The sequence below is a fragment of the Xanthobacter aminoxidans genome (genome assembly GCF_023571765.1).
GTDB lineage: Bacteria > Pseudomonadota > Alphaproteobacteria > Rhizobiales > Xanthobacteraceae > Xanthobacter > Xanthobacter aminoxidans.
Genome location: NZ_JAMJXC010000015.1, coordinates 1 through 55262 on the forward strand (window position 1 = coordinate 1; position 55262 = coordinate 55262).

At 69.0% G+C, this 55262-nt stretch carries 53 protein-coding genes; 24 read left to right on the forward strand and 29 right to left on the reverse strand.

Annotation, left to right across the window (positions count from 1 at the left end; genetic code table 11):
• Nucleotides 1-331: 331 nt before the first annotated feature.
• The 4 genes from EJ105_RS19825 to EJ105_RS19840 form a co-directional block, all read right to left on the reverse strand.
• On the reverse strand, nt 332-1201 hold the full coding sequence (locus EJ105_RS19825) for a type 1 glutamine amidotransferase (RefSeq protein WP_250167706.1): 870 nt from the start codon (nt 1199-1201) through the stop codon (nt 332-334).
• A gap of 82 nt (nt 1202-1283) precedes the next feature.
• Nucleotides 1284-2180, reverse strand: coding sequence for a DMT family transporter (locus EJ105_RS19830; RefSeq protein ID WP_250167707.1), 897 nt, complete (start codon nt 2178-2180; stop codon nt 1284-1286).
• Nucleotides 2181-2188: 8 nt separating this feature from the next.
• Nucleotides 2189-2941, reverse strand: coding sequence for an SDR family NAD(P)-dependent oxidoreductase (locus tag EJ105_RS19835; protein ID WP_250167708.1), 753 nt, complete (start codon nt 2939-2941; stop codon nt 2189-2191).
• Between the two features lie 236 nt (nt 2942-3177).
• A complete protein-coding gene (locus EJ105_RS19840; protein WP_024281356.1) occupies nt 3178-3669 on the reverse strand; it encodes a MarR family winged helix-turn-helix transcriptional regulator in 492 nt (163 codons plus the stop codon).
• 189 nt (nt 3670-3858) lie between these two features.
• Here EJ105_RS19840 and EJ105_RS19845 point away from each other — a divergent pair, with 189 nt between their 5' ends.
• Nucleotides 3859-5226, forward strand: a complete 1368-nt coding sequence (locus tag EJ105_RS19845) for a flavin monoamine oxidase family protein (protein ID WP_250167709.1) — start codon at nt 3859-3861, stop codon at nt 5224-5226.
• A gap of 255 nt (nt 5227-5481) precedes the next feature.
• Here the strand turns inward: EJ105_RS19845 and phoB are convergent, their stop codons facing one another.
• The 7 genes from phoB to EJ105_RS19880 form a co-directional block, all read right to left on the reverse strand.
• Nucleotides 5482-6183, reverse strand: a complete 702-nt coding sequence (gene phoB / locus EJ105_RS19850; RefSeq protein ID WP_024281354.1) for a phosphate regulon transcriptional regulator PhoB — start codon at nt 6181-6183, stop codon at nt 5482-5484.
• 54 nt (nt 6184-6237) lie between these two features.
• Nucleotides 6238-6972 carry a phosphate signaling complex protein PhoU gene (phoU, locus tag EJ105_RS19855; protein ID WP_029556394.1) on the reverse strand — a complete coding sequence of 245 codons (735 nt, stop codon included), beginning with the start codon at nt 6970-6972 and terminating at the stop codon, nt 6238-6240.
• A gap of 20 nt (nt 6973-6992) precedes the next feature.
• Nucleotides 6993-7817, reverse strand: a complete 825-nt coding sequence (gene pstB / locus EJ105_RS19860) for a phosphate ABC transporter ATP-binding protein PstB (RefSeq protein WP_024281352.1) — start codon at nt 7815-7817, stop codon at nt 6993-6995.
• A 60-nt stretch (nt 7818-7877) separates the two neighbouring features.
• Nucleotides 7878-8711: a phosphate ABC transporter permease PstA gene (gene pstA / locus EJ105_RS19865; protein ID WP_051460693.1), complete on the reverse strand. Its 834-nt coding sequence runs from the start codon at nt 8709-8711 to the stop codon at nt 7878-7880.
• Between the two features lie 17 nt (nt 8712-8728).
• Nucleotides 8729-9706 carry a phosphate ABC transporter permease subunit PstC gene (gene pstC / locus EJ105_RS19870; RefSeq protein WP_024281351.1) on the reverse strand — a complete coding sequence of 326 codons (978 nt, stop codon included), beginning with the start codon at nt 9704-9706 and terminating at the stop codon, nt 8729-8731.
• Between the two features lie 101 nt (nt 9707-9807).
• On the reverse strand, nt 9808-10848 hold the full coding sequence (gene pstS, locus EJ105_RS19875; RefSeq protein ID WP_024281350.1) for a phosphate ABC transporter substrate-binding protein PstS: 1041 nt from the start codon (nt 10846-10848) through the stop codon (nt 9808-9810).
• Nucleotides 10849-10982: 134 nt separating this feature from the next.
• Nucleotides 10983-12452 (reverse strand): ATP-binding protein, encoded by a 1470-nt coding sequence (locus EJ105_RS19880; RefSeq protein ID WP_250167710.1) that lies wholly within the window; start codon nt 12450-12452, stop codon nt 10983-10985.
• A gap of 605 nt (nt 12453-13057) precedes the next feature.
• Here EJ105_RS19880 and EJ105_RS19885 point away from each other — a divergent pair.
• Nucleotides 13058-13771, forward strand: coding sequence for a hypothetical protein (locus EJ105_RS19885; protein WP_250167711.1), 714 nt, complete (start codon nt 13058-13060; stop codon nt 13769-13771).
• Nucleotides 13772-13778: 7 nt separating this feature from the next.
• Here the strand turns inward: EJ105_RS19885 and EJ105_RS19890 are convergent, their stop codons facing one another.
• Nucleotides 13779-14597, reverse strand: a complete 819-nt coding sequence (locus EJ105_RS19890) for an exodeoxyribonuclease III (RefSeq protein ID WP_250167712.1) — start codon at nt 14595-14597, stop codon at nt 13779-13781.
• Between the two features lie 303 nt (nt 14598-14900).
• On the opposite strand from EJ105_RS19890, the gene EJ105_RS28020 reads away from it, so the two are divergent.
• Nucleotides 14901-15407 (forward strand): type II toxin-antitoxin system HicB family antitoxin, encoded by a 507-nt coding sequence (locus EJ105_RS28020; RefSeq protein WP_347881333.1) that lies wholly within the window; start codon nt 14901-14903, stop codon nt 15405-15407.
• 11 nt (nt 15408-15418) lie between these two features.
• On the opposite strand, the gene EJ105_RS19900 is transcribed toward EJ105_RS28020, so the two are convergent.
• Nucleotides 15419-15748 carry a hypothetical protein gene (locus EJ105_RS19900; RefSeq protein ID WP_250167713.1) on the reverse strand — a complete coding sequence of 110 codons (330 nt, stop codon included), beginning with the start codon at nt 15746-15748 and terminating at the stop codon, nt 15419-15421.
• A gap of 68 nt (nt 15749-15816) precedes the next feature.
• Between EJ105_RS19900 and EJ105_RS19905 the strand changes: the two genes are divergently transcribed.
• The 3 genes from EJ105_RS19905 (at nt 15817) to EJ105_RS19915 (ending at nt 17248) form a co-directional block, all read left to right on the forward strand.
• Complete coding sequence (locus tag EJ105_RS19905; protein ID WP_250167714.1) at nt 15817-16260, forward strand: hypothetical protein; 444 nt, start codon at nt 15817-15819, stop codon at nt 16258-16260.
• Between the two features lie 178 nt (nt 16261-16438).
• The gene (locus EJ105_RS19910) at nt 16439-16909 is read left to right on the forward strand and encodes an SRPBCC family protein (protein ID WP_250167715.1); all 471 of its coding nucleotides are present in this window, start codon (nt 16439-16441) and stop codon (nt 16907-16909) included.
• 120 nt (nt 16910-17029) lie between these two features.
• Nucleotides 17030-17248, forward strand: coding sequence for a hypothetical protein (locus EJ105_RS19915; RefSeq protein ID WP_237354836.1), 219 nt, complete (start codon nt 17030-17032; stop codon nt 17246-17248).
• 12 nt (nt 17249-17260) lie between these two features.
• Here the strand turns inward: EJ105_RS19915 and EJ105_RS19920 are convergent, their stop codons facing one another.
• The gene (locus EJ105_RS19920; RefSeq protein WP_250167716.1) at nt 17261-17698 is read right to left on the reverse strand and encodes a cupin domain-containing protein; all 438 of its coding nucleotides are present in this window, start codon (nt 17696-17698) and stop codon (nt 17261-17263) included.
• Between the two features lie 3 nt (nt 17699-17701).
• The gene (gene gloB, locus EJ105_RS19925; RefSeq protein ID WP_250167717.1) at nt 17702-18475 is read right to left on the reverse strand and encodes a hydroxyacylglutathione hydrolase; all 774 of its coding nucleotides are present in this window, start codon (nt 18473-18475) and stop codon (nt 17702-17704) included.
• A 122-nt stretch (nt 18476-18597) separates the two neighbouring features.
• Here gloB and EJ105_RS19930 point away from each other — a divergent pair, with 122 nt between their 5' ends.
• From EJ105_RS19930 to EJ105_RS19940, 3 genes are read left to right on the forward strand one after another with little or no spacing between them, the layout of a single operon-like run.
• Nucleotides 18598-19329 (forward strand): class I SAM-dependent methyltransferase, encoded by a 732-nt coding sequence (locus tag EJ105_RS19930; protein WP_250167718.1) that lies wholly within the window; start codon nt 18598-18600, stop codon nt 19327-19329.
• 57 nt (nt 19330-19386) lie between these two features.
• Entirely contained in the window at nt 19387-19608 is a 222-nt protein-coding gene (locus tag EJ105_RS19935; RefSeq protein WP_250167719.1) for an antitoxin MazE family protein, read from the forward strand.
• A complete protein-coding gene (locus tag EJ105_RS19940; protein WP_250167720.1) occupies nt 19605-19928 on the forward strand; it encodes a type II toxin-antitoxin system PemK/MazF family toxin in 324 nt (107 codons plus the stop codon). The genes EJ105_RS19935 and EJ105_RS19940 overlap by 4 nt, the downstream gene beginning before the upstream one ends.
• A 5-nt stretch (nt 19929-19933) precedes the next feature.
• Here the strand turns inward: EJ105_RS19940 and metW are convergent, their stop codons facing one another.
• From metW to EJ105_RS19965, 5 genes are all read right to left on the reverse strand, one after another.
• Nucleotides 19934-20587 (reverse strand): methionine biosynthesis protein MetW, encoded by a 654-nt coding sequence (gene metW / locus EJ105_RS19945; protein WP_250167789.1) that lies wholly within the window; start codon nt 20585-20587, stop codon nt 19934-19936.
• Between the two features lie 2 nt (nt 20588-20589).
• A complete protein-coding gene (gene metX / locus EJ105_RS19950; protein WP_029556404.1) occupies nt 20590-21795 on the reverse strand; it encodes a homoserine O-acetyltransferase MetX in 1206 nt (401 codons plus the stop codon).
• A gap of 81 nt (nt 21796-21876) precedes the next feature.
• Entirely contained in the window at nt 21877-22431 is a 555-nt protein-coding gene (locus EJ105_RS19955; RefSeq protein ID WP_029556405.1) for a sigma-70 family RNA polymerase sigma factor, read from the reverse strand.
• A gap of 244 nt (nt 22432-22675) precedes the next feature.
• On the reverse strand, nt 22676-22966 hold the full coding sequence (locus tag EJ105_RS19960) for a con-10 family general stress protein (protein ID WP_038192852.1): 291 nt from the start codon (nt 22964-22966) through the stop codon (nt 22676-22678).
• A 194-nt stretch (nt 22967-23160) separates the two neighbouring features.
• Entirely contained in the window at nt 23161-24987 is a 1827-nt protein-coding gene (locus tag EJ105_RS19965; RefSeq protein ID WP_029556407.1) for a sensor histidine kinase, read from the reverse strand.
• A gap of 469 nt (nt 24988-25456) precedes the next feature.
• Here EJ105_RS19965 and EJ105_RS19970 point away from each other — a divergent pair, with 469 nt between their 5' ends.
• Together EJ105_RS19970 and EJ105_RS19975 are read left to right on the forward strand one after the other, a co-directional pair.
• Nucleotides 25457-26242 (forward strand): response regulator, encoded by a 786-nt coding sequence (locus EJ105_RS19970; protein ID WP_250167721.1) that lies wholly within the window; start codon nt 25457-25459, stop codon nt 26240-26242.
• 199 nt (nt 26243-26441) lie between these two features.
• The gene (locus EJ105_RS19975; RefSeq protein ID WP_250167722.1) at nt 26442-26753 is read left to right on the forward strand and encodes an ElaB/YgaM/YqjD family protein; all 312 of its coding nucleotides are present in this window, start codon (nt 26442-26444) and stop codon (nt 26751-26753) included.
• Between the two features lie 86 nt (nt 26754-26839).
• On the opposite strand, the gene EJ105_RS19980 is transcribed toward EJ105_RS19975, so the two are convergent.
• Together EJ105_RS19980 and EJ105_RS19985 are read right to left on the reverse strand one after the other, a co-directional pair.
• The gene (locus EJ105_RS19980; protein ID WP_250167723.1) at nt 26840-29716 is read right to left on the reverse strand and encodes a response regulator; all 2877 of its coding nucleotides are present in this window, start codon (nt 29714-29716) and stop codon (nt 26840-26842) included.
• A 206-nt stretch (nt 29717-29922) separates the two neighbouring features.
• A complete protein-coding gene (locus EJ105_RS19985) occupies nt 29923-30414 on the reverse strand; it encodes a PRC-barrel domain-containing protein (protein WP_250167724.1) in 492 nt (163 codons plus the stop codon).
• 372 nt (nt 30415-30786) lie between these two features.
• On the opposite strand from EJ105_RS19985, the gene EJ105_RS19990 reads away from it, so the two are divergent.
• Both EJ105_RS19990 and EJ105_RS19995 read left to right on the forward strand, forming a co-directional pair.
• Complete coding sequence (locus EJ105_RS19990) at nt 30787-32004, forward strand: acyl-CoA dehydrogenase family protein (protein WP_250167725.1); 1218 nt, start codon at nt 30787-30789, stop codon at nt 32002-32004.
• Complete coding sequence (locus EJ105_RS19995) at nt 32001-33017, forward strand: phosphotransferase family protein (RefSeq protein WP_250167726.1); 1017 nt, start codon at nt 32001-32003, stop codon at nt 33015-33017. The genes EJ105_RS19990 and EJ105_RS19995 overlap by 4 nt, the downstream gene beginning before the upstream one ends.
• Before the next feature lie 4 nt (nt 33018-33021).
• On the opposite strand, the gene EJ105_RS20000 is transcribed toward EJ105_RS19995, so the two are convergent.
• Nucleotides 33022-33723 (reverse strand): TetR/AcrR family transcriptional regulator, encoded by a 702-nt coding sequence (locus EJ105_RS20000; protein WP_250167727.1) that lies wholly within the window; start codon nt 33721-33723, stop codon nt 33022-33024.
• A gap of 160 nt (nt 33724-33883) precedes the next feature.
• Here EJ105_RS20000 and EJ105_RS20005 point away from each other — a divergent pair, with 160 nt between their 5' ends.
• From EJ105_RS20005 to EJ105_RS20020, 4 genes are all read left to right on the forward strand, one after another.
• Nucleotides 33884-35680 (forward strand): glucan ABC transporter ATP-binding protein/ permease, encoded by a 1797-nt coding sequence (locus EJ105_RS20005; protein WP_029556415.1) that lies wholly within the window; start codon nt 33884-33886, stop codon nt 35678-35680.
• Nucleotides 35681-35902: 222 nt separating this feature from the next.
• Nucleotides 35903-37249: a D-alanyl-D-alanine carboxypeptidase family protein gene (locus tag EJ105_RS20010; RefSeq protein WP_250167728.1), complete on the forward strand. Its 1347-nt coding sequence runs from the start codon at nt 35903-35905 to the stop codon at nt 37247-37249.
• 127 nt (nt 37250-37376) lie between these two features.
• Complete coding sequence (locus EJ105_RS20015; protein ID WP_250167729.1) at nt 37377-38546, forward strand: CobW family GTP-binding protein; 1170 nt, start codon at nt 37377-37379, stop codon at nt 38544-38546.
• A complete protein-coding gene (locus EJ105_RS20020) occupies nt 38543-39100 on the forward strand; it encodes a DUF924 family protein (RefSeq protein ID WP_250167730.1) in 558 nt (185 codons plus the stop codon). Before EJ105_RS20015 ends, EJ105_RS20020 begins: the two co-directional genes overlap by 4 nt.
• On the opposite strand, the gene EJ105_RS20025 is transcribed toward EJ105_RS20020, so the two are convergent.
• Nucleotides 39090-40313 (reverse strand): TIGR03862 family flavoprotein, encoded by a 1224-nt coding sequence (locus EJ105_RS20025; protein ID WP_250167731.1) that lies wholly within the window; start codon nt 40311-40313, stop codon nt 39090-39092. The genes EJ105_RS20020 and EJ105_RS20025 overlap by 11 nt on opposite strands.
• A gap of 180 nt (nt 40314-40493) precedes the next feature.
• Here EJ105_RS20025 and EJ105_RS20030 point away from each other — a divergent pair, with 180 nt between their 5' ends.
• Entirely contained in the window at nt 40494-42359 is a 1866-nt protein-coding gene (locus tag EJ105_RS20030; RefSeq protein ID WP_250167732.1) for a DNA polymerase III subunit gamma/tau, read from the forward strand.
• 17 nt (nt 42360-42376) lie between these two features.
• Nucleotides 42377-42697: a YbaB/EbfC family nucleoid-associated protein gene (locus EJ105_RS20035; RefSeq protein ID WP_024281323.1), complete on the forward strand. Its 321-nt coding sequence runs from the start codon at nt 42377-42379 to the stop codon at nt 42695-42697.
• A 2-nt stretch (nt 42698-42699) separates the two neighbouring features.
• Here EJ105_RS20035 and EJ105_RS20040 read toward each other — a convergent pair whose 3' ends face one another.
• From EJ105_RS20040 to EJ105_RS20060, 5 genes are all read right to left on the reverse strand, one after another.
• Nucleotides 42700-43467: an RES family NAD+ phosphorylase gene (locus EJ105_RS20040; RefSeq protein ID WP_250167733.1), complete on the reverse strand. Its 768-nt coding sequence runs from the start codon at nt 43465-43467 to the stop codon at nt 42700-42702.
• Nucleotides 43427-43807 (reverse strand): antitoxin Xre/MbcA/ParS toxin-binding domain-containing protein, encoded by a 381-nt coding sequence (locus EJ105_RS20045; protein ID WP_250167734.1) that lies wholly within the window; start codon nt 43805-43807, stop codon nt 43427-43429. Before EJ105_RS20045 ends, EJ105_RS20040 begins: the two co-directional genes overlap by 41 nt.
• A 144-nt stretch (nt 43808-43951) precedes the next feature.
• Complete coding sequence (gene pnp, locus EJ105_RS20050) at nt 43952-46132, reverse strand: polyribonucleotide nucleotidyltransferase (protein ID WP_029556424.1); 2181 nt, start codon at nt 46130-46132, stop codon at nt 43952-43954.
• Nucleotides 46133-46364: 232 nt separating this feature from the next.
• A complete protein-coding gene (gene rpsO / locus EJ105_RS20055; RefSeq protein ID WP_024281319.1) occupies nt 46365-46634 on the reverse strand; it encodes a 30S ribosomal protein S15 in 270 nt (89 codons plus the stop codon).
• 357 nt (nt 46635-46991) lie between these two features.
• On the reverse strand, nt 46992-47429 hold the full coding sequence (locus EJ105_RS20060; protein ID WP_250167735.1) for a GlcG/HbpS family heme-binding protein: 438 nt from the start codon (nt 47427-47429) through the stop codon (nt 46992-46994).
• A gap of 183 nt (nt 47430-47612) precedes the next feature.
• Between EJ105_RS20060 and EJ105_RS20065 the strand changes: the two genes are divergently transcribed.
• The 5 genes from EJ105_RS20065 (at nt 47613) to infB (ending at nt 55181) form a co-directional block, all read left to right on the forward strand.
• On the forward strand, nt 47613-48125 hold the full coding sequence (locus EJ105_RS20065; protein WP_029556426.1) for a universal stress protein: 513 nt from the start codon (nt 47613-47615) through the stop codon (nt 48123-48125).
• 627 nt (nt 48126-48752) lie between these two features.
• A complete protein-coding gene (gene rimP, locus EJ105_RS20070) occupies nt 48753-49613 on the forward strand; it encodes a ribosome maturation factor RimP (protein ID WP_250167736.1) in 861 nt (286 codons plus the stop codon).
• Nucleotides 49613-51205: a transcription termination factor NusA gene (gene nusA / locus EJ105_RS20075; RefSeq protein ID WP_029556427.1), complete on the forward strand. Its 1593-nt coding sequence runs from the start codon at nt 49613-49615 to the stop codon at nt 51203-51205. Before rimP ends, nusA begins: the two co-directional genes overlap by 1 nt.
• A gap of 20 nt (nt 51206-51225) precedes the next feature.
• Complete coding sequence (locus EJ105_RS20080; protein ID WP_245279305.1) at nt 51226-51990, forward strand: RNA-binding protein; 765 nt, start codon at nt 51226-51228, stop codon at nt 51988-51990.
• Nucleotides 51987-55181: a translation initiation factor IF-2 gene (infB, locus tag EJ105_RS20085; RefSeq protein WP_250167738.1), complete on the forward strand. Its 3195-nt coding sequence runs from the start codon at nt 51987-51989 to the stop codon at nt 55179-55181. Before EJ105_RS20080 ends, infB begins: the two co-directional genes overlap by 4 nt.
• Nucleotides 55182-55262: the final 81 nt, after the last annotated feature.

Below are 55262 nucleotides of genomic sequence, written 5' to 3' on the forward strand. Positions count from 1 at the left end.
GTGCAATATGCCCTATCACTATCTCAAAAACCCCCGTCAGCTCCCCTGACGGGGGTTTTTGTGTTTGCACGCAAGATCAAGATCCGAAATCAGCGCCCGACGATAGTCTTTGTCTCGCAAGTCGATGGCATGTGGACTCGACGTCTCCTGACTCACGGCCAAGGCCGAAGCCATCCCATACAGCAGCTCTCGGCGCCCGTGCCCCTTCACGGGTGGCGCGTGGGAGCGCTATTCGACGATCCTGATTCGATTGCGGTTTGATACTTGGGCTTGTCGGGATGATCGATGGCCGCGATCAGGCGCCGGCGCCGCAGCGCAGACGCCCCTCGCCTCAGCCCCGGCTGCGGCGCGCCCGGCCGGGGAGCACCTGGCGGGTGATCCAGTTGGCGATTTCGAGGGTGCGGATATCCTTGCGGACCACGGCGCCGTCGATCCCGTAGCGCCAGGCGAGCGCGGAGTTGGCGGGCTCGCGCTCGAAATGCTCGAGGTCGGCAATGAACGCGGCCTCTTCCTCTTCGTCCGGGAAGAAGCCCTCCGCCACCAGCGAGGGCTGGAGCCGGCGGAAGATGGCGGCCATTTCGCGGAAGGGGTATTCGGGGTGGTACTGAACCCCCCAGCACACCGTGCGCCCGACGGGAATCTCCGCCGCCTGCACCACCGAATGGTCGTTGCTCGCGAGGAGCCGGGCGCCCTCGGGCAGCGTCTCCACCTCGTCGAGATGCACGGTCATCGCCTCGAACACGGCGGGCTTGCCGTCGAACATGGGGTGCTCGGCGCCCTCGGCCGTCATGCGGATGCGCCGACCGAAACCCACCTCCCGCCCGCGCGGATTGCGCCGTACGGACCCGCCCGCCGCGACCGTGAGCAATTGCAGTCCCCAGCAGCTGCCGAAGACCGGCACATCCGTCGTGAAGGCGGTGCGCATGAGGTCGATCTGCTGGGTGATCTCCGGCCCGCCCGTGTAGATGTTGAGCGAGGAGCCGGTGATGGCGATGCCATCATAGCCCTCGAGGCCGCCGGCATCGGGCAGGTTCGCTCCGGCATCGGCGGGATAGCAGATGTCCACGGTCACCGTGCCGGGGAACAGCTCGCGCAGGAGCTGGGCATAGCCCTCGCTCGCCACCTGTCCACCGAAAGCCACCTGCCGGGCGCGGGCCTCTGCGGTGTTTCCTTCGACGACGAGAAGACGGGCGGCGCTCATGATGATCCTGCGGGCTGAGGAAGAACAATGCCCAGCATAGGCTGCAATCTGGCGAAACCGAGAAGGCTTTCGCCCTTTGCGCTCAGTGCGGGCGCATCTGCGCGTCGCGCACGAGAAGATAAGCACCCGAGGCGATGACGATGGCGGCACCCGCCAGCGTCCACAGGCTCGGCACCTGGCCGAACACCAGCCAGCCCAGCGCGATCATGCTCAGGATCTGCGTGTAGATGTAGGGCGCGAGCGTCGCCGCAGGCGCGCGGGCATGGGCGAGGATGAGCACGAAATGCCCCGCGCCGGCCACCGCGCCGAGGCCAATCATGGCGCCGATCACCACAGGGTCGCGGGGCGTTTCCCACACGAAGGGCAGGGGAATGCTGGCGACCACCGAGCCGACCAGCGCGGTGTAGAACAGCGTCGTCTTGCTGGCATCCGTGCGCGCCAGCATGCGGGTGGTGATGGAATAAAGCGCGTAGGTGGCTGCCGCCACCAGCGAGAGGATCGCGGCGGGATGGATGCCGCCGGCCCCCGGCCGCACCACCAGCAGGATGCCGGCAAATCCCACGATGATGGCGAGCCAGCGCTCCAGCCCCACCCGCTCGCCCAGCAGCGGCCCCGCGAACAGGGCGACGAAGAAGGGGATGGAGAACATGATGGAGACGGTCTGGTCCAGCTGCAGGAACTGGAGGGCCGTGAAATTGAGCGCCGTGGTGGCGAAGAGCAGCGCCGAGCGGACGATCTGCAGTCCCGGCCGCTTGGTGCGCATCAGCCCCGGCACGGTCCAGGGATTGAACACCAGCAGCGACAAGGCGAAGTGGATCACATAGCGCGCCCACACCACGATCAATACGTTGATATGGGCGCTCAGCCATTTGGCCGTGGTGTCGGTCAGCGCGAAGCTCATCACCGCGAGGCACATGAGCGCGATGCCGACCAGCGGCGCCGGGGCCGGCGTGACGTCTCTGTCTCCCGGCGCGCGCATGGCGGTCCTCAGTAGGTGGCGCGGCCGCCGGAAAGATCGAACACCGCGCCCGTGGTGAAGGAGCAGTCGGCCGAGGCGGCAAAGGCGATGGTCGCCGCCACTTCGTCCACCTGCACGAATCGCCCGCGCGGAATCTTCGAGAGCATATAGTCGATGTGCTGCTGGCTCATCTGGTCGAAGATGGCGGTGCGCGCAGCGGCGGGCGTCACGCAGTTCACGGCGATGTCGTACTCGGCCAGTTCCTTGCCCAGCGATTTGGTGAGCGCGATCACCCCCGCCTTCGAGGCCGAATAGGCGGAGGCGTTGGGATTGCCCTCCTTGCCGGCGATGGAGGCCACATTGACGATGCGCCCGTATTTCTGCGCGATCATGTGCGGCGCGACCGCCCGGCAGCAGAAGAAGGGGCCGTCGAGATTGATGGCCATCACCTTCTTCCATTCCTCTTCCGGGTAGTCCCACGTCTTGTGGTTCGCGCCCGCGACACCGGCATTGTTGACGAGGATGTCGATGCGGCCGAATTCGGCATGCACCTCGGCCACGGCCCGTTCCACGTCGGCGAGGCGGCTCACGTCCACGGTCACGGGCATCACGCGGGCGCGGCCCAGTTCGTCCGCGGTCTTCACCACGAGGTCGGTGTCGCGATCGAAGATGGCGACGCGGGCGCCGGAGGCGATGAAGCGCTCGACCACGGCGCGGCCGATACCCTGCGCGCCGCCGGTGACGATGGCGAAGCGGTCGTTGAGATCGATGGCGTTGGACATGTTTCCCCCGGTGCGTCGCCGATCCGGCCGGCGATCCTGATTCTGCCGTTGGCGCGGCGGCTGTGCCGGTGTGTTTTTAATCGATTGAAAATCGATCGGACAAGGCATAGCGCGGGATCGGCCGGGAGAAAAGCCCGGCGCAATGCATAGTGTCGCACCGCTCCATGCGCCGGATGCAAGGCGGAAAGTCGAGGGCAGGCCTGGGTGACGGTGATGGAGGGCGGCTGGCGCGGGTCTCAGGCGTCCTCGTCCTCGTCGCCGGGTTCGGCTTCATCGTCGAGGCCGCCGTCGGCGCCGAGGCGCAGGGCAAGGTTCTTCTCCACCTTGCGCAGGAGCTTGCGCAGCCGCTTCTTCTCCTTGCTGTCGAGGCCGACCACCATCTCGGCCTCCAGCTGGTCCCACACATGATCGATGGAGGCGCCGCGCTCGCGCCCCGCATCGGTGAGGAAGACCCGCACGAGCCGTCCGTCGCCATCGGTGGCGCGGCGCTCGACGAGGCCCTGGGTGGTGAGGCGGGCGATGGTCTTGGAGGCCGTGGGCGGGCGCACCCGCAGCGCGGATGCAAGGTCGCCCATGGTGCGGCCGTCCGCCTCGCACAAAAGCTTCAGCACGGATTCCTGTCCCGGAAACAGCCCGAGGCCGGCGAGGAGACGGGCCGACAGCGCCTTCTGCAGGCGCGCCGTGTGGGTGAGCCTGTAGCCGATGGTCTTCTGAACCGGATCCTTCATGGGTCTCCCCCGACATGTCCCGAGCGCGAGCGAAGCCGCGCCGGCCACGCGCCCCTTTATCCACATGCCGGCTTACAATTTTGCGAAGGTTGGGGGCGATCCGGCGGGAAAGTGCGTGGTATCGCGCATTTACCCTCGGGGCGGTCCGCCCTCTCGCCCCGTTGCACGCCCCATGGTAGCGTTCCGGCCGTGACCGAACCCGATCGCCCCCCTCTTTCCCGCCGCGCGCTGCTCGCCCGTGGTGTTGCCCTGGCGGCCACGCCGCTCGTGGGCATGAGCCTTGCCACCTCGCGGGCGCTCGGCCAGCAGACTGACGCGGACGTCGTCATCATCGGCGCGGGCGCGGCCGGCATCGCCGCCGCGCGGCGCATCGCCGAGGCCGGGCGCACCTATGTGCTGCTGGAGGCCGGCAAGCAGGTGGGCGGCCGCACGGTGACGGACACCACCCAGTTCGGCGTGCCGTTCGACCTCGGCGCGGCGCGGCTCAACATGCCGGCGGCGCGCCCCATGGCCGCCTTCGGCCGGGCCGAAGGGCTCGACATCTATCGCGCGCCCGATGGCGGCCGGCTCTATGTGGGCGGGCGCGAGGCGGGCGATACCGATTACGAGGATTTCATCGCCACGGTCCGCCGTGGCGAGCGGGCCATCGTCGCCGCCGGCGATGCCAACCGCGACATGGCCGCCTCCCGCGCCTTGCCGGATCTTGGACCCTGGGGGCCGAGCGCCCGCTTCGTCCTCGGCCCGTTCAACTGCGCCAAGGAACTGGACCAGGTCTCCACCGTGGATGTCTCCCGCTTCGACGAGCGCGAGAGCGAGGACATCTGCCGGCAGGGCGTGGGCACGCTGGTGGCGCAGCTCGCCCGTCCGCTGACCGTGCGGCTCGAGGTGGTGGCGCGCTCCATCGATCTCAGCCCGCGCCTCGTCTCGGTGCAGACCAACAAGGGCAGCGTGACCGGGCGCACGGTGATCGTCGCCGTGCCGCCGAGCCTGATTGCGGCCGGCAAGCTGCGCATCGGCCCGTCCTTGCCGCAGCGCTACCGCACGGCGGTGGAGAAGATCACGCTGGGCGCCTTCGACCACATCGGCTTCCGCCTGCCGCGCAATCCCGGCAATCTCGGCGCCGACGAGCTGGTCTATTTCCGCGCCGACGGCCCGCGCGCCTATGCGCTGCGCGCCCGCATCGGCGGCACAGACCTTTACAGCCTCGAAGTGGGTGGCGACGTGGCCGCCGGCCTCGCCGACAGTCCGCCCGAGGCGGCGGCGTCCTTCGTGAAGGCGGCGCTGACGCATGAGTTCGGCGCCGACACCGCTGCGCGCGTCGGCAAGGTGTTCGCCACCCGCTGGAGCAAGGAGCCGTGGGCGCTGGGCGCCTTCTCCTGTGCCCTGCCGGGCTTCGGCAACATGCGCCGCGCCTTCACCGAGACGGTGGGCGGCCGGCTGGTCTTCGCCGGCGAGCACACCCACGAGACGCTCTGGGGCACGGTCGGCGGCGCCTGGCTCTCCGGCGAGCGCGCGGCCAAGCAGGCGCTGGGGCTTTTGGGGGTCCGGACGGGGTGAGGGCTGCGTCTCATCGGAGATCTGCCCCGTTTCATACATCCGGCCGTCATTGCCCGCCTCGTGCGGGCAATCCACCCCGCGGCCAGAGCGATGCTGATACTTCCGGGCAGCCCGACGCGTGGCGGGGTGGATCCCCCCGGACGAGCCGGGGGATGATGGCTCGGGGGAGGTTGCGCCTCCCCCAAAATAGCCCGCGCGGCGTTTGAGCGAAGACGACGTAAAGACAGCCCGCGTGGCGCCTCAGCGAAGCAACGCTCAGTGCGCGCGGGCGAACATCTCGTTGAAGGAATAGCCGGCGCCGCGCACGGTGCGGATGGGGTCGGACTGGCGGCCGCGGTTGATGGCCTTGCGCAGGCGGCCCACATGCACGTCCACCGTGCGCTCGTCGATATAGACGTCCTGACCCCACACGCCGTCGAGCAGCTGCTCGCGGGAGAAGACGCGGCCGGGGCTCTGCATCAGGAATTCCAGCAGGCGGAATTCGGTGGGGCCGAGGTGGATCTCGCGGCCGGCGCGATGGACCCGATGGGTCTCGCGGTCGAGCTCGATGTCGCCGGCCCGCAGCAGGGTGGCGACATGCTCGGGCTTGGCCCGGCGCAGCAGGGCGCGCACGCGGGCGAGCAGCTCGGGCACCGAGAAGGGCTTCACCACATAGTCGTCCGCGCCGGTGGCGAGGCCGCGCACCCGCTCGGTCTCCTCGCCGCGGGCGGTGAGCATGATGACGGGCAGCCGCTCGGTCTCCGGCCGGGTGCGCAGGCGCCGGCACAGTTCGATGCCGGAGAGGCCGGGCAGCATCCAGTCGAGGATGATGAGATCCGGCACGCTTTCGCGCAGCCGGGTCTCGGCCTCGTCGCCGCGTCCCACGCTCTCGACCCCGTAACCCTCCGACTCCAGATTGTAGCGGAGCAGGAGGGTCAACGGCTCTTCGTCTTCGACGATCAGAATACGCGCCGGCACTTTGGTCTATCCGTCACTATCGGGGCTCTCCGCCCCGTCTTCAGGTCTGGTGGATCAGCTCTGAACGGTGGTGGTGCGGCCCGGGAAGGGCAGGGTGGTGTCGCTGGAGGCGTCCGCCTTGGGGCGGCTCTCCGGCAGGTTCTGGCCCGTCACCATGTAGTAGACGATTTCCGCGATGTTGGTCGCATGGTCGCCGATGCGCTCGATGTTCTTGGCGCAGAACAGCAGGTGCGTGCACACGGAGATGTTGCGCGGGTCTTCCATCATGTAGGTGAGGAGTTCGCGGAACAGGGACGTGTACATGGTGTCGATGGCGCCGTCGCGGCCCCACACTTCCAGCGCCTTCGCCTCGTTGCGGGCGGCGTAGGCGTCGAGCACTTCCTTCAGCTGCTCGAGCACGAGGTCGGAGATGTGCTCCACCCCGCGCACCAGCTTCGCCGGGTGATACTCGCCCTCGATGGCGATGACGCGCTTGCCCACGTTCTTGGCGAGGTCACCGATGCGCTCGAGGTCGTTGGCGATGCGGATGGACGCGACGATCTCTCTGAGGTCGATGGCCACAGGCTGGCGCTTGGCGATGACCAGGATGGCCCGGTCCTCGATCTCGCGCTGCACCTGATCCACGGTCGCGTCGAGCAGCACTACCTTCTGGGCGAGGGCGCTGTCGCGGCGGATGAGCGAGGTGACGCTGTCGGCGACCAGGCGCTCGGCCTGTCCGCCCATCTCGACGACCTTGCGGCCGATTTCCTTCAACTCCTGATCGAAGGAGGCGACGATATGATCCGGCATCTCAGTGATCCTTCAATCCGTCAGCCGAAGCGGCCGGTGATGTAGTCGCGCGTCTTGATCTCCTTCGGATTGGTGAAGATCACGTCGGAAGGCGCCATCTCGATCAGCTCGCCCAGATAGAAGAAGGCGGTCATGTCGGCGCAGCGCGCGGCCTGCTGCATGTTGTGGGTGACGATGACGATGGTGAATTCCTGCTTCAGCTCGTCGATCAGGTCCTCGATCTTCGAGGTGGAGATCGGGTCGAGGGCCGAGGTGGGCTCGTCGAGCAGGATCACTTCCGGCTTCACCGCGATGGTGCGGGCGATGCACAGGCGCTGCTGCTGGCCGCCGGACATGCCGAGCGCCGAGGTGTGCAGGCGATCCTTGGTCTCGTCCCAGATGGCGGCCTTGCGCAGGCACCATTCCACGCGCTCGTCCATCTGCGCCTTGGAGAGCTTCTCGTGCAGCTTCACGCCGAACGCGATGTTGTCATAGATCGACATGGGGAACGGCGTGGGCTTCTGGAACACCATGCCGATGCGGGTGCGCACGATGGTGGGGTCCAGCTCCTTGCCGACGATGTTCACGCCGTCGAACAGCACCGAGCCCTCGGCGCGCTGGCCGGGGTAGAGGTCGAACATGCGGTTGAACACGCGCAGCAGCGTGGACTTGCCGCAGCCCGACGGGCCGATCATGGCGGTCACGCGCTTCTCGGGAACCTCGAAGTTGATGTTCCGCAGCGCATGGTTGCTGCCGTAGTAGAACTGCAGGTTCTCCACCTTGATCTTGGCGGGGGCCGGCGGCGCGTCCGGCTTGGCACCCACGGCGGAGGCGAGATTGAAGGTGGGATCGACGGCTGAAGTCATTTTGTCCTCGCTTGGGCCTTGGCCTTGCTTCGGAGGAAATGGAAAGGGCGGCGGCGGGAGCTAGTGGCTCCGCGCCAGGAAGAGGCGGGACGCCACGTTGAGCACCAGCACGCCCACGGTGATGAGCAGTGCGCCGGCCCAGGCGAGCGAGACCCAGTCGTCGAACGGGCTGCCGGCGAACTGGTAGATGGCGATGGGCAGGCTCGCCATCGGCTTCGACAGGTCGGTCGACATGGCGTTGTTGCCGAGCGAGGTGAACAGCAGCGGCGCGGTCTCGCCGGCGGCGCGGGCGATGGCCAGAAGCACGCCGGTGACGATGCCGGCGCGGGCCGCGCGCCAGGTGATGAACATCACCACCTTCCACTGCGGCGCGCCGAGCGCGAAGGCGGCTTCGCGCAGGCCGACGGGCACGAGGTTCAGCATGTCCTCGGTGGTGCGCACGATGACCGGGATCACCAGGATCGCCAAGGCGATGGAGCCGGCCCAGCCGGAGAAGCCGCCGAGCGGCACCACCAGCAGGGTGTAGATGAACAGGCCCACCAGGATGGACGGCGCCGACAGCAGGATGTCGTTCACGAAGCGGGCGGCGGCGCCGACCTTGGTGCCCTTGCCGTTCTCGGCGAGGAAGGTGCCACAGAAGATGCCGATGGGGCCGCCGATGGCCATGGCGATGCCGATCTGGATCAGCGAGCCGACGATGGCATTCAGCAGGCCGCCGCCCTGGCCCGGCGGCTTGGTGACCTGGGTGAAGACGTTCAATCCCAGCGCGGGCAGGCCGCGGGAGAGCAGGGTCCAGAGGATCCAGCCGAGAAGGAACAGGGCGAAGACGGCGAAGCCGGTGGAGATGGCCTTGACGGCCCGGTCGGTGGCGCGGCGCGCGGCGAGGGAAGCCATGGTTCTGAAGCTCCCGGTCAGTCGAGCCGCGAGCGCACGAGCGCCCGGGACAGTGCAAGGACGATGAAGGAGATCACGAACAGGATGAAGCCGAGCTGCAGCAGCGAGGTGAGCTTCAGCGACCCGATCGGGGCCTCGGGGAATTCGTTGGCGATGGTGGAGGCGATGGTCGCGCCCGGAGCGAACAGGGAGGCGGACAGGCGCGTCGCGTTGCCGATGACGAAGGTCACGGCCATGGTCTCGCCCAGCGCGCGGCCGAGGCCGAGCATGATGGCGCCCACCATGGCGGTCTTGCCGTAGGGAACCGAGACGTTCTTGTAGACCTCGTAGGTGGTGGCGCCGATGCCGTAGGCCGATTCCTTCAGCATGGGCGGCACGCTTTCCAGCGTCTCCACGAACATGGCGGTGATGAAGGGCAGGATCATCACTGCGAGGATGAGGCCGGCGGTGAGCATGCCCGAGCCGAGCGGCGGGCCGGCGAACAGCGCGCCGATGACCGGCAGGTCGCCGAACAGGTCGATCAGCGGGGGCTGCACATAGGCGGCGATCAGCGGGACGACGACGAAGAAGCCCCACATGCCGTAGATGATGGAGGGCACGGCGGCCAGAAGCTGCACCGCGACGCCGACGGGCCGCTTCAGCGGCTGCGGCGCGATCTCGGTGAGGAAGAAGGCGATGCCGAAGGAGAGCGGCAGCGCCACGATCACCGCGATGATGGCGGAGAACAGCGTGCCGTAGATCATCACCAGGGCGCCGAAATTCTCGGTGACCGGGTTCCAGGCGGACGACCAGATGAAGTCGAGCCCGAAGTGCTGGAGCGCCGGCAGGCCGCCCTTGAACAGCTCGGCGATGATGAGGCCGAGCAGGATGAGGACGAAGATGCCGCTCGCCCACAGGAGGGTGACGAAGATCGGATCGGCGATCCGTCCCGTGCCCTTGGCCTTGCTGATGGGCTCTGCCGAGCCAGACCGCATGCCGTCCACCGTCGCGTCCATTTTATCCCCTGCCCCGGCTTGTCGATGCGTGTGCGCTACCGGACCTGTCGCCTGATGGAAAAGCGCCGCCCTCCTGGGAGAGCGGCGCGATCTTCTTCAGATCAGAGGACGGGCTTGCCGTCCGGACCCTTCACTTCGGCCTTGAAGGCGGCCTTCACCTGCTCGACCACCGCCGCGGGCAGCGGGATGTAGTGCAGGCCCTCGGCGATGTCCGCGCCTTCCTTGGTGTAGGCCCACTCGAAGAACTTCATCACTTCGCGCGAAGCCTCGACGTTGGTCGGGTTCTTCGGCAGCAGGATGTAGGTGGGGGAGACGATCGGCCAGGCCTCGGGGGCCGGGGCGTCGATCATGGAAGCGGCGAAGTCCTTGGCGCCCTTCCAGTCGGCGGAGGCGGCGGCGGCCTGGAAGCCGGCGACCTCGGGGGTGACGAACTTGCCGGCCTTGTTCTGCAGCTGGGTCACGACCAGCTTGTTGGCGGCGGCGTAGATGAACTCGACGTAGCCGATGCCGCCCTTGGTGTTCTTGACGGTGCCGGTGACGCCCTCGTTACCCTTGGCGCCGGCGCCGGTGGGCCACTGGACCGAAGTCGCCGAGCCGACCTTGGACTTCCAGTCCGGGCTCACGGCCGACAGGTAGGAGGTGAAGATCGCGGTCGTGCCCGAGCTATCCGAACGATAGACGGGGACGATGGCGTTCGAGGGCAGGGTCACGCCGGGGTTCAGGTCGGCGATGGCCTTGTCGTTCCACTTGGTGATCTTGCCGAGATAAATGTCGGCGAGCACCGGGCCGGTGAGCTTGAGCTGGTTGGTGGTGACGCCGTCGAGGTTGACGGTGGCGACCACCGAGCCGATCACGGTCGGGAACTGCAGCAGGTTGTTGGCCGCGAGCTTCTCGCCCGGGACCGTCGCGTCGGACGCGCCGAAGTCCACGGTGCGGTTGATGATCTGGTTCTGGCCGCCGCCGGAGCCGATCGACTGGTAGTTCAGCGTCGCGCCGGTCTTCTCTTTGAACTTGGCGCCCCAGGACTGGTAGACGGGGGCGGGGAAGGACGCGCCAGCGCCGGTGAAATCGACAGCCTGGGCGCTGCCGGCAAACAGCGAGCCAGCTACGGCGATCACGCCGAGAGCGGTGGTGAGCTTCACGATATCTCTCCTTGCCAAATCGGTTGCCGCTCCGGCAGGAGCCGGGGCAACTGGGCTCAGGACTCTTAGCCCCGGCGCGCCAAGGTTCTATGACGCGTCCGTGACATGGACATGACAGCTTACGCCCTTGCCTTTTATAGGTTTTTTTCCGGGTTCGGCAAAGCTTCCATCCGCACTGAGAAGATTGCTCCGTTGCCGAGCTCGCTTTCGACGCCCAGCCGGCCGCGGTGGCGGGCCACGATGTGCTTGACGATGGCGAGCCCCAATCCCGTACCGCCCTGGTCACGGCTGGCCGCCACGTCCACCCGGTAGAAGCGCTCGGTGAGGCGGGGCAGGTGCTCCGGTGAGATGCCGGGGCCGAAGTCGCGCACGCTCACCACGGCGGTGCCGTTCTCGCGGGCGAGGCGCACTTCCACCTTCTTGCCGGCGGCGCCGTATTTCAGGGCATTCTCCACCAGATTCTCGAACAGGCGGATCAGTTCGTCGCGATCACCGAGGATTTCCAGGTCGGCCGTCTCGCGGACCTGCTCCAGCTCCACCCCGCGGTCGCGGGCGAGGGGGGAGAGGGTATCGCAGACGTGGGCGATGATGGCGCCAAGGTCCACCTTGGTCTGCGGCTGCACGTGGGCGTTCAGTTCGATGCGCGACAGCGAGAGCAGGTCGTCGATGAGCCGCGACATGCGCCGCGCCTGCGCCGCCATGATGGCGAGGAAGCGCTCGCGCGCCGGCGTGTCGTTGCGGGCGGGGCCCTGCAGCGTCTCGATAAAGCCCGACAGGGAGGCCAGCGGGGTGCGCAGCTCGTGGCTGGCATTGGCCACGAAGTCCGCGCGCATCTGCTCCACGCGGCGCTGCTGGGTGAGGTCGCGGAAGGTGAGCAGCACGGCGTCGGGTGCGCGCTCGGGAGAGACGTGCAGCCGGAGCGGCACCACATGCGCCTCCAGCCAGCGGTCGAGGGGAATGCGCTCGGCGAACTCCACCCGCCGGGGCACGCCGTCCGCCGCCGCGGCGCGCACCGCGTCCAGCACCTCCGGCACGCGCACCACGAAGGACAGGGGATCGCCCACCCGCGTCGGGCCGAGGGCGAGGGCGACGCGCTGGTTGGCGGTGATGATGTTGCCGGCGGCCGAGAGCAGCAGCGCCGGTTCGGGCAGCGCCGCCACCACCGCGCAGGCCTGCGAGTCCCGCGCCGGGGGCGGCGCGGTCGGCAAAGGCGTCACCACGGGCACCGGCGCCGGCGGGGCCGGCCGCAGCGACAGCCAGAGCGCCACCAGCAGCGCCGCCATCAGGATGGCCAGCAGCGGATCGAGCGCGCCCGCCGCGGCGCCGCCGATGACCACCGCCGCGACGGCGCCCACCAGTGCGAGGCTTCGCCGCCCGTTCCGGCCGTTCGGCGCGGGGGGCAGGGCAGCGACCGGCGTCGGTACGGGGGCGGCGGGTGACGGACGGGCGGGCACGGGAGCCGCAGCTACGGGCGGGGAGGCTGTCGCCGCGCCGGCAATCGAGGGGGTGAGGTCCGGCATGGGGGTGGGGGCAGCCGCGATCTCTGGCAGGGGGTCGGGCGTCAGCGCTGGCGCAGCCGTGGTCGTCGCCGCGGGCAGGGACATCGCGGGCAAGGATGCCGCAAGACCCGACGGCGCGAGACCGGACGCCGCAGACAGAGGCGCGGCGGGGGCGGGCGTCAGCACGGGCGTTTCGGCAACCTGCGCACGCCTATCGGCAGCGCGCGGCGCACGGGCGGGCTTTTCCGTGTCGCGCTTCTCCGGCTGGCGTCCTTCGGCCTCGCGACCGTGCTGCGATGGCCCTTCCGGCATCATTCTGGCGCGCCCTCCCTTTCGCGTCATCCTACACGGCCTCGCTGCTTCTTCCCGGCGCATTTCGCGGCCGCCCGTCCGGCCATCCGCCTGTGGCGAATCGCCCCGGCCCGGCAGCCCGTCCATTGAAGGACGATGCTCGCGCCCCTCCAAGAAGGCATTACGACAGCCGACCCTCCGGATATTTGATTGATCGTGGTTTTCGCCAGTCTCGTGCGGCGGGCCCACGCGGGTGGGTTGCGTCTTCGCTCCGGGTCGCGTCTCCTACGCCATACCGTTGCAGGAGGTGCTTCCGGGGCATTCCGTGAGGCCTTTTGAAAGGCGTGTCGGCGCGGACATGCCGTTGCCCAACGGGCATGTCCATCTGCTATGACGGGCCGGGGGCGGAGGAATTGGCCATGGGTAAGGATTGCCGGCGCCAAGCAGGCGGCTGCGGCCGCTGCCGTGCCGTTGCAGGTATTTCGGTGCCGGCATTCGCCGTTGCGGCCGGGGTGCTGATCCTCGGCCTGCCGTCTGTATCTCCCGCCCGCGCCGATCCCGTGCCGCTGCCGGCCACCGATTTTGCCCTGAAAGCCGACCTCAAGCGCGGTGGCACCATCGACATCGCCCACAGCCATGGCCGGATGCGGGTGGAGATCCAGAAGTCCAACATTCCCGGAAGCATGGTCGGCATCATCGACCTGAACGCGCGCAGCATGCTGGTGCGCACCCCCAATTTGCCGAACATGGCGGTGGAGATCGAGCTGCCGCCGGAATACGTGCTCGGCGCCCTCACCGGCACCGGCCTCCGGGTGGGCGAGGACACGGTGGCGGGCGAGGCGTGCGACCTCTGGAAAATCGATCCGCAGATGAAATCGGCCCTCGGCCCCACCACCGCCTGCATCACGCCGGATGGCATCGCCCTGCGCACGGCGGTGGAGATCAAGGGCACGAAGCAGACGGTGTTCGAGGCGACATCCCTCACCCGCGCACCGCAGGACCAAAAGCAGTTCCAGTTGCCGCCCGGAACCCAGGTGATGAAGGTGCCCAAGGGCAAGATCGGCGCCGCCCTCGGCATTCCCGGCCTCGGCGGTGCGCCGGCGGAGGCGCCGCCGGCACCGGCGAAGCCCTGAAGAACCCTCAGCCGAAGGTCATGGCCACCGGCACATGGTCCGACGGCTTTTCCCAGCCGCGGGCTTCCTTGAGCACGGTCATGGCGGTGGCGGAGGGGGCGAGGCTCTCGGACGCCCACACATGGTCCAGGCGGCGGCCGCGGTCGTTGGCCGTATAATCCGGCGAGCGGTAGCTCCACCAGGTGAACAGCTTTTCCTGCGGCGGCACGAAGCGGCGCATCACGTCCACCCACGGGCCGGACGCCTGGAACGCGCCGAGCCGCTCCACCTCGACCGGGGTGTGGCTGACCACGGTGAGCAGCTGCTTGTGGTTCCACACGTCGGTTTCGAGCGGGGCGATGTTGAGGTCGCCCACCACGATGGCGTGGTCGCCCTTGCCGGCGTGGGGCTTCAGCGGCGCCCAGCCCGTGATCTCGTCGAGGAAAGCCAGCTTGTGGGCGAACTTGGGGTTCAGCTCCGGGTCGGGCACGTCGCCGCCCGCTGGCACGTAGAAATTATGGATGGTGAGCGGCTTGCCCAGCGCGTGCGCGCCGTCGAGCGTCACCGCGATGTGGCGGGCATCGCCCTTGCCGCAGAACTCACCCTTCTCGATGCGCGCGAACGGCCGCTTCGAGAACGTCGCCACCCCGTGCCAGCCCTTCTGCCCATGGAGCGCGATGTGGGGAAAGCCCATGTCGCGGATGGCGTTCAGGGGAAACTTGTCGTCCTGGCACTTGGTCTCCTGCAGACACAGCACATCCGGCTGCAGCCGCTCCACGGCCGCGCGCACGATGTCGAGGCGGATGCGGACGGAATTGATGTTCCAGGTGCAGACGGTGAGGGACACGGGCAATAGCAGACTGAAAAAGGGCGGGAAGATCGACGCTTACACCTGCGCGGGCGGGGGAGGCAAGGAAAAGGGGGTGCACTGAGGGAGGTGGGCGCTTCTCCCTTTGAGGGACTTGAGTTTTTCGCCGGGCAGCTCCGGCTGTGCCGTCCCTATCGCGGGAGACTGGCGGATCCCGGACCAGCGCTCTGGCTAAGCCTCCTGCCCACCATTTCGGCTTGCCGCTTTTCCCGGCAGGCCTACACTGAAGCCTTTCCAGTCCGTGGTTTTTCCACCCTTTCGTTCTTTGATGGATTGAGCGTCATGCACAACAAGAGGCTTGAGGCCTTGCGTGCCAGCCCCGGCGACGAGCGGCGGCCGGCGGATCTGGAGATCATCGCCTCCCAGTATGCCATCAAGTTCCGGAAGGTGACGGGGACCCATGTGGTGTTCACCCATCCCGCCGTGCCGAACTGCGTGGCGGTGCCCATGAAGAACAGGATCCGCGCGGCCCACGTGAAGGCGTTCGTGGCCATGGTGGACCGCATGGACGAGGGCACCGCGCCGGTGCGCGTGCGCACGGTGGCGCCGGGCACGGTGGTGGATGTCGCCGCCTATCCCTCGGCCGTCGCGCCGATCCCGGAGGCGGAGGGTGGCGGGTTCGTCGTGAGCTTTGCGGACGTGCCGGGTTGCCTCGGTGTCGGCGAGACGCCGGACGCGGCGGAGGCGGACGGGCGGCTCGCGCTGTTCGCCGCCATCGATGCCCTGAAGGCCGCCGATCGCGCCCCGCCTGAGCCGGGTGCCGTTGAAGGGGTGAAAGCGGAGGCCTGAGCGATGCCGGCTCAGCCGCGCCGCGCCCGCTCCTCCAGGAAGGCGGACACCGTGTCGAGCAGGCGGATGGCGCCGGGAAGCTGGGCGTGGGCTTCCGCCTGTTGCGCATTCTCCGGCTCCAGCGTGCGCCACCACACGATGAAGCGGTGGATCAGCGCGCGGCCGGAAATGGCGTCGAACGGCACGCCGGGGAAGGCGTCGAGCCCGAACGCCGCCTCCACCTGCCGGAGGCATCCATGCACATAGACATGATCTTCCGTTTCCAGCTGAAACGGCCCCTCCGGGGCGCGGCGCTCCATGCGCACCTCGCTCAGTTCGGGAATGTAGTCCGCCTTGGTCACGCCGCCTCCGTTCGCATCCGGGTTTTGCCCGGCGTAGCAGGATCGGTGCCAAGGCGGGGGATGGCCGCATGAGCGCCGACGATCCCACCGCCATCGCCGCCGTGCCGGTGATCCCCATCGCAGGTGGCTTCCGCCTGCTGGTGATGCGCGAGCTGGCGCTGGATGAGGGGCCGCCGGCCTATGCGGTGATCGGCCAGACGCTGCTGCGCGCCCCGCCGCGCAGCATCCGCCATGGCGTCGCCTTCGCCCTCGCCTTCGGGCCGGAGGTGATGGCGTGGCTCAACCAGGCGCTTGGCCGTCCGGCGTGGCGCGACGTCTCCGGCGAGACCCGGCGCAACCCGCGCTGGCCCGGCCTTCGATGGCATCGCGCCCCGCGCGCGTGGCCGGGCGGGACGCGCACCACCGAATGGAGCGCCGACATCCTTTTCCCTGAGGAAGCCGATTGCGCCGCCTTCGCGCTTGCCTTCGCGGAGGCTCTGGCCGGCCGGGAGCCTGTGTCGGAAACCGCCTAAAGCACGCGTCCCTCCGTTTGGAGGGCAAACGGAGGGACGCGTGCTCCAGCTTCACGTTGGAGGGCGATTCACCGATCAGATCGACCTCGATCTGATCGGATCGCGCTCAAGGTCCGCTTTTTGCTTCGCGAGCCAAAGGCCCGCGCCGGCATTTCATTGACTGATTTTGGAGGCCCCCATGTCGGATGTTGTCGAAACCCGCTCCATTCTCTCCGAGGCCGAGTTCGATCAGCCAGTGGATGTCGTGTGGCGCGCCATCACCGATTCCGAATGGCTCGCCGTCTGGTTCTTTCCCAACGACATCCAGCCGCTGGAGGGGCACAAGTTCACCATCTGGGGCCGGCCCATCGAGCGGTGGGACGGCGAATTCCAGTGCCAGGTGAAGAGCTGCCTCCCCGAGAAGGAACTGTCCTTCAGCTGGAAGGGTGGGCACGAGGAGCTGAAGGGCTTCGGCCACTACATCGATACGGTGGTGACCTGGACGCTGACGCCCACGCCCTCCGGCGGCACCCATTTCCGCTTCTTCCACGACGGCTTCGGCACCGATTCCGCCAATGACGGCGTGTTCGACGTCATGTCCAAGGGCTCGCAGAGCGTGCTGCGCACCCTCACGCGGCGCCTGCCGGATCTCATCGCCCACGGGGCGTGAGCGGAAATCGCCTCACGATCGCGCGGAGCTGTGGAACCGCTGCCATAAGGCCGCGTTTACTCTCCGGCTGATTTCTTGTGCCGCCGTCGGTGGCACCAGACCGACGAAACGGAGACGACTATGGGCCAGAGCCTTCCTCTGAATACCCCGACCTCTCTGCGGATCGTGATTGGCGACGCCGAGACCCGGGTGTCCAGTGTCGAGGACGTGGTCAAGTTCCTGCGCCAGCAAGAAGCCGGCGATCTCGCCGATTTCCTCATGGCGGATGGCAGCGGCACCAACCCGCCGAGCCTCGGCGATGTGTGCGCCCGCATGGAAGCCCTCTGCGCGATGGTGTGAGGGGCTGAAAGGCTAGTCCGGCTCCCATCCGGGCGGGGCGAGTTCAAACCCTGAAAAATCGAAGGCCGGCGCCACGGTGCAGCCGACCAGCGTCCAGGCGCCGAGGCTTTCCGCCGCCTGCCACGCGAAGGGCGGCACCACGCCCTGCGGCCGCTCGCCGGCAGCGAGATCCGGCCCCAGCATCACATCCCGTTTTCCCGCCGCGTCCGCGATGCGCAGCTTCAGCGGCGCGCCGGCGTGCCAGTGCCAGATCTCCGAGGCATCCACCTTGTGCCAGTGGGAGCGCTCTCCCGCGCGCAGCAGGAAATAGATGGCCGTGGACGCGCCGCGCCCGCCGTCCGCCGCCTTTTCGCGGAACGTCTCGCGGAAGAACCCGCCCTCGGGATGGGGCTGAAGATCGAGCAGCGCGATCACCGCCTCCGCGGTGAGCGCCTGAAGGCCGGTCTCCATCCTTCAGCCCTTGAAGCTGTTCTTGCGCTCGCGCAGCGCGGTGAAGACCTCGGCCGGGTCCGCGCCGGGCATGCCGAGGCGCTCGGCCATGGCCGGATCGTCCGACCGCAGGAAGGGGTTGGCCTTCAGCTCGTCGCCGAGCTTCGAGGGCATGGTGGGCTCGCCCTTGGCGCGCTGCTCCTGCGCCTTGGCATACATGGCCGCCAAGTCCGCATTGTCCGGATCGACCGAGAGGGCGAAGCGGCCGTTGCCCAGCGTGTATTCATGGCCGGAATAGACGTCGAGGTCCTCAGGCAAGGCGCGCAGCCGCTGCAATGAATGCCACAGCACCGGCGGATCGCACTCCAGCGCCCGCCCGCAGCCGAGCGTGAACAGTGTGTCGCCGGCAAACAGCAGCTTCTCGCCCTCGAAGAAATACGAGGCCGGGCCGGCGGTATGGCCGGGGGTCTCCAGCACGCGGCCCACCAGCGAGCCGACGGCGACGGGATCGCCGTCCACCACCGCCACGTCGAGGCCGGGGATCTTGTCCGCCTCGGACTTCGGGCCGACGACGGTGGCGCCGTAGCGCGCCTTCACCGCCGTGATGCCCTGAGTGTGGTCGGCATGGTGGTGGGTGACGAGAATGTGGGTGAGGGTCCAGCCTTCCTTCTCCAGCGCCGTCATCACCGGCCCCGGCTCGGGCACGTCCACCACCGCCGTCGCTTCGGTGACGGGATCGTGGATGAGGACGGCGTAATTGTCGCTGAGGCAGGGGATCAGGCGGATGTCGGCCGGCACGGTGTCGATCTCCGGAAGGGGACGGGCTTGACGGCTCGGGTTGCGGACCCGGCGCGCATGATCCTCTATTAAGGGGGCGAGCGGAAGTGTGGCCGGCCGGCCGCTGTCCACAGCGAGGGTGCATGTTTCTCGACGTCGTCGACCTGCGCAATTTCTATGCCCAGCCCGTGGGAATCATGACGCGTCGCCTGCTCGGCCGCGCCATCCGCGCCCGCTTCGACAATGTGACGGGCATGCGCGTGCTGGGGCTCGGCTATCCCACGCCCTATCTCGGCGTGTTCCGCGAGGAGGCCGAGCGCTGCCTCGCGGTGATGCCGGCGGCGCAGGGCGTGGTGCGATGGCCCTCCGCCGCGCCGACGCTGGCCACCCTCGCCGACGAGACGCTGCTGCCGTTCCCCACCTCCAGCATGGACCGGGTGGTGATCGTCCACGCGCTGGAAATGACGCCCAACGCCGCCGAGATGCTGCGCGAGGTCTGGCGCGTGCTGGCGCCGGGCGGGCGGCTTCTGGCGGTGGTGCCCAACCGGCGGGGCGTATGGGCGCGGCTCGATACCACGCCCTTCGGCAACGGCCGCCCCTTCTCGCGCGGGCAGGTGGTGAGCCTGCTGCGCGAGGCGCTGTTCACCCCCGTGGGCTGGGACGAGGCGCTCTATGCGCCGCCCAGCCGCTGGTTCCTCAATACGGCGGTGGCGTGGGAACGGGTCGGCGCGCGCCTGTCGCTGCCTTTCTCGGGCGTGCTGGTGGTGGAAGCCACCAAGCAGCTCTACCGCCCCGTCGCCGTCCGCCGCCCCAGCCGCATCGCCGAACCGGCGCTGGAGCCCGTGCTGGTGCCGGGCGGCGTGCCGGCGGGGTGAGTGCATTGCGGGGCCGGCGGAGGCGGGCCATATTTGTTGCCGTAAGGAGTGACGCTCATGGCCCGCATCAACCGCGCTGAACCCCGGACGGCCCCCGCGACGAGTGTCGCGGCCCGCCGCAAGGGATTGCGCCCGCTGCGGCTCTGGGTGCCCGACACCTCCCAGCCCGGTTTCGCCGAGGAATGCCGCCGCCAGTCGGCCCTGGTCGCCGGAGATCCCGCCGAGCGGGATGTTCTGAATGAGATCGAGGCTGTGGCCGATCACTCGGGCTGGCAGTGAGGCGAGGGGACATCGTCCTCATTGCCTTGCCGGGCGCCTACGGCAAGCCGCGCCCCGCTCTCATCATCCAATCGGACCTGTTTGAAGGCCATCCCTCGGTGACGGTCCTGCCCATCACCAGCGAACGACGCGAAGCTCCGCTGTTCCGGATCGGGCTTGAGCCGACAAGCGGAAACGGCCTGCGACTCGCGTCCCAGATCATGGTGGACAAGGCGCACACGGTGCCGAGCGAGAAGATCGGCGCCACCATCGGCCGGGCGACCGACGCGGACATGCTGCGCGTGACCCGGGCGCTGGCCCTGTTCCTCGGCTTTGCCTGAAGGCCCTACCGCTCCCGCGTCAGCAAAAACACCGCCTGCTCGCCCAGCAGATTCCACACCCACCACGGCATGTTCACGCGCACCCGGTGGCCGGATGAGTCCAGCGCCACGGCCTTTTCGATGCGGGCGTCCAGCAGCTCCACCAGGGCCACGAAGTCGCGGATGGTGCAGAAGTGGATGTTGGGGGTCTCGTACCAGGCGATGGGCATGTTGTCCGTCACCGGCATGCGGCCGTTGACCATGAGATCGAGGCGGGAACGCCAGTGGCCGAAATTGGGGAAGGACACCACCGCCCGGCGGCCGATGCGCAGCATCTGCTCCAGCACCCAGCGCGGCCGGCGGGTGGCCTGGAGCGTCTGGGAGAGGATGACGTAATCGAAGGCGTCGTCGGGATAGTGGGCGAGGTCCACGTCCGCGTCGCCCTGGATGATGGCGAGGCCGCGCGCCACACCGGCATTGACGCCCTCGCGGGACAATTCGATGCCGCGCGCGTCGCAATTGCGCGTGGTGGCGAGGAGTTCGAGCAGCGCCCCGTCGCCGGAGCCGACATCGAGCACGCGGGAGCCGGGGGCGACCATTTCGGCCACCACCACGAGATCGACGCGCCCGCCCTGGTCGCGCACGGCACTTTCATCCAGCACCGGCTGGCGCACCGCGATGCTCACGCGCTCCTCCCGGTCGGCAGGCCCAAAGCGCGGGCCGCGCTGTCGAGGAAGCCGCGGGCGATGGCGAACAATTGCGGCTCTTCCAGAAGGAAGGCGTCGTGGCCCTTGTCGCTCTCGATCTCGGTGAAGGAGACGCTGGCGCCCGAAGCGTTCAGCGCATGAACGATGGCGCGGGAATCCTCGGTGGGAAACAGCCAGTCCGAGGTGAAGGAGGCGACGCAGAAGCGTGTCTTCGAGCCCCGGAAGGCGTTGGCCAGCACGCCGCCGTAATCGGCCGCGAGGTCGAAATAGTCCATGGCCCGCGTCACATAGAGATAGGAATTGGGATCGAACCGCTGCACGAACGATTCGCCCTGGTGGCGCAGATAGCTCTCCACCTGGAAATCGGCGTCGAAGCCGAAGGTGGGCATCTCGCGGTTCTGCAGCCGGCGGCCGAACTTGTTGTGCAGCGACTGGTCGGACATGTAGGTGATGTGCGCCGCCATGCGCGCCACCGCGAGCCCGCGATGGGGCGTCACCCCTTCCGCCAGATAGCGCCCGCCGCGCCAGTCGGGATCGGCCATCACCGCCTGCCGGCCCACCTCGTGGAAGGCGATGTTCTGCGCCGAGTGGCGCGCGCCGGTGGCGATGGGCATGGCCGAGAACACCCGCTCGGGATAGCTCGCCGCCCATTGCAGCACCTGCATGCCGCCCATGGAGCCGCCGGCAACGCACAGGAGCTTCTCGATGCCGAGATGGTCGAGCAGCATGGCCTGCGCGTTCACCATGTCGCGGATGGTGACGAGGGGCATGTCGAGGCCGTAGGGCCTGCCGGTCTCGGGATTGGTGGAGGCGGGGCCGGTGGTGCCCATGCAGCCGCCGAGCACGTTAGCGCAGATGACGAAGAAGCGCTCGGTGTCGATCGGCCGCCCCGGCCCCACCATCGTCTCCCACCAGCCCGGCTTGCCGGTGACGGGATTGAGGCTCGCGGCGTGCTGGTCGCCGGTCAGCGCGTGGCACACCAGCACCGCGTTGGTGCCGGCGGCGTTGGGCTCGCCGTAGGTCTGGTAGCCGATCTGCAGGTGGTTCAGCTCGACGCCCGCATCGAGCCTGAGCGGGGCACCGGTGCCGAAGCGCACCACGGGGGAATGGGGCTCGTCCGCCTCGCGCCGCGCCTCGGCGGCTGTGTTCGAGGCGACGTCCTTCCGGACGAAAGATGTCATGGGCGAACCAAGCGACGGCCCGGCGCCCGTGTCAAGCACCGACGCTCCGGCACAGAGGCCGGCTGGCCCGCGCGCCCGGCCTCAGGATGCGGAGAGCGAGCTTCGCGCGGCGGACATGGCGACCGCGTCGCCTTCCACCACGTCGGCGGTGGCTTCGGCGCCCATCAGCACGAGGAGCTTGGCGCGGGCGCGGTTGACGCGGCTCTTGATGGTGCCGAGCGCGCAGCCGCAGACCTCCGCCGCCTCTTCATAGGAGAGGCCCGCCGCGCCCACCAGCACCAGCGCCTCGCGCTGGTCGTCGGGCAGAAGGGCGAGAGCTTCCTTCAGCGAGGTGAGGGTGGACGACCATTCCTGGCTGGGGCCGATATTGGTGTCCTGCTGGGCGAGCGCGGCCATGCCGTCATTCTCGCGCCGACGCTTGCGGATCTCGGTGTAATAGGTGTTGCGCAGGATGGTGAAGAGCCACGCGCGGAGGTTGGTGCCGGGGTCGAACTTGTCCATGTTGGAGAGCGCCTTCAGCAGCGTCTCCTGGACCAGGTCGTCGGCTTCCGTGCGGTTGCGCGTCAGCGACCGCGCAAAGGCGCGCACCGCTGGAAGGAACTCCAGCACCTGCGTGCGCAGGGCGGCGGCGTCCATCTCTTGGCGGGTCCTTTCGCTCGGCGCGGGCAGATCCATCGGGCAGCCTATTCTTTCCGGCAATCGTGACTTTTGTGGCGGCGGTGTCCGCCCGGTTCCCGCCAAGGCGGGCGGCGGCTGGACGTCCCTTGGCGGAGACGACTTCAAGCGTGACCTGAGCCTAACGCTGCTGCTGCGCTTCCGGTTCCGCCCGCCATGTGGCCGCGGAGGGCGGGCCCCGGCCGCCCCCTCGAGAGCGGCGCGATCAGGCGCCGCCGTTGCCCGTTCCCGTGCCGGTCGTCTGGCTGCTCTTCTGGCCGCCCTTCTGTCCCGCCTGCGAGGCGAGGGTACGGTCGCGCGAGAAGCTGCGCTGGTCGTCGGCGACGCTCTGTCCGCCCTTGCGGCCCGCCTCGGCGGCGAGCGTGCGATTCTGGAAGAAGCTGCGCTTCTCAGCCGGGACGCTCTCGCCGCCCTTGCGCGCGATGGCCCGCTGCTTTTCCGCGTCCATCGCCGCAAAGCCGCGCTGGGAGGTGCCCTTGGTTCGCGCCTTGTCCATTTGCCCTGTTCCTCCGACTGCGATCGGCCGCTCGTCGCGGCACCCGGCCGGTCGATCCGCTGTGTACCGGAGCGAAAACGGCCCGCACTGAAGCCAATAGGCCGCCCTCCGGCCGGTGGGGTGGCCAGGACGGTCTAAGCAGTAACGAAGCAGGCAGGGCTGTGGTTCCGACGAAAACACGCTTTCGTCGGGTGTCACGCTCCGTTAGGGCGAGACCGGGCAGCGGTATCCGGAGAAGCGATTGCGGGACAAGGGAAATCCCCGACGATCACCAGCGCGTCTCCGGACCGGTTGCGGGTCAGGGTTCCCCCGAGTTGGGCCGCAAAGCCCCCGGCGAGGCCGGAGGGCTCCTCCGGCGCGTCGGCGGTGCCGGAAAGGACGAGGCGCAGACGCTCATCGTCCACCGTGCCGCGGATGAGCATGCCGAGGGAGGTACTGCCGGGCCGGAGCGTCAGTCCGAGCACCAGTTCCACCACCATGAGAGCGAGGGGGACCGCCATGTCGGTGGGCAGCCGCGTTTCCTCAGCCTCGACGACCAGACGCAGATTCTTGTCGGAGGAGCCCTCGATCAGCGAGGCGAGCTCCCCCAGCAGTTCGCGCAGGCGCACCTGCGAGCCGTCGCTGGCCTCGTAGAGGATGCGGTGGACGAGGGCGAGGGTGTTCACGCGGGTGCGCAGCTGGTCGAACCGCTTGCGGTCCTCGCCCTTGCCCATCCCGCCGCCATAGAGCGACAGCAGGCTGACCACCACCTGAAGGCTGTTCTTGATGCGGTGATGGATCTCGCGCACCAGCGCGGTCTTCTCGGCGAGATTTTCCCGCAGGCGCGCGTCGCGCTGGCGCACCGCATAGGCCATGTTCTCCACCGAGTGGCCGAGCATGCGGAATTCGCTCGGCGCGGCATCGAGCCGGGTCGGGCGGAAGCCGTAATGGCCCTGGGCGTAGACCGCCGTTACCCGCCGCAGATAGAGCAGCCAGCGCAGCACGATGCGGTCCACCGCCACCCACAGGGCGATGAGCGAGGCGACCATCACCAGCGCCGGTAGGGCGAAGCTCGCGGCCACCGTCACCAGGGTCCAGCCGAACAGCCGGTCGGACGGGGAGGCATAGGCCACCACCAGCCCCTCGCGGCCGAGGGGCGTGGTGGCATAGGTCCAGCGTCGGCCGGAGGCGTCGGTGCTCTCCCTGAGCGCATTGTCGGGTGCGGCGAAGGGTGCGGCCTGGAACAGCGCGCCGCTGAGACTGCGGGAATTGGAGACCAGCTCCTCGCCCGAAGCCGAGAACACCGCCACCACGCCCTCGGACGGCGGCACCTGCTGGCGCAGCAGATTGTCGAGCCAGCCGATCTCGATGCCCAAGGCCATGCCGCCTTCGAGCCGGCCGGCGGCATCGCGCAGCGGCAGAAGGCCCACCAGCACGTCCCGGTCGGTGGCGGTGCTGCGCACCCGGCCCGAGAGGCTGAAGCCCGGCTGCCGGATCGCCGAAAGCCACCAGCCGTCATCGGTCATGTCAGTGTCGGACGTGGGCAAGGCGGAGCAGGTGAGCTGCCCGGCGGCATTGACCACGCCGATATTGGCGGCGAAGGGCAGGGAGACGGTCGCCCCCCGCAGGGTCGCGCGGCAGGTCGGGCCCGCGGTGCGCACCTCCTCCACGTTCTGGAGCGCGTAGAGCACGTTTTCTGCCGAGGCGATCACATTCTGCTGGGAGGCGGCGGCGGCCAGCGCATGGCGCAGCAGGTTCTGCCGGGCATCCTCCTCGGCGGCGGAAAGCTGCATCACGCCTTGCACGATGTTGAGGGTGGCGATGGGGGCCAGCGCCAGCAGCACCATGAGGATCAGGCGGCGGCGGACGCTGTCGAACAGGGTGCGCGGCTGGGTGGTGGACGGCGGAAAGAGGGAGGCGCGTTCCCGCTGCCCCGGCGTGGGGCCGCCACGGGACAGGTCGTCACGCGGGCTTTCGCGCGAACGCTCTTCACGGGAACCTTCTTCGCGGGACTTGGCGGCCTGCGCCCGTTCCAGATCCATCGTCGCTCCGCCAAACAACTCCACACAGGCGCCTGTCGCCGGTCCGCCGCTGGCAGACCGCCCCGCGAGACCTCACCCATACCGCGCCGAGGCGCGCCATGCTCTGGCGATGATGCCCGTCCCATCCTCCTGGAAGAACGCTCCCGGTGAGGAACGTTCCCGAGGGTCACGCGATGAATACGCGCGGCCTCGTCTCTTGGCCTTTTTCTCTTGACCTCGTGTCGATGTGGCCGCCTGCCTTTCCGTTCCGGTCCGCGCGCAGGATGCCCGCAGACAAGTTTCGACCGTGCCGCTCCCGCTGGGCTCGGGTGCCACTATAATGCGTTTTGCGCCGGCCCGGTTCCACCCGCGTGGAACTTGTCGTGCACGCAAGCGTTACCGGGCTTTGGCTTCAACTTGGCCAATCACAAACGTGGCTCAGAGCGGCCATCACTCCTTTGGCACGTTCAGCTTGGCAGGGAACTTTCGCATGGCTTCCAATCCGCTTATCAAGCAGCTCCCGTTCCTGCGCCGCTACACGCGCGCCCTGATGGGATCGCAGGCGGCCGGCGATCTTCTGGTGCAGAACACGCTGCAGGCGATTCTCGACGGCAAGGTCGCGGTCGATCCCGCGGTCTCGCCACGGGTCGCGCTCTACAAGGCGTTCCACGAGACCTGGAACCGCCAGTCTTCCGGCGGGCAGGTGCCCTCGCGTGCCGATGCCCGGCTCCAGGCCATGGATCCCTCCTCGCGCGTGGCGCTGCTGCTCACCGCCATGGAGGGCTTCTCCTTCGCCGAGGCCTCGACCATTCTCGGCACCACCCTCTCCGACGTGGAGGCGCAGGTGGTGGCGGCGCAGCGCGAGATCGACCGCCAGCTCGCCACCCGCGTCCTCATCATCGAGGACGAATGGGTGATCGCCCTCGACCTCAAGACCCTCGTCACCGAACTGGGACATGAGGTGATCGGCGTCGCCCCCACCCATTCCAAGGCGGTGGAGCTGGCGCAGGGCGGCAATTTCGGCTTGGTGCTGGCCGACATCCAGCTTGCCGACGGCTCCTCCGGTATCGAGGCGGTGACGGAGATTCTCGAGAGTTTCAACGTGCCGGTGATCTTCATCACCGCCTTCCCCGACCGCCTCCTCACCGGCGAGCGGCCGGAGCCCACCTATCTCATCACCAAGCCGTTCCTCACCGAGACGGTGAAGGCGACGGTGGCGCAGGCGCTGTTCTTCCACGAGGCCCGCGCCCAGCCCGAAGCCGCGCGCAGCGCCTGAACGAGGAGGTTCGCGCGCAGCGCCTGACAAAAGGTTCACGCGCGCCTCACGGACAGCATCCCTGCGGAAATCGCGAGGACTACGAACTTTCCCGGGCACGCAATTGCCGTGTCGGTCGTTACACTCCCGAGCGGATATGGAGCGAGCCCCGAACGGCGGATGCTCCCACCGCGCGTGACAAACCCTGCCGGAGACAACCATGGTCGACAAGCCGCAGATCGTGACCGCCCAAGCCGCCTCCGCCGCCGAGGCCAACCTCAACGACGTGAAGTCGGACCTCGACCAGCTCAGGGCCGATTTCACCAAGCTGCTGGAAACCCTCGGCAAGACCGCCAAGCACTCGGTGAAGGGCGCCAAGGGCGAGGCCGAGAGCGCCGCCGGCGAGGTGGGCGACTGGGCCGAGGAACAGGTCCTCACTCTGCGCGAGAGCATCCGCGAGCAGCCCATCACCGCCTGCGCCATCGCCGCGGGCGTCGGTGTCATCCTCGGCCAGATCCTGCTGCGCCGCTGATCCGCGCCGCCGGTGCAGCGTCTGTTGCGCCTGGCCTTCGCTCTACTCCTGAAGCCGCCGGGGGGCATCCCTCCGGCGGCTTTCGCTTATCCCTCCCCCTTCGGCCGGAAGCCGAGCCGCTCCAGCGCCGCCACCAGCGTGGCGCCGTCATAGGGCTTGGAGATGACCCCCACGTCGCTGCGCCCGACGAACAGATCGGAGATGTCCTGCGCGGCATAGCCGGTGGCGACGATGATGGGCAGGTCGGGCGCGATCTCGCCGAGCCGTCGCACCACCTCGTCGCCGCGCATGTCGGGCAGGCCGATGTCCACGATGGCGAGCGCAAGCGCGTCGCGGCCGATGTCCGCCTTGACGGCGCGGGCGTGCGCGAGCGCCGCCTCGCCGTGGGAGGCGATGGTGACCTTGAAGCCCTGATCTTCCAGGACCTGGCTCGCCACCATGGCGACGAAGGGCTCGTCCTCCACCAGGAGGACCGAGCCCCTGAGGGCGGGTTCGTCCAGCATTCCGTTCACTTTGGCGACCAGTTCCGACTGGCTGTAGGGCTTGGTCAGGAGCTTCATGCCCGGATCGAGCCGTCCCTGATGCACCACAGCGTTGCGGGCGTAGGCGGTGGTGAACAGCACCGGGGTTCGCGGCATCCGCCGTTTCACCTCGTCGGCGAGGCCCCGCCCGTCCATCCCGTCGCCGAGGCGCACGTCGGTGAAGAGCAGGTCGGGGCGGGTGCCGCGTGACAGGGCGTCGAGGGCAGCGGAAGCATCGGCTGCCTCGATCACCGTGTGGCCGGCGTCCCGCAGCGTTGCGGCGCCCATGGTGCGGAGCTGGTCGTCGTCCTCCACCATGAGCACCACGGCGGGCGCGGCGCGGGCTTCGCCTTCGGTCCGCACCGGGGCGGGCTCGGGCAATGCGGGCGTCTCCTCCAGCCGCGGCAGATAGAGCTTCACCGTGGTGCCGTCGCCGCGCTCGGAATAGATCATCACGTGCCCGCCGGACTGCTTCACGAAGCCGTAGACTTGGCTGAGGCCGAGCCCGGTGCCGTCCTTCGGCCCCTTGGTGGTGAAGAAGGGCTCGAAGGCGCGGGCCCGCACGTCTTCCGCCATGCCCATGCCGGTGTCGCTGACGAAGATCGCCACATACTGGCCGGGCGTCAGGTCCTCGTGCTCGGCGCAATAGGCTTCGTCCAGATAGGCGTTGGCGGTCTCGATGGTGAGCTTGCCGCCGTCCATCATGGCGTCGCGCGCGTTCACCGCGAGGTTGAGGATGGCATTCTCCAACTGGTTGTGGTCGATCTCCGTGCGCCACAGCCCGCCGGCGAGCACGGTCTCCAGCATCACCCGTTCGCCGAGCGCGCTGCGCAGCATGTGGGACATGCCTGTGACGAGGCGGTTGGCGTCGGTGGGGCGGGGATCGAGGGGCTGGCGGCGGGAGAAAGCGAGCAGGCGCTGGGTGAGAATGGCCGCCCGCAACGCGCCCTGCCGGCCGTAGTCGAGGAAGCGGCGGATCTCCTCGGTCTTGATCTCCTGCGTGCGGGTATCCTTGGGGTCCGCCGGCACCCGGCGCTCGGCGGCCTCGATGTTGCCGATGATGATAGTGAGCAGATTGTTGAAATCGTGCGCGATGCCGCCGGTGAGCTGGCCCACCGCCTCCATCTTCTGCGCCTGCCGGAGCTGGGATTCGGCGCGCAGGCGCTCTTCCATCTCCTGCTTGAGCAGGGTGTTGGCCGCGGCGAGCTGGGTGGTGCGGGCGGCGGCGAGCCGTTCGAGGTCCTCGTTGGTGCGCGACAGCGCCTCGCGGGCGGCGACGATCTCGGAGATGTCGGTGCAACTGCCGTACCAGCGGTCCACCCGGCCGTCCTCGTCGCGCACCGGAACGGCGCGGCAGAGGAACCAGCGATAGCTGCCGTCCTTGGCGCGGAACCGGCATTCGCGCGAGAAGGGCTTGCCGCTGGCAAGGCTCCCCTTCCACGCCTCCATCACGCAGCTCTTCTCCTCCGGGTGGAGGAAGGCGTGCCATTCCACCACCTCGCCGGGCGGCGCCTCGACGCCGGTATATTCGGCCCAGCGGTGGTTGTAATAGTCGCCGCTCCCGGCGGGGGACGAGGTCCACACCATCTTCGGCAGCGCCTCGGCGAGCAGGCGATAGCGCTGCTCGCTGGCGGCGATGGCCTTCTCCGCCCGTTTGCGCTCGGTGATCTCCACCACGATCATGCCGACGAGGCTGATGGCCTGCCCTGAGGTGCGCACCGGAAAATAGCTGACGAGGAAGTGGCGCCAGACGCCCGGCGCGGCCGGCGTCGCGCCTTCCAGCTCCACGTCGGCGATGACCTCGCCGGTGGCGAGCACACGTTCGAGGGATGGCGTCACCGCACCGGCGAGCTGGGGCAGCATGTCGGCAAGGGAGCGGCCGGCGTGCTCGCGGGCCGGGATGCCGTCGATGCGGGCCAGCATCTCGTTGACGCGGATGAAGCGCTGCTGGGCATCGAAGAAGGCGAAGCCCACGGGCGCGTGATGCAGCAGGGCTTCCAGCGTCGCCACCACGGCGGTCTGCTCGGTCGCCGCCGACAGCAGTGCGGCATGGGCCGATTCGAGGCGGCGCAGGGTGGTGCGCACGAGGGCCGCGATGCCCCACACGGCAATGGCATTGATGACGAAGGAGAGGAGCGAAGCCAGCGGCGGACTGGCGATGCCGCTGCTTCCGCTTTCCGGCACCAGCGCGGCGTTGACGCCGGCGAGCAGGGCGATGGCCGCAAGGCCGATCTCCGCGCCGCACACCAGCGACACAACGATGATCGCAGGCAGCTGGAACAGGTAGGGCGGAAAATCAAGTACCCAGAGGATAAGGCCGAGCCTGAGCGCCAGCGCCGCCACGATGACGGTGCAGGCAAAGGCGAGGCGCCACCACAGGGGTCGCTGCTCCGCGATGATTCTCAGGAAGAGGCCGGCGGGGCCTCGACTGGACAGGTCCATCCCTGCTCCCTGTGGCGATCGGGCCGCCACATTGCCCCCGCATGTGCCGCGGGATCAACCGCCGCTGGCCCTGTTCATTTCTGCCCGACCGGGCCGAGCAGACGCGGCGAAGCCGGCCCTGGCCAGAAACCAGGGCCGGCAAGCCTGTCTTCCCAAGGGCTTCCGGGGCGCGGACCCAAGATCCGCGCCCCGGCTTCCCGCGTGGATCAGCGGGTGGCCGGCGGGGTGGCCGGACGGTTGGTGTTCACGCTGCCGGTGCTGGCGGGGGCCTTGTCCGCCTCGGTAAAGGTCGGCGCGTTCTTCAGCTCGTCCTTGGTCTTGCGCAGCACCAGACGGTCCTTGCCGTCGACGCGGGTGACCTCGACCGACTGAAACGGCACCGCCACGTCCTTCTCGCCGATGCCGAGGAAGCCGCCGACGCCGATCACCACGGCCGCGACATTGCCCGAGCGGTCGATGAGCAGGTCGTTGATGTCACCGAGATTCTCGTCGGCCGGGCCGCGCACGGCGGAGCCGATGAGGTTGGATGCCATGTGCTGGTCGGCCATCTGGCGGGTCACGAAGGTGGGCGCCATGCCGGTGGCCGCGGTCGCGCTGGTGGTGGCGCCCATGGTGCCGGTGGGCGCCGCCGTCTGCGCCATGGCGGTGGTGGAAAGAAGAACAGCCGCGGTCGCAGCGTAGATCGGCATCATCTTCATGGTATCCTCCTCGTGAGAACGTGTTCTGGCCCCATGGCCCTGTTCAAGGTGCACCGAAGCACTTGCCTTGCACGCATCCGCGCAAGGCCTTGCTCATCGTATGCATGAAATGAAGCGCCGGCTCGACTAGCCTGCGCGCAAAGACAAGTTGAAGTCTTCCGGTAGAAGTCTTGTCTCTGCTGGCCTATCAACTCGAACCGCGCCACCCGGTTCCCTTGCGTTCGATGCGGCTGACGAGGTTCTCTGCGGCCACGTTCGATGGTCGGCGATACAGTTGTGCCGGAGCCGCCGATGGCCCGTTGCCATCGGCGTGTCGATAAGATAAAAAGCGAGCGCTCGTTCGTTTTTGGCTTTCCCTGGAAGGGCGCACCCATGGATTTCTCGATCTCCCCGGCCCTCGAAGATCTCCGCCGCCGCATCGCCGCGTTCGTCTCGGACGAGGTCATCCCGCTGGAAAGCGACCCGGCCGCCTATGACGCCCACGAGAACATCGCCGCCGCGCCGCTGGAGCGCCTGCGCGCCAAGGCGAAGGCGGAGGGGCTGTGGTGCCTCCAGCTGAAGCCGGAAAATGGCGGCCTCGGCGTCGGCCGCATGGGCATGGCGGTCTGCTACACCGAGATGAACCGGTCCATCTTCGGACCCGTAGTGTTCAATTCCGCGGCCCCCGACGACGGCAACATGATGGTGCTGGAACAGGTCGGCACCGCCGACCAGAAGGCCCGCTGGCTCGCCCCCATCGCCCGCGGCGAAGTGCGCTCCGCCTTCGTCATGACCGAGCCCCACCCCGGCGGCGGCTCCGACCCCTCCATGATGCTCACCCGCGCCGAGAAGCAGCCGGACGGCTCCTATCGCATTTATGGCCGCAAGTGGTTCATCACCGGCGCGGAGGAGGCGGCGCACTTCATCATCATTGCCCGCACCTCGGACGATGCGCGCAAGGGCCTGACCGCCTTCGCCTTCCACCGCGACGCGCCGGGCTGGCGCATCGTCCGTCGCATCCCCATCATGGGGCCGGAGGAACATGGCGGCCATTGCGAGCTGGAGTTCGACGGCCTCACCATCCCGCCCGAGGATGTGCTCATGAAGGAAGGCGACGGCCTGAAGGTGACGCAGATCCGCCTCGGCCCGGCGCGGCTCACCCACTGCATGCGCTGGCTCGGCCTCGCCATGCGCTCGGTGTCCATCGCCCGCGACTATGCGGCGGTGCGCGAGGGCTTCGGCATTCGTCTGGCGGATCGCGAGAGCGTGCAGATCATGCTGGGGCGCATCGCTATGGAGATCGAGATCGGCCGCCTCCTCGTCATGAAGGCCGCCTTCGAGCTGGATCGCGGCGGATTCGCGCGCAAGGAAATATCCATGGCCAAGATCAAGGCCGCCAACACCCTGCACCTTGCCGCCGACACCGCCATCCAGATCAACGGCGCGCGCGGCTATTCCAAGGATACGGTGCTGGAGTGGATCTACCGCTACGCCCGTCAGGCCCGAATCGTGGACGGGGCCGACGCGGTGCACGAGATGGTGCTCAACCGCTTGCTGGACAAGGAAGGCGACGACTTCTGGAACTGGCCGGTGGCCGGAGGGGCGGCATGAGCGCGCCGGCCTCCTCCCTCGGGTTCGATGCTGCCGCGCTGGACGGCTGGCTGAAGGCCCGCGTGCCCGGCCTCTCCGGCACGCCGCGCTTCGAGGCCATCTCGGGCGGGCAGTCCAACCCCACCTACTTCGTCACCTATGACAATCGCGCCCTCGTGCTGCGCAAGCAGCCGCCGGGGGAGCTGCTGCCTTCCGCCCATGCGGTGGATCGCGAATACCGCATCATGCATGCGCTGGCCGGGACCGGCGTGCCGGTGCCGCCGGTGCTGGCCCTGTGCGAGGACAAATCCGTCATCGGCACCCTCTTCTATGTGATGGAGAAGGTGGACGGGCGCGTCTTCCACGACTGCACCCTGCCGGGCGTGTCCCCGCAGGAGCGCCGGGCGATGTACGAGGCCATGGCCACCACGCTGGCGGCCATGCACAACGTGGACCCCGCAGCGGTGGGGCTCGCCGACTTCGGCCGCCCCGGCAATTATTTCAGCCGCCAGATCGCCCGCTGGACCCGCCAGTGGGAGCTTTCGAAGACCCGCGAGGATGCCAATATCGAGCGCCTCGTCGCGTGGCTGCCGGAGCATGTGCCGGCGGACGAGACGAGCCGCATCGCCCATGGCGACTACCGCATCGGCAATCTCATGTTCCACCCCACCCGCCCGGAGGTGGTGGCGGTGCTGGACTGGGAATTGTCCACGCTGGGGCATCCCTTGGCGGACCTCGCCCATTGCGCCATGGCCTGGGTATCGCGGCCGGAGGAATACGGCGGCATCGACGGGCTCGACCTCGATGCCCTCGGCATTCCCGCGCGCGCCGAGTTCGTGGCGGCCTATCAGGCGGCGGCGACCCATGGCGCGCAGCTCACCGACTTCCACATGGCCTTCGCCCTGTTTCGCTGGTCGGTGATCTTCGAGGGCATTGCCGCGCGCGCCAAGGCCGGGAATGCCGCCTCCGAGGGGGCCGGCGACACCGCAGGCCTTGCCGAAGCCTTCGCCGCGCGGGCGGCGGCCTTCACCTGAGCGATCAGGCCAGCGCCTTCCGCACGAAGGCGTTGACCTCGGCCGCATACGCCGGCGCCTCGATGCCGCGCTCGCGGTACTTGCTGCGCTTCACATACCAGTCCTGCAGCAGGGGCTTGATGAGCGTCGCCGCAAACAGCGGGTCGCCGGCGGCGAAGGTGCCGCGGCGCATGCCCTCGGCGATGGCCCCGGCGAGGATGCGCTCGGTGGTCCGCTCGCTCTCCACCGCGCGCTTGCGGGCCTCGGGCGGAAAGGCCTTCGCCTCCATGTAGGCGAAGACGAACCAGGGGTGCATGGCCTCGGTGAGAAGGATGTGGCGCTCGATCAGCCAGGCGAGATGCCGCGTCGGGTCCGCGCGCACCGCCTCCGGTGCGTCCGCGAGCGCGCCTTCGGCCGCTTCCGCCACCTCCTCCAGGATCATCAGGAGCAGCGTGTCCTTGCTGTCGAGGTAGGAATAGAGCCCGCCCATGCTGAGGCCGGATTCCTCCGCCAGCTGGCGCAGCGTCATGGCGTGGAAGCCGTGGCGGTTGGCGAGCGTCAGCGCCGCGCCGAGGATGCGCGCGAGGTTCGCCACCGCCAGATGGGGCTTGCGCACCTTGATGGTCTCGCGATGCCGGGCAAGGATGCGCGCGGCGCTGGCCTCGAGGGAATGATCCGGCGCGTGAGATGTCGCGATCTGCGCGTGCGCCGCCTGTTCCTCGCCCAATCGAGACCCCCGCCAAAGCTGTGTGCAGACTGCGGGCGGGCCGGCGAATGTCAAGCGAGGCCCCACACGGCGATGCTCGGCACCGGCGGAATTGTCCCATCCCCTTGCATCATGGCTCTGGCTTCGCTTTGCTGCCGGAAAGGGACCGGAGCCCGTCCGTATGAGCCTTCTGCGCGTTTATGCCCGCACCATCAGCCTCCTCGGGCCGGAGGCCCGGTTGGGGGCGCTGCTGGCCGGCTCGAACCTCGCCCTGGCGGTGTCGCAGTTCGCCGAGCCCATCCTGTTCGGCCGCATCATCGATGCGTTGGCGACGGCGCAGGCCGCCCAGCGCCTGCCGCACACGGACGATCTGGTGCCGCTGCTCGCCGCCTGGGTGTGCTTCGGCCTGTTCAACATCGGCGCCGGGGTGCTGATCTCCCTCCACGCCGACCGCCTCTCCCACCGCCGCCGGCTGGGGGTGCTGACGCAGTATTTCGAGCATGTGCTGCAACTGCCGCTGAGCTTCCACGGCGAAACCCATTCCGGCCGCCTGCTGAAGGTGATGCTGGAGGGCGTCGATGCTCTGTGGGGCCTCTGGCTGTCCTTCTTCCGGGAGGATTGCGCGGCGATCCTCTCCCTCGTCATCCTCGTGCCGGTGGGCATCTACCTCAACTGGCGGCTGGGGCTGGTGCTGATCGTGCTGATGGCGGTGTTCGGCGTCGTCACCGCCTATGTCATCGGCCGCACCGAGGCCATGCAGCGGCAGGTGGAGGAATACAATTCCGACCTCGCCGAGCAGACCTCCGACGCGCTGGGCAACGTGGCGGTCATCCAGAGCTACACCCGCACCGAGGCCGAGGTCTCCGGCCTCCGCGACACGGTGAACCGGGTGCTGGCGGTGCAGATTCCGGTGCTGTCGTGGTGGGCGATGGTGTCCATGGCCACCCGCGCCGCGACCACGCTCACCATTCTCGCCATCCTGCTCATCGGCACCTGGCTGTACATGCAGGGCCTCGCCAACATCGGCGACATCGTCACCTATGTGGCGTTCGCCAACATGCTGATCGGCCGGCTGGACCACACGGTCTCCTTCTTCAACCGGCTGATGATGTCGGCGCCGCAGCTCGCCCAGTTCTTCGAGGTGCTGGACACGGTGGGCGCGGTGCGCGACCGGCCGGGCGCGAAGCCCCTGCCGCCGGTGAAGGGCGACGTGACCTTCGACGACGTGTCCTTCTCCTATGACGGCAAGCGCACCGCGGTGGCGGACGTGTCGTTCCACGCCGAGCCGGGCCAGACCTTCGCCTTCGTGGGCACCACCGGCGCCGGCAAGTCCACCGCGCTCGCCTTGCTGCACCGGGTGTTCGACCCCCAGTCCGGCGCCATCCGCATCGATGGCGAGGACATTCGCGATGTCACACTCTCCTCGCTGCGCCACGCCATCGGCGTGGTGTTCCAGGAGCCGCTGCTGTTCAACCGCTCCATCGCCGACAACCTCAAGGTGGGCAAGCCCGACGCCACCGAGGACGAGATGCGGGAGGCGCTGGCCCGCGCCCAGGCGCTGGAGCTGGTGGAGCGCAACCCGCTCGGCCTTCAGGCCGTGGTGGGCGAGCGCGGCCGCGCGCTCTCCGGCGGTGAGCGCCAGCGCCTCTCCATCGCCCGGGCTCTGCTCAAGAATCCGCCCATCCTGATCCTCGACGAGGCGACCAGCGCATTGGACGCCGCAACGGAAGTGAAGGTGCAGGCGGCGCTGGACGAGGTGATGAAAGGCCGCACCACTTTCGTCATCGCCCACCGCCTCGCCACCGTCCGCAATGCCGATCGCATCCTGGTGTTCGAGCACGGTCGGGTGGTTGAGGCGGGCTCCTTCGACGAGCTGGTGCGCCTCGGCGGCCGCTTCGCGGGGCTTGCCCGCGCGCAGTTCATGGCTGGCGCGCAAGAGACGTCGCGGCCGGCACCCGCGGTGATCGCCGAGACATGAGCGGGGACGGCGGCTCGGGGTTGCGTACCGTCAAGGACAAGCTGAAGTCTTCATCGTAAAGGTTTCGCACATTCAAGGAGTGCGGCTGAATTGTGGCAGACTAGGCGAGGCTTCGACCTGTGCCGCACCGGCCGTGCGCTCCATTGCGCCTTTTCCGCGCAAGCGAAACCGGTTATGGAAGGACAGTTCCTGCGCGCGATTTCTCAACAGGGAGCGGATCGGTTGGCGCCCACGACATCACGTTTCGCCCTCCGAGCCTCGTTTGTCGGCTGCCTGCTGGCCGCTTTCGGGCTTGTGCTTGCTGCCGGTGTCCCGGCCCGCGCCAACCCGATCCTGCTGGTGGAGGCCGATACCGGCCGGGTGATCGAGCAGAAGGAGGCCGGGCGTCCCTGGCATCCCGCGTCCGTCACCAAGCTGATGACGGTCTATGTGGCGCTCAACGCCGTGCGCAACGGCCGGCTGAAGTTCGATACGCCGATCACCGTCTCGCCCGCCGCGGCGGCGCAGCAGCCGTCCAAGATGGGCTTCAAGGTCGGCACCGTCGTCACCCTCGATAACGCCTTGAAGATGGTTCTGGTGAAGTCGGCCAACGACATGGCCTGGCTGGTGGGTGAGGGCGTCGCCGGTTCCATGCCGGCCTTCGTCGCCGAGATGAACGCCACCGCCGCGCACCTCGGCATGACCGGCACCCATTTCGAGAATCCGAACGGCCTGCCGGACCCGGCGCAGGTGACCACCGCCCGCGACCTCGCCATCCTGGCGCGCGCCATCATCTATCATTTCCCCGAGCAGGAAGCGCTGTTCCGCATCCCGGCCATCAAGATCGGCAAGGTGGTGCTGCGCAACTACAACCGCCTGATCGACCGCTATCCCGGCGCGGACGGCATGAAGACCGGCTTCGTCTGCGGCTCCGGCTACAATCTCGTCGCCACTGCCACGCGCGGCAACAAGCGCCTCATTGCCGTCATCCTCGGCGCCCGCTCCGGTACCGCCCGCACCGAGCAGGCGGCGCTGATGTTCGAGAAGGGCTTCCAGTCGTCCTGGTCGGTGTTCGGTGCCGCCGCCCCGCTTTTGTCCGCGCTCCCCAACAGCGGCGGGCCGATCTATGACATGCGGGCGGAAGTGTGCGGCGGCAAGCGTGCCGTGACCGCCTCCGAGGCGGACGACGAGCCCGATCCGCAGACCAGCTCCAGCTTCTCCTTCGCGACGCCCGCTCTGCCCAAGTCTGGTGCCGAGCTGCTGCAGACCCTGCCGCCCTCCATGCCGCCGGTTCCGGTCTATGTGGGCACGCGCAATGCGGTGGAGGATTTCGCCACCGCCTACGAACCGGACCCGCCGAAGAAGCCCAAGGCCGCCGCCGGATCGAAGCCGGACAGCAAGTCGGCCTCCACCGCCGATAAGCCCAAGACGGGCGGTGAAAAGGCGAGCGGGGATGCCGCCAGGAAGCCGGCCAAGCCGCAGGGCGCCGTCGCGGCTGGCAGTTCTGCAACGCCGAAACCCAAGCCGAAGCCGGCCCCCGCGCCCGCCAATCCCGAGGCCGCCGCTCCCGCGCCCAAACCGGCGACGTAAGTCGCCGGTTCACGCAGAAGGTTCGGCGACATAAGGCACCGGTCCAAACCGTCACGGTACCCTTGACCCGGCAGACCGTCTCGTAGAGGCAGGGAGGCAATCGATCCCTCCTTCCGGGAGACACCCCATGCCGGGCTCCTCCGACGCCTTCCCTTCAGAAGGCGCATCCGCCACCGAAGCCACCGTGCCGCGCCGCGGGCCGCCTGATCCCATCGCCGTCACCGTGCTCACCGGCTTCCTCGGCGCCGGCAAGACGACGCTGCTCAACGCGCTTCTCGCCGACCCGGCGCTGGCCGACACCGCCGTCCTCATCAACGAGTTCGGCGAGGTGGGGCTGGACCATCTGTTCGTCCGGCCGGTGGAGGAGGGCATCGTGATGCTCTCGTCCGGCTGCCTGTGCTGCACCGTGCGGGGCGATCTGGTCGCCGCGCTGGAGGACCTGCTGCGCGGTCGCGACAACGATCGCCTGCCGCCTTTCTCCCGCGTCGTCATCGAGACCACCGGCCTCGCCGATCCGGCCCCGGTGATCCACACGCTGATGACCCACCCCTATCTCGGCCTGCGCTACCGGCTCGACGGCATCGTCTGCGTGGTGGATGCGGTCAACGGCGACGCCACCCTCGATGCCCATGACGAGGCGGTGAAGCAGGCGGCGGTCGCCGACCGCATCGTCCTCACCAAGTCCGACCTGGTGACGGACACCGAGGCCCTCCACGCGCTGAAGACGCGGCTGCATCGCCTCGCCCCGGCGGCGAAGATCGTCGATGCGGCGGCGGGGGAGGCGACGGCGGATGCCCTGCTCGGCGCCGGCCTGTTCGATGCGAAGACGCGGATCCCGGACGTCGCCCGCTGGCTCGCCGCCGAGGACGTGGCCGCCGCGCAGGCCGAGATCGATCCCGCCGGCCTCGATCCCAACCGCCACGACAGCCGCATCCGCGCCTTCACCCTCGCCACCGATGCCGCGATCCCGGCGGCGACTCTCGATCTCTTTCTGGAGTTGCTGCGCGGCACCCATGGCGCCAAGCTGCTGCGCATGAAGGGCATCGTGAAGCTCGCCGAGGAACCGGAGACGCCGGTGGTGCTTCATGCCGTGCAGCATGTGATGCATCCGCCCGCCCGCCTTCCTGGCTGGCCCGACGACGACCACAGGAGCCGCCTCGTGATGATCGTGCGCGACCTCGACCCCAAGGTGATCGCCCGCCTGTTCAACGCCTTTCTCGGCATCCCCCAGGTGGACATGCCGGACCGCGCCGCGCTCACCGACAATCCGCTGGCGCCTCCGGGGATGGCCCGATGAGCGCGCCCGTCCCCACCCCCGAGGCGGTGCTCTCCTTCTGGCAGGCCGCCGGCCGTGAGAAGTGGTTCGGCGGCGGTCCGGCCTTCGACGCGGAAGTTCGCGAAGCCCTGCTGCCGGCCCATGAGGCGGCGGCGGAAAGCGCCCTCGATGGCTGGCAGGGCACCGCGCCCGGCGCGCTGGCCCGCATCATCCTGCTGGATCAGGTGCCGCGAAATGTCTTCCGGGGCACGCCGCAGGCCTTCGCCACCGATGCCATGGCGCTGGCCGCGGCGGAGAAGGCGCTGGATCGCGGCTTCGACAAGGACCCGTCCATTCCGGACGCGCTGCGCAGCTTCTTCTATCTGCCCTTCATGCATGCCGAGGACCGGGCGGCGCAGGCGCGATGCGTGGCGCTCTATCGGGCGCTGGGGCAGGAGGATGGGCTGCGCTTCGCGCTCATCCACCAGGAGTGCATCGACCGCTTCGGCCGCTTCCCCCACCGCAACGCCATCCTCGGCCGCGAGACCACGCCGGAAGAGGCGGACTATCTCGCGAACGGCGGCTTCAGCGGCTGAGGCGCGCCTTAGCGCCGGCACCCGCGGCCCGGCCGGTGGCAATGACCGCCTGCAGCAAATAGCCGCCGGTGGGGGCCTCCCAATCCAGCATCTCGCCGGCGACGAACACCGGCGGCAGATGCGCGGGCAGTCCGAGCAGCGAAAAATCCGGGCCGATGCACTCCCAGGCGATGCCGCCGGCGGACGAGATGGCCCGCTCCAGCCCCGCATGGCCGGTGATGGTGAGCGGCAGCGCCTTGACGAGGCGGGCCAGCGCCGCCGGATCGGGCCGCGCCGGGCCGGTCGCCTCGCGGATGAGCCCCACCGCCACGGGCGCCAGCCCTGCCGCCTTGCGCAGGAAGGTGGAGAGGGAGGCGCTGCCCGGCCCGCCGCCGAGTCGCTTCGCCAGCGCGGCGCCATCGAGGTCGGGCCGCAGGTCCACATGCAGCGTCACCGGGCCGTCCGCCAGCGCCCGCCGGAGCGGCGCACAGAGGGCATAGATGGCGCCGCCTTCGAGGCCGGCCGCGCTCACCATGGCCTCGCCCTTCACCGTCACGCCGTTGAAGGTAAGCGCGATGCGCTTCAGCGGCGTGCCCGCGAACTTCTGCCGGAAAACCTCGGACCACGGGACGAGGACGCCCATATTGGCCGGCACGAAGTCGTTCATCCTCACGCCGAGGGCGCGCAGCACTGGCACGAAGCCGCCATCCGATCCCAGCCGCGGCCAGGAGGCGCCGCCGAGGGCGAGGATGACCGCATCCGCCTTCACCGCGGCCGGACCATCCGGCGCGGCGAACAGGAGCGCGCCGCTGGTGTCGAAGCCACGCCACTCATGCCGGGGATGGAAGGTGATGCCGTTGGCCGCCAGCCGGCCCAGCCAGGCGCGCAGCAGCGGCGAGGCCTTGAAGTTTTTCGGGAAAACGCGCCCGCTGGAGCCGACGAACGTCTCCTCCCCCAGCCCCGCCGCCCAGTCGCGCAGCGCCTGCGGCGGGAAAGCCGCGAGCGCGGGGGCGAGGCGCTCCGCCGCCATGCCATAGCGGGCGCGGAAGGCGTCTGCCGGCTCGGAATGGGTGAGGTTCAGACCCCCGCGCCCCGCCATCAGGAATTTCCGCGCGGCGGAGGGCATGCGGTCATAGAGCGCCACCCGCACTCCTGCGGCCGACAGCACCTCGGCGGCCGCGAGCCCGGCGGGACCGGCGCCGATGATGGCGATGAACGGGGCAGGCTGGGTCACGATCAGGTCCGGCGTTTGGGGGCGACCGGGTGTAAGCACGACCGCGCGCCGGACGCCAGCTTTCTCGGCCCGTCCAAGGGCAAAGCCGTGGACGGTGGGGATTTGCCGCCCCGCCCATCGACGTGCGGGCGCGCGATGCTATGTATGGGGAGGGCCAGCGCCGGCCCTGAAGGCGGCCAGATGAGCGACGAGCAGCACACCGACGACCAGCAGGACGGACCGGGCTTCGACCTCGGCCTGCCCGAAGCTGCGCCGCCGTCGGCGCCGGCCGCCGCTCCAACACCCGCCGCAGCCTCGCCTGGCGCCTATCGCGTGCTGGCGCGCAAGTACCGCCCGCAGAATTTCGCGGACCTGATTGGCCAGGAGGCCATGGTCCGCACCCTGCGCAACGCCTTCTCCTCGGGGCGGATCGCGCAGGCCTATATCCTCACCGGCGTGCGCGGTGTGGGCAAGACCACCACCGCCCGCATCCTCGCCCGCGCCCTCAATTACGAACCGGCGGACGGCGCCGCCGGCGGCCCGAGCCTCGATCTCGCGGTGATGGGCAAGCACTGCCGCGACATCATCGAATCCCGCCATGTGGACGTGATGGAGATGGACGCCGCGTCCAACACCTCCATCAACGACATCCGTGAGATCATCGAGAGCGCGCGCTACCGCCCGGTGATGGCGCGCTACAAGGTCTACATCATCGACGAAGTGCACATGCTCTCCACGGCGGCCTTCAACGGGCTGCTGAAGACGCTGGAAGAGCCGCCGGAGCATGTGAAGTTCATCTTCGCCACCACCGAGATCCGCAAGGTGCCCGTCACCGTGCTGTCCCGCTGCCAGCGCTTCGATCTGCGCCGGGTCGAGGCGGGCACGCTGGCCGCGCATCTCTCCGGCATCTGCGCCCGCGAGGGCGTCACCATCGAGCCGGAGGCGCTCTCCATCGTCGCCCGCGCGGCTGAGGGCTCGGTGCGCGACAGCCTTTCCCTGCTGGATCAGGCCATCGCCCACGGCGGCGGCACGGTGAGCGCGGATGAGGTCCGCCGCCTCCTCGGCCTCGCCGACAAGGGCCGCGTCATCGACCTGTTCGAGGCGCTGATGAAGGGCGAGATCGCCCGGGCGCTGGCGGAATTCCGCGACCAGTACGATTCCGGCGCCGACTCTGCCGTCATCCTCACCGACCTCGCCGATTTCACCCATCTCGTCACCCGCCTGAAGATCGTGCCCGACGCGGCCGACGACGCGGCGCTGGTGGAAGCCGAGCGCGTGCGCGGGTCGGAGATGGCGCAGGGCCTCTCCATGCGGGTGCTGGCCCGTGCCTGGCAGATGCTCTCGAAGGGCATCGGCGAGGTGCAGCAGGCCCCCAAGCCCGCGCAGGCGGCGGAGATGGTGCTGGTGCGCCTCGCCTATGCCGCGGACCTCCCGACCCCGGACGACGCGCTGCGGCGGCTGAAGGACCAGCCCGCGCCCGCCGCTCCGTCCCTGCCCTCCGGCGGCGGTGGTGGTGGCGGTGGCGGTCCGCGCCTCTCCCTCGCCCCCCGCCCGGTGGAAGCCCATCTGCAGCCGCGCACGGAGATCCGGACCGATGCGCGCGCGGCCATGCCCGCCGAGGGACCGCGGCTCGGCAGCCTTGCCGATGTGGCGGCGCTCGCCGCCGCCCGCCGCGACCTCGCCCTCAAGCACGGCATCGAGACGCAGTTGCGCCCCGTGCATGTGGAGGACGGGCGCATGGAGGTGGCGCTGGTGCCCGGCGCGCCGGGCAGCCTCATTCAGGATCTCTCCCGCAAGCTCAACGAATGGACCGGCCGGCGCTGGATGGTCTCGGTCTCCTCCCAGTCCGGCGGGCCGACGCTGGCGGAGGAGAATGCGGCGGTCAAAGCCGAGCGGGAGGAGGGCATCAAGGCCCATCCTTTGGTGGCCGCCGTGCTCGCCCGCTTCCCCGGCGCCGAGGTGGTGGACGTGCGCACCCGCGAGGAGCCCCCCGCCGACGAGGGCCTCGCGCCCTCCGAAGAGGATTACCTCGCCGGCCCCGGTGCCGACGACGAGATCGAATTCTAGACAGGGATGACAGCACCATGCGCGACCTCATGGGCATGATGAAGCAGGCCAAGGAACTTCAGGACCGCATGCAGCAGATGCAGGCGGAACTGGAGACCGTCGAGGTGGACGGTGCCTCCGGCGGCGGTCTCGTCTCGGTGCGCGTCACGGCCAAGGGCGAATGCAAGGCGGTGCGCATCGACCCTTCGCTGGTGAAGCCGGACGAGGTGGAGATCCTCGAAGACCTCATCGTCGCCGCCCTGGCCGACGCCCGCGGCAAGGCCGAGCGGGTGATGCAGGAAAAGATGCAGTCCCTCACCGGCGGGCTTGCGCTGCCGCCGGGCCTGAAGCTGTTCTGATTTCAGCGCTCCCAGACCATGCCGGCAAGGCGCGGGTCGGCGGAAAACGCCTCCCGCCCGAAGGAGAGCCGATGGCGCGGCGCCTCGCACACGGCTGAGACGCCCGTGCGGCCAATCAGCATGTGCCATGTCCGACGCTCCACCGGAGCCGGCGCGGCGAAGGCCGCGCAGGTCAGCACGGCGAGGTTCGCCCCCGCATCGGGATCGCGCACGGAGCGGTAGCGGATGATCTCCACCGCCGCCGCCCGTGCCGCATCGGCGAGGTGCTGGCAGGGCGCGTAGTCGATGGGGTGGGTCCAGGCCGCGCTCTCTCTACTCAGCGGCGCCTTGGTGAGATCGAGGTGGCGGTCCGTCCGCACCTCGGCGGCGAAGGCGGTGTACTGGCCGGCGCTCTGCGGCCAGGGGGTGCCCGGCGATTCCGCGAAGAACAGCAGGCGGTAGAAGGCCAGCTCCGCCAGCGCCGTCTCAGGTCGCTCCGCCGCGTAGTAGACGCCGGCCGTCCGCCCCGCCCGGCGGAAGCGCGAGCCGTGGGGGTAGGGCGGCTCGTAGCGGAAGGGCGTGAACAGCAGATAGTCGAGATGCCGGCACTCCGGCGGCAGGGGCGGCTTGGTGGCCTCGATGAGGTCTTCCAGAACCTTCTGCTCGTCGGTGTCGTCCACCAGCTTGAGCGTGGACGTGAGGTGCTGCGCCTCCACCAGCCGCCAGCAGCGCCCGGCATAGGGCCGCGCCTCAGACGACAGCGCGTCGGGCGTCCAGATAGGCGATGACATCCATCAATCCCGGAATGGTCCTGATCTTCTCGATGGGGGCGGCGTCCAGCGCGGTGTTGGGGCTGGAGAGCCACGCGCGGGCGATGCGCTCGTCCCCGCCGGCGATGGCGTCCAGCGAGCGGAACAGGCGGACGAACAGGATGGCCAGCTCGAACGGCTTGGTGCCGGTCTCCAGCGCGAATTCGCCCTTCTTCATGCGGGTCAGCGAGGCGGGGCTGAGGCCGATAACGGCGGCGAGCGTCGCGCCCGTGACGCCCAATCGGTCGGCGGCGCGGAGCAGCGCCTTGGTCAGCACGGCGCCCTGGCTGAGAGGGACGTCGGCGAGAGGGGCAGCGCGCATGGGGCCTCCCAGTGCATTCATGTGGAAAGAATAGCACGGAACAATTTCTGTGGGAATATCTTCGCACTTGGGAGTGCTGTGGGCCCCCGAAAAGAAAAGGGCGGCCTCGCGGCCGCCCCTCTCGATTCACGCTGATGCGGAGGATCACTCCGCCGCGCCGGCCTCGCCTTCGGAGGCGGTGCGGCCGGCTTCGCGCTCGGCCTTGGCCTTGGCTTCGAGGTCCTCGCCGGTGGTCTGGTCGACCACCTTCATGGACAGGCGGGTCTTGCCGCGCTCGTCGAAGCCCATGAGCTTCACCTTCACCTTGTCGCCTTCCTTGACGACGTCGGAGGGCTTGGCGACGCGCTCGTTGGCCATCTGCGACACGTGGACGAGGCCGTCCTTGGAGCCGAAGAAGTTCACGAAGGCGCCGAAGTCCACCACCTTCACGACGGTGCCCTCATAGATCTGGCCCACTTCCGGCTCGGAAGCGATGGACTTGATCCAGTTGATGGCGGCCTTGATCGAGTCGCCATTGGCGGACGCGATCTTGATGGTGCCGTCGTCCTCGATGTTGATCTTGGCGCCGGTCTTCTCGACGATCTCGCGGATCACCTTGCCGCCGGAGCCGATCACTTCGCGGATCTTGTCCACGGCGATCTTCATCACCTCAATGCGCGGGGCGTGCTCGCCGAGTTCCGCGCGGGCGGTGGTGAGGGCCTTCGCCATCTCGCCGAGGATGTGGACGCGGCCGTCCTTCGCCTGGGTGAGGGCGACCTTCATGATCTCCTCGGTGATGCCGGCGATCTTGATGTCCATCTGGAGCGAGGTCACGCCCTGCTCCGTGCCGGCCACCTTGAAGTCCATGTCGCCGAGATGATCCTCGTCGCCGAGGATGTCGGAGAGCACCGCGAACTTCTGATCCTCGAGGATCAGGCCCATGGCGATGCCCGCCACCGGACGGCGCAGTGGCACGCCGGCATCCATCAGAGCCAGCGAGGTGCCGCAGACGGTGGCCATGGAGGACGAGCCGTTGGACTCGAGGATCTCCGACACCACGCGCAGGGTGTAGGGGAACTCGTGCTTGGCCGGCAGCATGGGGTGGATGGCGCGCCAGGCGAGCTTGCCGTGGCCGATCTCGCGGCGGCCGGGCGAACCCATGCGGCCGGTCTCGCCCACGGAGAAGGGCGGGAAGTTGTAGTGCAGCAGGAAGTGCTCCTTGTAGGTGCCTTCCAGGCTGTCGATGAACTGCTCGTCCTCGCCGGTGCCGAGGGTGGCGACCACGAGGGCCTGCGTCTCGCCGCGGGTGAACAGGGCAGAGCCGTGGGCGCGCGGCAGGATGCCGACCTCGGAGACGATCGGGCGCACGGTGCGCACGTCGCGGCCGTCGATGCGGATGCCGTCGTCGAGGATGTTCCAGCGCACGATCTTGGCTTCGAGCGCCTTGAACACCTCGGAGACCACCTGCGGGTTCGGCACGGACGTGCCGCCGATGGCGAGCTCCTCGTAATACTTCTTCACCTTGGACTTGGCAGCGCCGACGGCGGCGTAGCGTTCCTGCTTCTGCTTGATCTTGTAGGCGGTGCGCAGATCGTGCTCGGCGATCTCCTTCACCTTGGCCTCGATCTCCGAGACGTCGAGCGGCGCGAAGGTGCGGGGCTCCTTGGCGGCCTTCTCGGCGAGCTTGATGATGGCCTCGATCACCGGCTGGAAGTGGCGGTGGCCGAACATCACGGCGCCGAGCATGATCTCCTCGGGCAGCTCTTTCGCTTCCGATTCCACCATCAGTACCGCGTCGCCCGTGCCGGCGACCACGAGGTCGAGGGAGCTTTCCTTCACCTCGTCCACGGTGGGATTGAGCACATACTCATTGTCGATGAAGCCGACGCGGGCGGCGCCCACCGGACCCATGAAGGGAATGCCGGAGAGGGTCAGAGCGGCGGAGGCGGCGACCAGGGCGACCACGTCCGGATCGTTCTCGAGGTCATGCGCCAGAACGGTGACGACCACCTGGGTGTCGCACTTGTAGCCCTCGGGGAAGAGGGGGCGGATCGGGCGGTCGATGAGGCGGGAGACCAGCGTCTCCTTCTCGGACGGACGACCCTCGCGCTTGAAGTAGCCGCCGGGGATGCGGCCGGCCGCGTAGGTCTTTTCCTGGTAGTTCACGGTCAGCGGGAAGAAGTCCTGGCCCGGCTTCGGCTCCTTGGCCGAAACGACGGTGGCGAGAACCTTGGTGTCGCCGTAGGTGGCCAGCACGGAGCCGTCGGCCTGGCGGGCCATCTTGCCCGTCTCGAGGGTGAGGGTGGTTCCGCCCCAGTCCAGCTCTTCGCGGTGGATGTCGAACATGTCTTGCTCTTTCAGTTCAGGCGCGAACGAAAAAAGCCATGAGCAAGACGGCCGGACGCGCCGCGCGAAGCCAAACCCTCATACGGGGGCTCCGACGGTTGCGTCCGGCGATCCTGCCATGGCTTCTTCCATTCACGGACCCGCAGCAGGCCCCATGCCCGCTGCGTATATGCGCCCCCGTGGCGGGGGCGCGCGGCGCCAGCCTGTCGCCGGCCGGCGCCGGAAACCGGCGTCAGCGGCGGATGCCCAGACGCCCGATGAGGGACTTGTAGCGGCCCTCGTCCTTCTTCTTCAGATAGTCGAGGAGGCTGCGCCGCTGCGAGACGAGCTTGAGCAGCCCGCGACGCGAGTGGTTGTCCTTGTTGTGGGACTTGAAGTGCTCGGTGAGGTTGGTGATGCGCTCGGTGAGGATCGCCACCTGCACCTCGGGCGAACCCGTGTCGCCGTCCTTGGCACCAAAGTCCTTGATGAGCGCCTGCTTGCGCTCTGCCGTGATCGACATCGGTCAATCCTTTCAACAGAGAGTGGGAAGGAGCCGGAAGCCCTGGCGCCACGTTCCTCCAGAAGTCCCTTCAGGAGGTAGCGGCGGGCTCTCGGTCTCCGCTCGGCCGGGCCGGGATGTCGTCCAGCACGGTCGAGGCTGCGCGAAACGCAGGGCCGGTCCAGCGACCGTCCGTTGCCGTTTCCGTATGGCTATCAGCATATTATGCTGCCAACAGAAAACGCGGCGCCCCGAGGGGCACCGTCCGCGCGGCGGACTATAGCCAAATTTCCGCGCCCGGCCAGCGGAATGTTTCGCCGCCTCCGGGCGCCGGGTCGGTCGGCCTCGTCAGTCTGCGCCTTGGTCGGGCGAGGTCGCTCAGTCCGCGCCCTGGTCGGGCACGTGGCCGGCGGCGGTGATGCCGGCGATGGCGCAGGCCTCGTCATTGTCGGAGGTGTCGCCGGAGATGCCGACCACGCCGATCACCTTGCCATCCCCGGAGCGGATCAGCACGCCGCCCGGCACCGGGATCAGCGAGCCGCCGATGGCGGACGTGGCGGCGGCGATGAAGAAGGGCTGGTCCTTCGCCCGCTTGAACAGCGCGCGCGAGCCCATGCCCAGCGCCAGCGCGCCCTTCGCCTTGCCGAGGGCGATGTCCATGCGGTTGAGGCTGGTGCCGTCCTCGGATCCGGCCGCCTTGAGCGCGCCGCGCGCGTCCAGAACGCAGACGGCGAGCGAGTTCATGCCGCCGGCCCGGGCATGGGCGAGCGCGGTCGTGACGATGGTCTGGGCCTGTTCGAGCTTGAGTTCCGACACGCCTTGGTCCTTTCCCCTTCGGACGCCGGGCGGCGTCGCGATTGCCTCTGACGCCTCCCTCTAGCCCATGCGGCGCCCGATGCGAACCGGGTGGGGAGGGGCGGAAAATCCTCTCCCCCGCGCCCCCGCCGCCGTGCCACCATGGGCGGCCCCGCCCCAGAGATCCGATCCGGGAGAGCCGTCATGATCCCCACGCGGACCGTAGCCCCGCGCCAGAGCCGCGAGCCCGGGCATCGTCGCAAGTTTCTGGTGGTGGTGGACGATACCCCGGAATGCGACCGCGCCGTCTATTACGCCGCCCGCCGAGCCGCCGGCACCGAGGGCGGGGTGGTGATGCTGGGCGTTCTGGAGCTTGAGGGTGTCAGCCAGCAATGGCTCGGCGTCGCCGACCTGATGCGGGCCGAGGCCCATGAGGAGATGGAGGCGCGGCTCGCAAAATATGTCGCGCGGGCGCGGCAGGTGGCCGGCGTCGCCCCGGAGACCGTGATCCGCGAGGGCGCTTTGGCGGAGGCCATCGGTTCCGTGATCCAGGAGGACCGCGATATCGCCATTCTGGTGCTTGCCGCCGGGACCGGAAAGGACGGGCCGGGGCCGCTGGTGGCCTCGCTCGCCGCCGGCCATGCGGCGCGGTTTCCCATCCCCGTCACCATCGTGCCGGGGGCGCTGACCGATCAGGAGCTGGACGGACTGGCCTGAGAGCGTAAACCGCCGGGACGGATCGCTCCGTCCCGGCGGTCGCGCGGCCCGGCGAGAAACGCAAGGACTTGATCCTCGCTCGGGACGGCGGTTCGAATGTCTGGTTGATCCGGCAGCTTTGGCGGATCGGGCGCGGCAGGCCTGACGCGGACGGGCCATCGAGATGGGCGATGGCGGGCTCTTCAGCGCCGGGCGTCGCCATCGACGGGTCGAGGCGGAGCGCGGTCGGCGGGCTTGAACACCCCGCGTGCGGCGCAATTGCGGCGGCCCGGTCCGGGGGCGGCGGAGGTGCCATGCGCGAATCGCAGGTCATTGCCGGCAAAGCGGTAACTTGAACGCCGGACTTGCGTGTCCGGCATTTCCGTCTATATTAGCGCCGTCCCCCATGGGGATGCCTCAGCGCCATCGCAGTCGAAGGTGATGAGAGTGGGCCCCGGTCGGGACCCGCTCCTTTTCTGCTTATCCGGTGTCCAACGGCATCGGGGTGCGCCCTTCGGGGTGCCGGGCGGGCCTGATGGCCATATGAATTTCGGGCGCCGGTGCCGAGCCGCCGCGTCCGGCGGAAAATGAACCAGCGGACGACGCCCGGCGGCAAGCCGGCGCGAAGCGATCCGCACCCGGAGTGACATGACCGAGATCAACGCCGTGCTCGACGATCCCAACGAGCCGCGCCTCATCACCGAGACCGGAGTGGCGGCCCGCATCGCCGCCATCGCTTCCGGCGTGCTCGGCGGCCTCGGCTATCGGCTGGTCCGCGTGAAGGTGACGAACCGCGACGGCGGCACCGTGCAGATCATGGCCGAGCGCCCCGACGGCACCATGTCCATCGACGATTGCGAGGCCGCCTCGCGCGCCCTGTCGCCGGTGCTCGATGTGGAAGACCCCATCACCAGCGCCTACCGCCTGGAAATGTCCTCGCCCGGCATCGACCGGCCGCTGGTGCGGCTGTCGGATTTCGTGCGCTGGGCGGGCCATGAGGTGAAGGTGGAGATGAGCGTGCCGGTGGACAGCCGCAAGCGCTTCCGCGGCATCCTCACCGGCGCCGAGGACGGCGATGCGCTGGTGCGTCGCACCGATGCGCGCGCCGACGAGGAAGCCACCGTCCGCCTGCCGCTCCGCGACATCCACGATGCCCGCCTCGTGCTCACCGACGCGCTGATCCGCGAGGCGCTGCGCGCGGCGAAGGCTGCCGGTCAGGAGATCGACGAGGAGGCCGAGGACTTCCTCGACACCGTCGATCCGCTGGAGGCCGACGACACGTTCGAGCCGGGCGACCTGGACGACGACGCGGAAGAGGCTCCGGCCAAGCCGGCCCGCGGCCCCGTCGCCAACAAGGGCGCCACGGGCAAGGTCGCCGGCAAGAAGGCGAAGAAGTCCAAGGTTGCGGGCAAGAAGCCCGATGGAAAGAAGTCCAACGCCAAGAAGAAGGCGGGCCTCGAGACGGCCGCCTCCTCGGCCAACGCCAGCAGCGTGAAGGAGAAGCACTGATGGTCGCCGTCAGCGCAAACCGGCTGGAGCTCCTGCAGATCGCCGATGCGGTCGCGCGGGAGAAGTCCATCGACCGCAGCATCGTCATCGCCGCCATGGAAGATGCCATCGCCAAGGCCGCGCGCTCGCGCTACGGCCAGGAGACGGACATCCACGCCGACATCAACTCCAAGACCGGCGAACTGCGCCTCGCGCGCCACCTGCTCGTGGTGGACGAGGTGGAGAATACCGCCACCGAGATCACGCTGGATGGCGCCCGCCGCCACAATCCCGCGGCTCAGGTGGGCGACACCATTGCCGACACCCTGCCGCCCTTCGATTTCGGCCGCATCGCCGCGCAGAGCGCGAAGCAGGTCATCGTGCAGAAGGTGCGCGAGGCCGAGCGCGACCGGCAGTATGACGAATACAAGGACCGCATCGGCGACGTGCTGAACGGCCTCGTGAAGCGCGTCGAGTACGGCAACGTGGTGGTGGACCTCGGCCGCGGCGAAGGCATCCTGCGCCGCGACGAGCTGCTGCCCCGCGAGACGGTGAAGACCGGCGACCGCATCCGCGCCTACATCTACGACGTGCGCCGCGAGCCGCGCGGCCCGCAGATCTTCCTCTCCCGCACGCATCCCCAGTTCATGGCGAAGCTGTTCGCGCAGGAAGTGCCGGAAATCTACGACGGCATCGTCGAGATCAAGGCCGTGGCCCGCGATCCCGGCTCCCGCGCCAAGATCGCCGTCATCTCCCGCGATCAGTCGGTGGACCCGGTCGGCGCCTGCGTCGGCATGCGCGGCTCGCGCGTGCAGGCCGTGGTGAACGAGCTGCAGGGCGAGAAGATCGACATCATCCCCTGGAACCCGGATATCGCCACCTTCATCGTCAACGCCCTTGCCCCCGCCGAGGTGGTGAAGGTGGTGCTGGACGAGGAGCGCGAGCGCATCGAGGTGGTAGTGCCCGACGCCCAGCTGTCGCTGGCCATCGGCCGTCGCGGCCAGAACGTGCGCCTCGCCACCCAGCTCACCGGCTGGGACATCGACATCATGACCGAGCAGGAGGAGAGCGAGCGGCGGCAGAAGGAATTCGCCGAGCGCACCAAGATGTTCTCCGAGGCCCTCGATCTCGACGAGATGATGGGCCAGCTGCTCACCTCCGAGGGCTTCACCTCGGTGGAGGAGATCGCCTACGTGCCGATCTCCGAGCTCGCCTCCATCGAAGGCTTCGACGAGGACACCGCCGCCGAGCTGCAGTCCCGCGCCCTCAAGCACCTCGCCGAAGTGGAAGAGGCGCTCGACGCCCGCCGCAAGGAGCTGGGTGTCGAGGACGAAGTGAAGACCGTGCCCGGCGTCACCTCCAAGATGCTGGTGGCCTTCGGCGAGAATGACATCAAGACGATCGAGGATCTCGCTGGCTGCGCCACCGACGATCTCGTCGGCTGGAGCGAGCGCAAGGACGGCGAGACCATCCGCCACGCCGGCGCTCTGGACGGTTTCGAGTTCTCCCGCGAGGACGCCGAAGCCCTCATCATGCAGGCCCGCGTCGCCGCGGGCTGGATCGAGGCCGAGCCTGAAGCCGAGGGCGAAGACGCCCCGGCCGAAGACGCCTGAGCCTAAGGAGATGACCACTGGTGCCCGCGATACTGGACGAGGACGAGACGGACGGGGGGCCGCGCAGCTTGTCTGCGGCGCGGGCGCCTCTGTCGCGCCTGTGCCTCGCCACGCGGCGGGTGCTGCCGGTGGCGGACATGATGCGCTTCGTGGTGGCGCCCGACGGCGCCATCATCCCGGATCTTTCGCGTAAGCTTCCCGGCCGTGGGGCCTGGGTGGGTGCCACCCGGGCCGATTTCGACGCGGCGCTGAAGAAGAAGGCCTTCGGCCGCGCCTTCAAGGGCCGTGGCAAGGCTGCGCCCGATCTTGCCGATCTGGTGGATCGGCTCATCTATAAAGACGCGCTCGCCGCCCTCTCCCTCGCCAACAAGGCGGGACGGGTCGTGACGGGCCACACCAAGGTCGAGGCGGCCCTGGGCACCGGCGATGTGCTGGTCGTCCTCAACGCCAGTGACGCGCGCCCGGACGGGGTGCGCAAGCTCAATGCCCTCCTGCGACAGGTCGAGGCTGCCGGTTTCCGCGCGGCTGCCGTGGTCGATTGCTTTCCCGGCATCGATTTGGACTTGGCGTTAGGGCGGTCAAATGTGGTACATGCGGCGCTGCTCGCGCATCCGACGGCCAAAGGGTTTCTGGAGCGCTGCCACAGGCTCTCGCGCTGGCGGACGGGTACGTCCATCGGCGAGACGCTCGGGCAGGGTCCAAACCCCAGCCATGGCAACGATTTGAGCCATGGTGCTGATCTCCCGCATGACCCCGGCCGGATGCAAGGAACGGATACGGAATGAACGACACCAAGACCCCAGGCGACAAGACGCTGCATCCCGCCCCCGGCAAGACGCTCACGCTGAAGCGCCCGGTGGAGCAGGGAACGGTGCGCCAAAGCTTCAGCCATGGCCGCTCCAAGGCGGTCGTGGTGGAGAAGGTGAAGCGCCGCGTCATCGCCCCAGGTGAGGCTGGCCACGGGAGCGCGCCTGCGGCGCCGGCTCCGGCTGCCCCGCCTGTGCAGGCGAAGGCGCCTGTCGCTCCGGCTCCGGCTCCGGCCCCTGCTGCGGCCGCCCGTCCGGCGCCTGCCGCTCCCACCCCGGCGCCTGCGCCCGCGGCTGTCGTCGCCCCTGCCGCTCCTGCGCCCGCCGCTCCGGTGGAGGCCAAGGCCCCGGTGGATGCGCCGGCTACCGCTCCGGCTCCCGCGCCCGCTCCGGCAGAAGCCAAGGCCCCGGCCGCACCCGCTGCCGAGGCGGTCGCTGCACCTGTGGCCGCTCCTGCGCCCGCGGCGCCTGCCGCTGCCGAGCCGGCTCCCGCCAAGCCGGAGGCTGCGCCTGCTGCGCCCGCTCCCGTCGCCGCTGCCCCTGCTGCCGCGCCGAAGCCGGCTGCGCCCGCTCCCGCCGCGGCCCGTCCTGCGGCGGCCTCCGGCCCGCGTCCCGCCGAGGGATCGCGGTCGGGTTCCGGCCAGCCGTCCCGTACCGGCTCGTCCGGCCAGTCGTCTTCGCGTCCCAACGCTCCGTCGCGTCCCGGCCAGCCGCCGCGGTCCGGCGGTCCGGGTTCGGATCGTGATCGCCGTCCCGGTGGCGGTGGTGGTCCCTCGCGTCCCGGCCAGCAGCGTCCCGGCGGTTCGGGCGTGGTGCTGCGCACGCTGACCGAGGAAGAGCGCAACGCCCGCGCCAGCGCGCTGGCCGACGCCCGCGTCCGCGCGGTCGAAGAGCAGCGCATGGCCGAAGAGCGCCGCGCTGCCGAGGAGGAGGCTCGTCGCCGCGCCGAGCGCGAGCGTGCCGAGCGCGCCGAGCGTGAGGCCGCAGAGGCCCGCAAGCGCGAGGACGAGGCCCGCCGCGCCCAGGAAGAAGACAAGAAGCGCAAGGCCGAGCAGGAAGCGCGCAAGCGCTTCGGCGGCGAGGAGCAGGGTGCGAGCGCCCGTCCCGCCGGCACGACCACCGCGCGTCCGCTCACCCCGCGTCCGGCTGGTACCACCGCTCCGGCGGAAGGTGGCAGCGAGGAAGAGGAGCGCCGTGGGGGCGGTGCCGTCCGCCGCGGCCCCGCCGCGCGTCCGGTCGCCCCGGTCAAGGTGCCCCGTGCGCCCGCCGGCCAGGAGAAGCAGCGCGGCCGCCTGACGCTCGTCACCGCCCAGTCGGGTGAAGAAGAGCGCCAGCGTTCGGTCGCCTCGTTCCGCCGCCGCACCCAGCGCATGACCGGGCACCGGCAGCAGGAGAGCAAGGAAAAGATCGCCCGCGAGGTGATCCTGCCCGAGACCATCACCATCCAGGAACTCGCCAACCGCATGTCGGAGCGGGCCGTGGACGTGATCCGCATGCTGATGAAGCAGGGGCAGATGGTGAAGATCACCGACGTGATCGACGCCGATACCGCCGAGCTCATCGCCGAGGATCTCGGTCACACCGTCCGCCGCGTGTCGGAGAGCGACGTCGAGGAAGGCCTGTTCGATACCCCGGACGCCCCCGAGACCCTGCTGCCGCGCCCGGCCGTCGTGACCATCATGGGCCACGTCGACCACGGCAAGACCTCGCTGCTCGACGCCATCCGCAAGGCGAACGTGGTGTCCGGCGAGGCCGGCGGCATCACCCAGCACATCGGCGCCTACCAGGTGACCGCGCCCTCGGGCTCGAAGATCACCTTCATCGACACCCCCGGCCATGCCGCCTTCACCGCCATGCGCGCCCGTGGCGCCAAGGTGACGGACATCGTGGTGCTGGTGGTGGCGGCCGACGACGGCGTGATGCCCCAGACGGTGGAAGCCATCAACCACGCCCGCGCGGCGCGGGTGCCGCTGATCGTGGCGATCAACAAGATCGACAAGCCCGGCGCCAAGCCCGAGCGCGTCCGCTCCGAACTGCTTCAGTACGAAGTGCAGGTGGAGAGCATGGGCGGCGAGACGCTCGAGGTGGAGGTCTCCGCCAAGGAGCATCTCAACCTCGACAAGCTCCTGGAGGCCATCGCCCTCCAGTCGGAACTGCTCGACCTGCGCGCCAATCCGAACCGCGACGCCGAAGGCACCGTGGTGGAAGCCAAGCTCGATCGCGGCCGGGGCCCCGTGGCCACCGTCCTCGTCCAGCGCGGTACCCTGCACGTGGGCGACATCGTGGTGGCCGGTGCCGAGTGGGGCCGCGTGCGCGCCCTCATCTCCGACACCGGTGCCACCGTGGACGCGGCCGGCCCCTCCCTGCCCGTGGAGGTGCTGGGCTTCAACGGCACGCCGGAGGCGGGTGACCGCCTCGCGGTGGTGGAAAACGAAGCCCGCGCCCGCGAGATCACCGATTACCGCCAGCGCCAGAAGCGCGAGAAGGCGGCGGCCCGTTCCGCCACCATCCGCGGCTCGCTGGAGCAGATGATGAGCCAGGTGAAGGCTTCGGGGCGGAAGGAATTCCCCCTCATCATCAAGGGCGACGTGTCGGGCTCGGTGGAAGCCATCATCGGCGCGCTGGAGAAGGTCGGCAACGACGAGGTGCAGGCCCGCATCATCCATTCCGGCGCGGGCGGCATCAACGAAAGCGACGTGACGCTGGCGGAAACCTCCGGCGCCGCGATCATCGCCTTCAACGTGCGCGCCAACAAGGAAGCGCGCGACGCGGCCGATCGGGCGGGTATCGAGATCCGCTACTACAACATCATCTACGACCTCGTGGATGACGTGAAGAAGGCCATGAGCGGCCTGCTCGCGCCCATCAACCGCGAGACCATGCTGGGCAACGCCCTCATCAAGGAGATCTTCCTGGTCTCCAAGGTGGGCAAGGTGGCGGGCTGCCAGGTCACCGACGGTATCGTGGAGAAGGGCCAGCACGTGCGCCTGATCCGCGACAACGTGGTGATCCACGAGGGCAAGCTTGCGACGCTCAACCGCTTCAAGGATGCGGTGAACACCGTGAACGCCGGCCAGGATTGCGGCATGTCCTTCGAGAACTACCAGGACATGCGCGCTGGCGACGTGATCGAGTGCTACCGCGTCGAGGTGATCCAGCGCTCGCTGTGACCTGACGACGGGCGCAACGCTCGACGTTTCCGCCTCCGGTCTCTTCCCCGAACGGGAAAAGGCCGGAGGCGTCGACGCTTA

What these genes read in the sequence shown, in the direction of transcription:
- EJ105_RS20020 (WP_250167730.1), top strand. Translation starts at nt 38,543, where the DNA reads ATGAGCGCGCCCGTCCCCACCCCCGAGGCGGTGCTCTCCTTCTGGCAG.
- EJ105_RS19885 (WP_250167711.1), top strand. Translation starts at nt 13,058, where the DNA reads ATGGGTAAGGATTGCCGGCGCCAAGCAGGCGGCTGCGGCCGCTGCCGT.
- EJ105_RS19965 (WP_029556407.1), bottom strand. Translation starts at nt 24,987, where the DNA reads ATGGATCTGGAACGGGCGCAGGCCGCCAAGTCCCGCGAAGAAGGTTCC.
- EJ105_RS19980 (WP_250167723.1), bottom strand. Translation starts at nt 29,716, where the DNA reads ATGGACCTGTCCAGTCGAGGCCCCGCCGGCCTCTTCCTGAGAATCATC.
- EJ105_RS19935 (WP_250167719.1), top strand. Translation starts at nt 19,387, where the DNA reads ATGGCCCGCATCAACCGCGCTGAACCCCGGACGGCCCCCGCGACGAGT.
- EJ105_RS19920 (WP_250167716.1), bottom strand. Translation starts at nt 17,698, where the DNA reads ATGGAGACCGGCCTTCAGGCGCTCACCGCGGAGGCGGTGATCGCGCTG.
- EJ105_RS19880 (WP_250167710.1), bottom strand. Translation starts at nt 12,452, where the DNA reads ATGTCCCTGCCCGCGGCGACGACCACGGCTGCGCCAGCGCTGACGCCC.
- EJ105_RS19990 (WP_250167725.1), top strand. Translation starts at nt 30,787, where the DNA reads ATGGATTTCTCGATCTCCCCGGCCCTCGAAGATCTCCGCCGCCGCATC.
- EJ105_RS20030 (WP_250167732.1), top strand. Translation starts at nt 40,494, where the DNA reads ATGAGCGACGAGCAGCACACCGACGACCAGCAGGACGGACCGGGCTTC.
- EJ105_RS19955 (WP_029556405.1), bottom strand. Translation starts at nt 22,431, where the DNA reads ATGGACGCCGCCGCCCTGCGCACGCAGGTGCTGGAGTTCCTTCCAGCG.
- EJ105_RS19910 (WP_250167715.1), top strand. Translation starts at nt 16,439, where the DNA reads ATGTCGGATGTTGTCGAAACCCGCTCCATTCTCTCCGAGGCCGAGTTC.
- EJ105_RS20040 (WP_250167733.1), bottom strand. Translation starts at nt 43,467, where the DNA reads ATGTCATCGCCTATCTGGACGCCCGACGCGCTGTCGTCTGAGGCGCGG.
- EJ105_RS19835 (WP_250167708.1), bottom strand. Translation starts at nt 2,941, where the DNA reads ATGTCCAACGCCATCGATCTCAACGACCGCTTCGCCATCGTCACCGGC.
- pnp (WP_029556424.1), bottom strand. Translation starts at nt 46,132, where the DNA reads ATGTTCGACATCCACCGCGAAGAGCTGGACTGGGGCGGAACCACCCTC.
- rimP (WP_250167736.1), top strand. Translation starts at nt 48,753, where the DNA reads ATGACCGAGATCAACGCCGTGCTCGACGATCCCAACGAGCCGCGCCTC.
- EJ105_RS20015 (WP_250167729.1), top strand. Translation starts at nt 37,377, where the DNA reads ATGCCGGGCTCCTCCGACGCCTTCCCTTCAGAAGGCGCATCCGCCACC.
- EJ105_RS19825 (WP_250167706.1), bottom strand. Translation starts at nt 1,201, where the DNA reads ATGAGCGCCGCCCGTCTTCTCGTCGTCGAAGGAAACACCGCAGAGGCC.
- EJ105_RS19985 (WP_250167724.1), bottom strand. Translation starts at nt 30,414, where the DNA reads ATGAAGATGATGCCGATCTACGCTGCGACCGCGGCTGTTCTTCTTTCC.
- EJ105_RS19975 (WP_250167722.1), top strand. Translation starts at nt 26,442, where the DNA reads ATGGTCGACAAGCCGCAGATCGTGACCGCCCAAGCCGCCTCCGCCGCC.
- phoU (WP_029556394.1), bottom strand. Translation starts at nt 6,972, where the DNA reads ATGCCGGATCATATCGTCGCCTCCTTCGATCAGGAGTTGAAGGAAATC.
- pstA (WP_051460693.1), bottom strand. Translation starts at nt 8,711, where the DNA reads ATGGCTTCCCTCGCCGCGCGCCGCGCCACCGACCGGGCCGTCAAGGCC.
- nusA (WP_029556427.1), top strand. Translation starts at nt 49,613, where the DNA reads ATGGTCGCCGTCAGCGCAAACCGGCTGGAGCTCCTGCAGATCGCCGAT.
- EJ105_RS20005 (WP_029556415.1), top strand. Translation starts at nt 33,884, where the DNA reads ATGAGCCTTCTGCGCGTTTATGCCCGCACCATCAGCCTCCTCGGGCCG.
- pstB (WP_024281352.1), bottom strand. Translation starts at nt 7,817, where the DNA reads ATGACTTCAGCCGTCGATCCCACCTTCAATCTCGCCTCCGCCGTGGGT.
- EJ105_RS19830 (WP_250167707.1), bottom strand. Translation starts at nt 2,180, where the DNA reads ATGCGCGCGCCGGGAGACAGAGACGTCACGCCGGCCCCGGCGCCGCTG.
- EJ105_RS20045 (WP_250167734.1), bottom strand. Translation starts at nt 43,807, where the DNA reads ATGCGCGCTGCCCCTCTCGCCGACGTCCCTCTCAGCCAGGGCGCCGTG.
- pstC (WP_024281351.1), bottom strand. Translation starts at nt 9,706, where the DNA reads ATGGACGCGACGGTGGACGGCATGCGGTCTGGCTCGGCAGAGCCCATC.
- infB (WP_250167738.1), top strand. Translation starts at nt 51,987, where the DNA reads ATGAACGACACCAAGACCCCAGGCGACAAGACGCTGCATCCCGCCCCC.
- rpsO (WP_024281319.1), bottom strand. Translation starts at nt 46,634, where the DNA reads ATGTCGATCACGGCAGAGCGCAAGCAGGCGCTCATCAAGGACTTTGGT.
- EJ105_RS19915 (WP_237354836.1), top strand. Translation starts at nt 17,030, where the DNA reads ATGGGCCAGAGCCTTCCTCTGAATACCCCGACCTCTCTGCGGATCGTG.
- EJ105_RS19960 (WP_038192852.1), bottom strand. Translation starts at nt 22,966, where the DNA reads ATGGACAAGGCGCGAACCAAGGGCACCTCCCAGCGCGGCTTTGCGGCG.
- metX (WP_029556404.1), bottom strand. Translation starts at nt 21,795, where the DNA reads ATGACATCTTTCGTCCGGAAGGACGTCGCCTCGAACACAGCCGCCGAG.
- EJ105_RS28020 (WP_347881333.1), top strand. Translation starts at nt 14,901, where the DNA reads ATGCACAACAAGAGGCTTGAGGCCTTGCGTGCCAGCCCCGGCGACGAG.
- EJ105_RS19840 (WP_024281356.1), bottom strand. Translation starts at nt 3,669, where the DNA reads ATGAAGGATCCGGTTCAGAAGACCATCGGCTACAGGCTCACCCACACG.
- EJ105_RS19905 (WP_250167714.1), top strand. Translation starts at nt 15,817, where the DNA reads ATGAGCGCCGACGATCCCACCGCCATCGCCGCCGTGCCGGTGATCCCC.
- EJ105_RS19995 (WP_250167726.1), top strand. Translation starts at nt 32,001, where the DNA reads ATGAGCGCGCCGGCCTCCTCCCTCGGGTTCGATGCTGCCGCGCTGGAC.
- EJ105_RS20065 (WP_029556426.1), top strand. Translation starts at nt 47,613, where the DNA reads ATGATCCCCACGCGGACCGTAGCCCCGCGCCAGAGCCGCGAGCCCGGG.
- EJ105_RS20035 (WP_024281323.1), top strand. Translation starts at nt 42,377, where the DNA reads ATGCGCGACCTCATGGGCATGATGAAGCAGGCCAAGGAACTTCAGGAC.
- EJ105_RS19930 (WP_250167718.1), top strand. Translation starts at nt 18,598, where the DNA reads ATGTTTCTCGACGTCGTCGACCTGCGCAATTTCTATGCCCAGCCCGTG.
- EJ105_RS19970 (WP_250167721.1), top strand. Translation starts at nt 25,457, where the DNA reads ATGGCTTCCAATCCGCTTATCAAGCAGCTCCCGTTCCTGCGCCGCTAC.